55 protein-coding genes and 1 tRNA gene (2 of these 56 running past the window's edge) are annotated in these 55998 nt (G+C 68.6%); 34 read left to right on the forward strand and 22 right to left on the reverse strand.

Annotated elements, in window-relative coordinates; translation table 11 throughout:
- A protein-coding gene (locus tag HL658_RS04510) for a hydrogenase large subunit (protein WP_246337311.1) crosses the window boundary here: on the forward strand, positions 1-1361 show its 3' portion. Its footprint begins 220 nt before the window's first position; only the last 1361 of its 1581 coding nucleotides appear in the window; its start codon lies beyond the left edge, outside the window; it ends in the stop codon at positions 1359-1361.
- 14 nt (positions 1362-1375) lie between these two features.
- Entirely contained in the window at positions 1376-1894 is a 519-nt protein-coding gene (locus tag HL658_RS04515; protein ID WP_180280654.1) for an NADH-quinone oxidoreductase subunit B family protein, read from the forward strand.
- 223 nt (positions 1895-2117) lie between these two features.
- Here HL658_RS04515 and HL658_RS04520 read toward each other — a convergent pair whose 3' ends face one another.
- From HL658_RS04520 to leuA, 3 genes are all read right to left on the reverse strand, one after another.
- Positions 2118-2870, reverse strand: a complete 753-nt coding sequence (locus tag HL658_RS04520; protein WP_180280655.1) for a DUF2290 domain-containing protein — start codon at positions 2868-2870, stop codon at positions 2118-2120.
- On the reverse strand, positions 2871-4964 hold the full coding sequence (locus HL658_RS04525) for a DEAD/DEAH box helicase (protein WP_180280656.1): 2094 nt from the start codon (positions 4962-4964) through the stop codon (positions 2871-2873).
- A 275-nt stretch (positions 4965-5239) separates the two neighbouring features.
- Positions 5240-6913, reverse strand: a complete 1674-nt coding sequence (gene leuA / locus HL658_RS04530; protein ID WP_246337312.1) for a 2-isopropylmalate synthase — start codon at positions 6911-6913, stop codon at positions 5240-5242.
- Positions 6914-7335: 422 nt separating this feature from the next.
- Between leuA and HL658_RS04535 the strand changes: the two genes are divergently transcribed.
- Both HL658_RS04535 and HL658_RS04540 read left to right on the forward strand, forming a co-directional pair.
- A complete protein-coding gene (locus tag HL658_RS04535) occupies positions 7336-7593 on the forward strand; it encodes a DUF2312 domain-containing protein (protein ID WP_180280657.1) in 258 nt (85 codons plus the stop codon).
- A gap of 65 nt (positions 7594-7658) precedes the next feature.
- Positions 7659-8390, forward strand: a complete 732-nt coding sequence (locus HL658_RS04540; protein ID WP_180280658.1) for a PRC-barrel domain-containing protein — start codon at positions 7659-7661, stop codon at positions 8388-8390.
- A gap of 7 nt (positions 8391-8397) precedes the next feature.
- Here the strand turns inward: HL658_RS04540 and HL658_RS04545 are convergent, their stop codons facing one another.
- From HL658_RS04545 to HL658_RS04560, 4 genes are read right to left on the reverse strand one after another with little or no spacing between them, the layout of a single operon-like run.
- Positions 8398-9198 carry a TrmH family RNA methyltransferase gene (locus tag HL658_RS04545; protein ID WP_180280659.1) on the reverse strand — a complete coding sequence of 267 codons (801 nt, stop codon included), beginning with the start codon at positions 9196-9198 and terminating at the stop codon, positions 8398-8400.
- Positions 9173-9763, reverse strand: a complete 591-nt coding sequence (locus tag HL658_RS04550) for a DUF4269 domain-containing protein (RefSeq protein WP_180280660.1) — start codon at positions 9761-9763, stop codon at positions 9173-9175. The genes HL658_RS04545 and HL658_RS04550 overlap by 26 nt, the downstream gene beginning before the upstream one ends.
- A gap of 29 nt (positions 9764-9792) precedes the next feature.
- Entirely contained in the window at positions 9793-10785 is a 993-nt protein-coding gene (locus tag HL658_RS04555) for a transketolase family protein (protein ID WP_180280661.1), read from the reverse strand.
- Entirely contained in the window at positions 10785-11651 is an 867-nt protein-coding gene (locus HL658_RS04560) for a transketolase (RefSeq protein ID WP_180280662.1), read from the reverse strand. The genes HL658_RS04555 and HL658_RS04560 overlap by 1 nt, the downstream gene beginning before the upstream one ends.
- A gap of 345 nt (positions 11652-11996) precedes the next feature.
- Here HL658_RS04560 and HL658_RS04565 point away from each other — a divergent pair, with 345 nt between their 5' ends.
- The 11 genes from HL658_RS04565 (at position 11997) to HL658_RS04615 (ending at position 22526) form a co-directional block, all read left to right on the forward strand.
- Positions 11997-12308 carry a hypothetical protein gene (locus HL658_RS04565; protein ID WP_180280663.1) on the forward strand — a complete coding sequence of 104 codons (312 nt, stop codon included), beginning with the start codon at positions 11997-11999 and terminating at the stop codon, positions 12306-12308.
- 24 nt (positions 12309-12332) lie between these two features.
- On the forward strand, positions 12333-13481 hold the full coding sequence (locus HL658_RS04570) for a TRAP transporter substrate-binding protein (protein ID WP_180280664.1): 1149 nt from the start codon (positions 12333-12335) through the stop codon (positions 13479-13481).
- Between the two features lie 61 nt (positions 13482-13542).
- Positions 13543-14061 carry a TRAP transporter small permease gene (locus HL658_RS04575; RefSeq protein ID WP_211109655.1) on the forward strand — a complete coding sequence of 173 codons (519 nt, stop codon included), beginning with the start codon at positions 13543-13545 and terminating at the stop codon, positions 14059-14061.
- A 133-nt stretch (positions 14062-14194) separates the two neighbouring features.
- A complete protein-coding gene (locus HL658_RS04580) occupies positions 14195-15496 on the forward strand; it encodes a TRAP transporter large permease (protein ID WP_180280665.1) in 1302 nt (433 codons plus the stop codon).
- Positions 15497-15506: 10 nt separating this feature from the next.
- Positions 15507-17687: an alpha-ketoacid dehydrogenase subunit alpha/beta gene (locus tag HL658_RS04585; protein ID WP_180280666.1), complete on the forward strand. Its 2181-nt coding sequence runs from the start codon at positions 15507-15509 to the stop codon at positions 17685-17687.
- Positions 17688-17691: 4 nt separating this feature from the next.
- Positions 17692-18156, forward strand: coding sequence for a VOC family protein (locus HL658_RS04590; RefSeq protein WP_180280667.1), 465 nt, complete (start codon positions 17692-17694; stop codon positions 18154-18156).
- Between the two features lie 6 nt (positions 18157-18162).
- Entirely contained in the window at positions 18163-18966 is an 804-nt protein-coding gene (locus HL658_RS04595; protein WP_180280668.1) for an SDR family NAD(P)-dependent oxidoreductase, read from the forward strand.
- Complete coding sequence (locus HL658_RS04600) at positions 18963-19868, forward strand: NAD(P)-dependent oxidoreductase (RefSeq protein WP_180280669.1); 906 nt, start codon at positions 18963-18965, stop codon at positions 19866-19868. The genes HL658_RS04595 and HL658_RS04600 overlap by 4 nt, the downstream gene beginning before the upstream one ends.
- A gap of 126 nt (positions 19869-19994) precedes the next feature.
- On the forward strand, positions 19995-21107 hold the full coding sequence (locus HL658_RS04605) for an alpha/beta hydrolase (RefSeq protein ID WP_180280670.1): 1113 nt from the start codon (positions 19995-19997) through the stop codon (positions 21105-21107).
- A 24-nt stretch (positions 21108-21131) separates the two neighbouring features.
- The gene (locus tag HL658_RS04610; RefSeq protein ID WP_180280671.1) at positions 21132-21569 is read left to right on the forward strand and encodes a cyclophilin-like fold protein; all 438 of its coding nucleotides are present in this window, start codon (positions 21132-21134) and stop codon (positions 21567-21569) included.
- The gene (locus HL658_RS04615) at positions 21570-22526 is read left to right on the forward strand and encodes a LysR family transcriptional regulator (protein ID WP_343055004.1); all 957 of its coding nucleotides are present in this window, start codon (positions 21570-21572) and stop codon (positions 22524-22526) included. It begins immediately after the preceding gene.
- Between the two features lie 19 nt (positions 22527-22545).
- Here HL658_RS04615 and HL658_RS04620 read toward each other — a convergent pair whose 3' ends face one another.
- Complete coding sequence (locus HL658_RS04620) at positions 22546-23601, reverse strand: LacI family DNA-binding transcriptional regulator (RefSeq protein WP_180280672.1); 1056 nt, start codon at positions 23599-23601, stop codon at positions 22546-22548.
- A gap of 144 nt (positions 23602-23745) precedes the next feature.
- On the opposite strand from HL658_RS04620, the gene hisD reads away from it, so the two are divergent.
- Genes hisD through HL658_RS04635 form a run of 3 tightly spaced genes read left to right on the forward strand, consistent with a single transcriptional unit; the run spans position 23746 to position 26812 of the window.
- Positions 23746-25047: a histidinol dehydrogenase gene (hisD, locus tag HL658_RS04625; RefSeq protein ID WP_180280673.1), complete on the forward strand. Its 1302-nt coding sequence runs from the start codon at positions 23746-23748 to the stop codon at positions 25045-25047.
- 2 nt (positions 25048-25049) lie between these two features.
- Positions 25050-25811 (forward strand): SDR family oxidoreductase, encoded by a 762-nt coding sequence (locus tag HL658_RS04630; RefSeq protein ID WP_180280674.1) that lies wholly within the window; start codon positions 25050-25052, stop codon positions 25809-25811.
- Positions 25812-25822: 11 nt separating this feature from the next.
- Entirely contained in the window at positions 25823-26812 is a 990-nt protein-coding gene (locus HL658_RS04635) for an alcohol dehydrogenase catalytic domain-containing protein (RefSeq protein WP_180280675.1), read from the forward strand.
- Between the two features lie 60 nt (positions 26813-26872).
- Here the strand turns inward: HL658_RS04635 and HL658_RS04640 are convergent, their stop codons facing one another.
- Positions 26873-28045 (reverse strand): MFS transporter, encoded by a 1173-nt coding sequence (locus tag HL658_RS04640; protein WP_180280676.1) that lies wholly within the window; start codon positions 28043-28045, stop codon positions 26873-26875.
- A 155-nt stretch (positions 28046-28200) separates the two neighbouring features.
- On the opposite strand from HL658_RS04640, the gene HL658_RS04645 reads away from it, so the two are divergent.
- On the forward strand, positions 28201-29124 hold the full coding sequence (locus tag HL658_RS04645) for a LysR family transcriptional regulator (protein WP_180280677.1): 924 nt from the start codon (positions 28201-28203) through the stop codon (positions 29122-29124).
- A gap of 71 nt (positions 29125-29195) precedes the next feature.
- On the opposite strand, the gene HL658_RS04650 is transcribed toward HL658_RS04645, so the two are convergent.
- Together HL658_RS04650 and ctrA are read right to left on the reverse strand one after the other, a co-directional pair.
- A tRNA-Gln gene (locus tag HL658_RS04650) sits at positions 29196-29270 on the reverse strand.
- A gap of 78 nt (positions 29271-29348) precedes the next feature.
- On the reverse strand, positions 29349-30062 hold the full coding sequence (gene ctrA, locus HL658_RS04655) for a response regulator transcription factor CtrA (RefSeq protein WP_180280678.1): 714 nt from the start codon (positions 30060-30062) through the stop codon (positions 29349-29351).
- Positions 30063-30267: 205 nt separating this feature from the next.
- Here ctrA and fliI point away from each other — a divergent pair, with 205 nt between their 5' ends.
- From fliI to HL658_RS04680, 5 genes are all read left to right on the forward strand, one after another.
- A complete protein-coding gene (gene fliI, locus HL658_RS04660) occupies positions 30268-31602 on the forward strand; it encodes a flagellar protein export ATPase FliI (RefSeq protein WP_180280679.1) in 1335 nt (444 codons plus the stop codon).
- A complete protein-coding gene (locus HL658_RS04665; RefSeq protein WP_180280680.1) occupies positions 31599-32036 on the forward strand; it encodes a flagellar FliJ family protein in 438 nt (145 codons plus the stop codon). Before fliI ends, HL658_RS04665 begins: the two co-directional genes overlap by 4 nt.
- A gap of 97 nt (positions 32037-32133) precedes the next feature.
- Complete coding sequence (locus HL658_RS04670) at positions 32134-32520, forward strand: hypothetical protein (protein WP_180280681.1); 387 nt, start codon at positions 32134-32136, stop codon at positions 32518-32520.
- Positions 32521-32529: 9 nt separating this feature from the next.
- Positions 32530-32958, forward strand: coding sequence for a DUF6524 family protein (locus HL658_RS04675; protein ID WP_180280682.1), 429 nt, complete (start codon positions 32530-32532; stop codon positions 32956-32958).
- Between the two features lie 30 nt (positions 32959-32988).
- On the forward strand, positions 32989-33588 hold the full coding sequence (locus HL658_RS04680) for a hypothetical protein (protein WP_180280683.1): 600 nt from the start codon (positions 32989-32991) through the stop codon (positions 33586-33588).
- Between the two features lie 357 nt (positions 33589-33945).
- Here HL658_RS04680 and HL658_RS04685 read toward each other — a convergent pair whose 3' ends face one another.
- The 5 genes from HL658_RS04685 to HL658_RS04705 are packed head-to-tail and all read right to left on the reverse strand — an operon-like array spanning position 33946 to position 41016.
- Positions 33946-34299: a hypothetical protein gene (locus tag HL658_RS04685; RefSeq protein ID WP_343055005.1), complete on the reverse strand. Its 354-nt coding sequence runs from the start codon at positions 34297-34299 to the stop codon at positions 33946-33948.
- Complete coding sequence (locus HL658_RS04690; RefSeq protein ID WP_180280684.1) at positions 34296-36386, reverse strand: hypothetical protein; 2091 nt, start codon at positions 36384-36386, stop codon at positions 34296-34298. Before HL658_RS04690 ends, HL658_RS04685 begins: the two co-directional genes overlap by 4 nt.
- The gene (locus HL658_RS04695; protein WP_180280685.1) at positions 36386-39103 is read right to left on the reverse strand and encodes a DUF4159 domain-containing protein; all 2718 of its coding nucleotides are present in this window, start codon (positions 39101-39103) and stop codon (positions 36386-36388) included. Before HL658_RS04695 ends, HL658_RS04690 begins: the two co-directional genes overlap by 1 nt.
- A gap of 36 nt (positions 39104-39139) precedes the next feature.
- Complete coding sequence (locus HL658_RS04700) at positions 39140-40057, reverse strand: DUF58 domain-containing protein (protein ID WP_180280686.1); 918 nt, start codon at positions 40055-40057, stop codon at positions 39140-39142.
- A gap of 8 nt (positions 40058-40065) precedes the next feature.
- A complete protein-coding gene (locus HL658_RS04705) occupies positions 40066-41016 on the reverse strand; it encodes an AAA family ATPase (RefSeq protein ID WP_246337323.1) in 951 nt (316 codons plus the stop codon).
- Between the two features lie 145 nt (positions 41017-41161).
- On the opposite strand from HL658_RS04705, the gene HL658_RS04710 reads away from it, so the two are divergent.
- Genes HL658_RS04710 through HL658_RS04720 form a run of 3 tightly spaced genes read left to right on the forward strand, consistent with a single transcriptional unit; the run spans position 41162 to position 42596 of the window.
- Positions 41162-41713 (forward strand): DUF1285 domain-containing protein, encoded by a 552-nt coding sequence (locus HL658_RS04710; protein WP_180280688.1) that lies wholly within the window; start codon positions 41162-41164, stop codon positions 41711-41713.
- Complete coding sequence (locus tag HL658_RS04715; RefSeq protein ID WP_343055006.1) at positions 41710-42321, forward strand: CoA pyrophosphatase; 612 nt, start codon at positions 41710-41712, stop codon at positions 42319-42321. Before HL658_RS04710 ends, HL658_RS04715 begins: the two co-directional genes overlap by 4 nt.
- The gene (locus HL658_RS04720; protein ID WP_180280690.1) at positions 42318-42596 is read left to right on the forward strand and encodes a hypothetical protein; all 279 of its coding nucleotides are present in this window, start codon (positions 42318-42320) and stop codon (positions 42594-42596) included. The genes HL658_RS04715 and HL658_RS04720 overlap by 4 nt, the downstream gene beginning before the upstream one ends.
- 19 nt (positions 42597-42615) lie before the next feature.
- Here HL658_RS04720 and HL658_RS04725 read toward each other — a convergent pair whose 3' ends face one another.
- Entirely contained in the window at positions 42616-43344 is a 729-nt protein-coding gene (locus HL658_RS04725) for a nucleotidyltransferase family protein (protein WP_180280691.1), read from the reverse strand.
- A 192-nt stretch (positions 43345-43536) separates the two neighbouring features.
- Here HL658_RS04725 and HL658_RS04730 point away from each other — a divergent pair, with 192 nt between their 5' ends.
- From HL658_RS04730 to HL658_RS04745, 4 genes are all read left to right on the forward strand, one after another.
- Positions 43537-44787, forward strand: a complete 1251-nt coding sequence (locus HL658_RS04730; RefSeq protein WP_180280692.1) for a CCA tRNA nucleotidyltransferase — start codon at positions 43537-43539, stop codon at positions 44785-44787.
- A gap of 141 nt (positions 44788-44928) precedes the next feature.
- A complete protein-coding gene (locus HL658_RS04735) occupies positions 44929-45285 on the forward strand; it encodes a hypothetical protein (protein ID WP_180280693.1) in 357 nt (118 codons plus the stop codon).
- A complete protein-coding gene (locus HL658_RS04740; protein WP_180280694.1) occupies positions 45272-45742 on the forward strand; it encodes a hypothetical protein in 471 nt (156 codons plus the stop codon). The genes HL658_RS04735 and HL658_RS04740 overlap by 14 nt, the downstream gene beginning before the upstream one ends.
- Before the next feature lie 16 nt (positions 45743-45758).
- Positions 45759-47339, forward strand: a complete 1581-nt coding sequence (locus HL658_RS04745; RefSeq protein ID WP_180280695.1) for an alkaline phosphatase D family protein — start codon at positions 45759-45761, stop codon at positions 47337-47339.
- A 7-nt stretch (positions 47340-47346) separates the two neighbouring features.
- Here the strand turns inward: HL658_RS04745 and HL658_RS36890 are convergent, their stop codons facing one another.
- The 4 genes from HL658_RS36890 to HL658_RS04765 all read right to left on the reverse strand — a co-directional run bounded on the left by HL658_RS36890 (position 47347) and on the right by HL658_RS04765 (position 52199).
- On the reverse strand, positions 47347-47868 hold the full coding sequence (locus tag HL658_RS36890) for an outer membrane lipoprotein (RefSeq protein ID WP_246337313.1): 522 nt from the start codon (positions 47866-47868) through the stop codon (positions 47347-47349).
- Between the two features lie 107 nt (positions 47869-47975).
- Positions 47976-49688, reverse strand: a complete 1713-nt coding sequence (gene ade, locus HL658_RS04755) for an adenine deaminase (RefSeq protein WP_180280696.1) — start codon at positions 49686-49688, stop codon at positions 47976-47978.
- A 79-nt stretch (positions 49689-49767) separates the two neighbouring features.
- Positions 49768-50775: a YcjF family protein gene (locus HL658_RS04760; RefSeq protein ID WP_180280697.1), complete on the reverse strand. Its 1008-nt coding sequence runs from the start codon at positions 50773-50775 to the stop codon at positions 49768-49770.
- Between the two features lie 38 nt (positions 50776-50813).
- On the reverse strand, positions 50814-52199 hold the full coding sequence (locus HL658_RS04765) for a YcjX family GTP-binding protein (protein WP_246337314.1): 1386 nt from the start codon (positions 52197-52199) through the stop codon (positions 50814-50816).
- Between the two features lie 413 nt (positions 52200-52612).
- Between HL658_RS04765 and HL658_RS04770 the strand changes: the two genes are divergently transcribed.
- From HL658_RS04770 to HL658_RS04780, 3 genes are all read left to right on the forward strand, one after another.
- Positions 52613-55057, forward strand: coding sequence for an EAL domain-containing protein (locus tag HL658_RS04770; RefSeq protein ID WP_180280698.1), 2445 nt, complete (start codon positions 52613-52615; stop codon positions 55055-55057).
- 66 nt (positions 55058-55123) lie between these two features.
- On the forward strand, positions 55124-55288 hold the full coding sequence (locus HL658_RS04775; RefSeq protein ID WP_180280699.1) for an entericidin A/B family lipoprotein: 165 nt from the start codon (positions 55124-55126) through the stop codon (positions 55286-55288).
- An 11-nt stretch (positions 55289-55299) separates the two neighbouring features.
- Entirely contained in the window at positions 55300-55467 is a 168-nt protein-coding gene (locus HL658_RS04780; RefSeq protein ID WP_180280700.1) for a hypothetical protein, read from the forward strand.
- 15 nt (positions 55468-55482) lie between these two features.
- On the opposite strand, the gene HL658_RS04785 is transcribed toward HL658_RS04780, so the two are convergent.
- Positions 55483-55998, reverse strand: partial view of an ABC transporter substrate-binding protein gene (locus HL658_RS04785; RefSeq protein WP_180280701.1) — the 3' end only. 1476 nt of this gene lie beyond the right edge of the window; the window shows 516 of its 1992 coding nt (coding positions 1477-1992); the start codon falls outside the window, past its right edge; it ends in the stop codon at positions 55483-55485.

Consider the following 55998-nt stretch of genomic DNA (forward strand, 5'->3'; position numbering starts at 1 on the left):
TGGCGGTCGCCAGCATGGACTGCACCACCGGCGGCTTCCCCAGCCTGAGCACCGTGCGCCCCTCCGCCATCCGGCTGGAGCGCGCGGTGCAGGACCTCTACGGGCTGGTGGCGGAGGGGCTGACCGACCCGCGCCCCTGGCTCGACCACGGCACCTGGGGCACCGCCCGGCCGCTGGGCACGGCCCCCGAGCCGCGCGGCACCGCCGGCCAGCCCGAGCCCTACCCGGTGCTGCCGGTGGAGGGGCACGGGCTGCACCAGATCCCCGTCGGCCCGGTGCACGCCGGCATCATCGAGCCCGGCCATTTCCGCTTCACCGCCAACGGCGAGACGGTGGTGCGGCTGGAGGAGCGGCTGGGCTATGTGCACAAGGGGATCGAGGGGCTGATGGCCGGCCGCCCGGTCGCCGAGGCGGCCAGGCTGGCCGCCCGCATCTCCGGCGACAGCACGGTCGCCCATTCCCTGGCCTTCGCCCGCGCGGTGGAGGCGGCGCTGGGGCTGGAGCCGCCGCCGCGCGCGGTGTGGCTGCGCGCCCTGATGGCGGAGCTGGAGCGCATCGCCAACCATCTGGGCGACATCGGCGCCATCGCCAACGACGCCGCCTTCGCCTTCCTGCTGGCCGAGCTGAGCCAGCTGCGGGAGCGGGTGCTGCGCACCGCCGACGCCTGCTTCGGCCACCGGCTGATGATGGACCGGGTGGTGCCCGGCGGCGTGGCGGTGGATTTGCCGGAGGACGGCGCCCGCCGCCTGCTGGCGCTGGTGGACGAGCTGCGCCGCCGCTTCCCGCCGCTGGTGCGCGTCTATGACGGCAAGGCGTCGTTGCAGGACCGCACGGTGTCGACGGGGCAGGTCGCCATGGGCCTCGCCAACCGCTTCGGGGCCGGCGGCTTCGTCGGGCGGGCGTCGGGCCGCGGGCAGGACGCGCGGCGCAGCCCCTCCTACCCGCCCTACGACGATCTGGAGTTCGAGATCCCGGTGACCACCGAGGGCGACGTGAACGCGCGGGTGTGGATCCGCATCCGCGAGGTGGAGCAGTCCCTGTCGCTGGTGGAGCAGATCGTCAAGCGCATGCCGGGCGTGCCGCGCTCGCAGGACGGCAGCACGCCCCTGCCGCTCGCCCCGCTGCCCCAAGGGTCGGACGCGGGGGCGGGGGAGGGGATGGCGCTGGTCGAGGGCTTCCGCGGGGAGATCCTGACCTGGGTCCGGCTGGAGCCGGGCGGCACCGTGGGCCGCTGCCACCCGCGCGACCCGTCCTGGTTCCAGTGGCCGTTGCTGGAGGCCGCGATCGAGGGCAACATCGTGGCCGACTTCCCGCTCTGCAACAAATCCTTCAATTGCAGCTATTCCGGCCACGACCTGTAGGGAGGGCGCGTCCCATGTTCCGGCACATCCTGGGCCACCTGACCGAAGGCCCGGTCACCGAACCCGCCCCCGAGCCCGGCATCGACGCCCTGGCCGAGCTGGGCCTGCGCGTGCGCGCCGCCGCCCAGGCCCGCCTCGGCCGCAGCCTGTCCATCCGCGAGGTGGACGCCGGCTCCTGCAACGGCTGCGAGCTGGAGATCCACGCCCTCAACAACCCGATCTACGACCTGGACCGCTTCGGCCTCCGCTTCGTCGCCAGCCCCCGCCACGCCGACGTCCTCCTGGTGACCGGCCCCGTCACCCGCAACATGGAGGAAGCGCTGCGCCGCACCTGGGACGCCACCCCGGAGCCGAAATGGGTGATCGCCGCGGGCGCCTGCGCCATCGACGGGGGGATCTTCGCGGGCAGCTACGCGGTAACCGGGGGGGTGGACGCGGTGATCCCGGTGGATCTGCGGATACCGGGCTGCCCGCCGCGGCCGGTGGAATTGCTGGAGGGGTTGTTGGCGTTGCTGGAGGTGAGTGGGGGGTAGGGGGGAGGCTGCGGACGAGCAAAGAAGCGTAACATCAGCTTCAATCCCAGTCGTGGCAACTATAAATAGTTCGAAGCATGTCAATGTTTTTGCTGCACGCAGAAAGTTTAAGTAACTGGTCATCAACTAAGAATTAATCCCCACTTCCATTCAAAACCTCCAAATACACAAAATAAAACTGCATAGTTCGATGATTTGAAACCTCAGCTGAGTTCGCATAAATTCAAAAGGTCATGTTTGGCTCGCTCTGGCCGAGCAACGCAGACAAATGAAATCCCATTTTCTCATAATCAGTTAGAAGCTGTGACACGCCATCGTTTTTAATGGAGTTTAGAAGGCGCTCGTCGAAGCATGTGGAAAGCGCTGCCACCGTTTCCTGTTCTTCGGGAGACAGAGAGAATCTTGACCCGCTCCACCAAGCCTCTGGATAGTAGAACTTTGCCATAAGCATGCCGAAACTCCTTGGAGACAGTTTCCGTCCGGAGCACCAACGATCCTCTCCGGACATGCCGATATGGAAATGCGCTCCTGGATGCCGCACCGGCCGATACTGTTTCGCACTGTACTCGAAACGAATCCGAGGAACGTAACCGCGAGCAGGCATGCAGGCGACAAGTTCATCGAACTCCTCAGCACTCAGAATTCCGTTGTCGCGCTCTTTCTCCAAATCACGGAACTCATGCACCGCCTCAGTGCAGCCGCTGAGTCTTGGATTCGGGTAATATGCTAGTGCATACTCCGTCTCGCTTGTGTGCGAAAACTGAAAATAAGCGTAATCGTGTAGGAGAATATTGTAATGAGACAGCGAAAGTCCTGCTTCATATATCTCTACATAGTTAACCGACGTGAGGCAAGTTTTATTGAATATTTCAGATCGCGGCAAGCTAGTCATATAAACGGTAGCTTTCCAAAGACCGACTTCAGCAAAGAAGGACGAAAGAGTCCTAATGCTCGAATTGAATTCGCTAAGCTTCATTCAGTCCTCCTCAAGAAGGTCGGCGATTTCGTCGTCTGTTAGGCCCAACTCACTTTTCATTCGCTCGACCCGGCGCTTCGCCTCAACGATTCGAGCATGTTTATCTTCTAGCCCGCGTTGAATCGTACTCAAATTCGTCATATCCGGCATATTGAATTCGATGCGTGGGCTCTTGCTGAGGGCAATTCGGACTTCGGAGCATAGAGCCGTGAATGTGCGGTTTTCCACTCCAAATACTCTTAGCCATCCCTTAGTCCGAGTAAACGCAACGAAAATCTTATTTCGGCCAGTGCGCGTCTGCAAAACAGCGGCGTCTGCGCCCAGAATAATTACCACCGCCGCTTCATTACCTTTGGCGCGGAAAACGGTACTTAGTGTGATCTTTCCGTCAATTCTGAATGGGGGTTCGCTATAAGGATCATTAATGATATTGTTGCAAGGAACTCCAAACTCCAACATGCTCGTTGACAGTGCGGAAAAATAGCCGCGTGCTGACTTGTCGTCGAGCGAGATCACGAGGATCTCGTGGGGCTGTATTCCTCCCTCGATGAATTGTCGAATCTCACGAGACGCAAGCTCGACTTCATTGCTCATGTCGGTTGCGCCCCTAATATCGATCAGTCTAACATCTTTCGGTGTGGCAAGAGCGCTCGGGCTATTCACCATTGGACGCTCAACAATGTTGAGGCTTCCAGTTGTGAAATCCCCAGAGACTACATCATATCCAACGTCCTCCCAATGCTTGGCATTTTCGAGCATTTGCACTGGCTGCCCGTATACGCCAAACCCGATCGAATGAGCTAGGACGAGTATATCCCGTTGATTACGATATGCTCTCTGTAGCACAAAGTCGTTGGTGTCAGTTCCCAACGGTAGGCTACGGGTAAGCGATATTCTCGGAACGCCGTCATCGTCTTTGCCAAACAACTGTTCTGGCTCACGCACCTTCACATCGAATATATTCTGCAGCTCATCATAAGCCCAAATGATCTGCTTCTCGTCACGTGTACCCTTTGCGAGAAAAAAGCACATCTGATAGAAGCTATCAGGAAAATCTTGCCCTTCGTCGACAAGTATTACGTCATAGTAAGCAGAGGGTGGGCCATTCTTGATCAACTCGCTGCATACAGTTCCGAATGGGTCGCGCATGTGTTTGACGTCGCCAAATGACTTGAAAGCTATACCATCCCGAATGCAAGCGTCGCGATAGACGCCAGGAACGTTCGCTCTTCCCCAGCCATGACGCACATGGACATTCTCCCAATTTGGATCGACTTCGGCAAAGTGTCGGTGAAAGCGAGTAATCAAGCGCTCAATAATATCGCGCAAACTGCGTGTATAGTAGGTAATGAGTATTTTTGCGTTTGGATTTTCTATATGCGCAAGGGCCGCCTTCATAGCCAGAATGACGGTCTTGCCTGTTCCGGCGAGTCCGCGAATACGTTGTGGTCCTTTGATCGCAGTCAGCGCGACCGATCTTTGGCTGGCGTCAAAATTGTAGATGATGGCTTCAAGGTTGCGGTATGCACGGGCGATAGGCTGTAGTGTCTCGTCATCATCCACTTCGGTGATTTGGCCCAGAGCCTTTGCGCCTTCGATGATCGCCTGAACTTCGTCACGCTGCTCGGTCGTTAGACTTTCGTCGGTTCGCTTCAACAAACGGATAAGTTCGGCCTCGTTGGACGCAAACTCGACCTCCTCGTCCTTGAAATGACCTCCGTCGAGGTTCGGCGCATAGATAATGGGGACCACATCGAAAATGAGCTTCCGACGCCGCTTGAGCTTAAGGCTCTTGCTCAAAAGCGCATCGGTAGTAGCGGCCGCTTGCAAGATGCTCTGGGCATCTCGTCTAACTTCACTGAAGTTTGAAGATAGAGAAATTTTCACAAGCTTAATGCCATAATCAGTACCGAATGCGGTCAAGTCAGAGCTATGGGTGCGACCATCATAGTCCTTTACCTGCGGCCAACCTGTATAAATTATAATATCCGCCTCTTGCGGATACACGCTTCCATCTCGCAATACCTTTGTGAGGTCTGTCAAGACGGCGCTACCATCTTTTTGGCCGATAGTGGGAATGAAATTTATCGCCATCTTGGCTGCTCATGGTTCTTTGATACTATCTATTATACTTGAAGGTTTGACCCCATTCAAGCAAGTTGTCTCGCATACTTGCACAACCACGCCAGCTCCCCGCCGCCTCGCCACTGTCGTTGTGACTTCGGTGGCGTTAGCCGGCTACCGCAGAGTGGCTGTTGCTGGCGTCACATCGGCCGAGGTGATGGAGCGTTAAGGCTGAGCGAGACTAACGGGTGATTGGCTTTCCCTCTCCCTCCCCCGCCCAGCGGGGGAGGGAGAGGGAAAGCCCCTTACCCCGCCGCCCTGTTCGCCGCGCTCACCAGCGCGCGCAGGCTGGCCGTCACGATGTCGGCGTCGATGCCGACGCCGAAGAGGGTGCGGCCGTCGGGGGTTTTGACTTCGACGTAGGAGGCGGCCTGGGCGTCCTCGCCGGTGGTGACGGCGTGCTCGCGGTAGTCGACCACGTGGATCTCGTGGCCGATCTGGCGCAGCGCGTCGACGAAGGCGTCGATGGGGCCGTTGCCGCGGCCCTTTACGGTGGTGCGCTTGCCATCCAGGTCGAGCACGGCCGACAGCACGCGGCCGCCGCCGCCAGGGCCCCGCGGCTCGGTGGCGTGCTCGATCAGGTCCACCGGGGCGCTGCGGTCGAGATACTCGGCGCGGAAGGCGGCGTAGATGTCGGCCGGCGACAGCTCCTTGCCGGTCTCGTCGGCGATGCGCTGCACCACCTTCGAGAACTCGATCTGGAGCCGGCGCGGGATCTCCAGCCCGTATTCCTGCTCCAGAATGTAGGCGATGCCGCCCTTGCCGGACTGGCTGTTGATGCGGATGACCGCCTCGTAGCTGCGGCCCAGGTCCTGCGGGTCGATGGGCAGGTAGGGCACCTCCCAGGTGCCGGTGTTGGACTTCTGGAGCGCCTTCAGCCCCTTGTTGATGGCGTCCTGGTGGGAGCCGGAGAAGGCCGTGAACACCAGCTCGCCGGCGTAGGGGTGGCGCGGGTGCACCGGCAGCTGGGTGCAGTATTCGGCGGTGCGCACGATCTCGTTGATGTCCTCGATGACGAGGCCGGGATCGACGCCCTGGGTGAACAGGTTCAGCGCCAGCGTCACCACGTCCACATTGCCGGTGCGCTCGCCGTTGCCGAACAGCGTGCCCTCCACCCGGTCGGCGCCGGCCATCAGCGCCAGCTCCGTCGCCGCCACGGCGGTGCCGCGGTCGTTGTGCGGGTGCAGGCTGATGATCAGGCTGTCGCGGTTCTTGACGTTGCGGCAGAACCACTCGATCTGGTCGGCGTGCACGTTGGGGGTGGACATCTCCACCGTCGCCGGCAGGTTGAAGATCATCTTGCGGTCGGGCGTCGGCTGCCAGACGTCGGCCACCACCTCGCAGATCTCCACCGCGAAATCCAGCTCGGTGCCGGTGAAGCTCTCCGGCGAATACTGCAGGACGACCTCGGTCTCCGGATGCTCGGCGGCGATTTGCTTGATGAGCTTGGCGCCGGCCACGGCGATGTCGACGATGCCGGCCTTGTCCAGCCCGAACACCACGCGGCGCTGCAGCTCCGAGGTGGAGTTGTAGAGGTGGACGATGGCGCGCCTGGCGCCCCGGATGCCCTCGAAGGTGCGGCGGATCAGCTCCTCCCGCGACTGGGTCAGCACCTGGATGGTGACGTCGTCGGGGATGCGGCCGGTCTCGATCAGCTCGCGGCAGAAGTCGAAATCGGTCTGGGAGGCGGCGGGGAAGCCGACCTCGATCTCCTTGAAGCCCATCCGGACCAGCGTGTCGAACATGCGCCGCTTGCGGTCGGGGCCCATCGGCTCGATCAGCGCCTGGTTGCCGTCGCGCAGATCCACCGAGCACCAGGCGGGGGCGGTGTCGATGACCCGGCCCGGCCACTGGCGGTCGGGCAGGTTCACGGGCTGGAAGGGGGTGTATTTCTGGGCCGGCATGCGGATGTGGTTCATGGTGCGTCTCGTCGTCGCGTGCGTGAATGGCTTGGGGGCGTGACTGCCGGCGAAGGCCTACGGCCGCCGAACCGCCGGATCGGTTCGGCGACCGCCGCTAAGTCGCAGCCCCGGCCTCGGCCGGGCGGGACGTGTGTGATGCGCGCTCATGGGAACAACAACCGGCTTCGATCAGACCTGTGACAGGGACAAGGCGTGCGACGACCCCGACGCTCAAAGCGCCGGGCACAGAAGTCGCAGGGCAATCATGTCATCGAAGCGGATCATGCGGGCACCCTGCAACAGCGGCGTCCCCCCTGTCAAGACGCGATGTCACCCGCCGAACCCCTTGTTCGGAAGGGTGCGCCCCCGGTATGGTCCCGCCGCCTGGGGGCCGGCGGACACGCCAACGGGCCGCCGCGTCAGATCACGGGAGCCAGCACATGACGGACACCACCACCGATGTCGGCGGCATCGCGGCCGACCGGCTGCGTTCCTTCATCGAGCGCATCGAGCGCCTGGAGGAGGAGAAGAAGGGCATCCAGGACGACATCAAGGAAATCTACGCCGAGGCCAAGGGCACCGGCTTCGAGCCCAAGGTCATCCGCAAGGTCATCAGCCTGCGCAAGAAGTCCAAGGAGGACCGGCAGGAGGAGGAGACGCTGCTGGAGCTGTACAAGCAGGCGCTCGGCATGGAGTGAACCGGCACCGCCCGGCGCGCGTTGTAGGAGGGGGGCCTTCGTGGCCCGCAACGCGCGAGGGTGGAATGATCCGCAGCCTGAACGACCTTCTCGACTACGCCATCAACGCCAGCGACGGCGTGATCGGCTCGGTCTCCGACGTCTATCTGGACGACGCCGGCTGGACCGTCCGCTATCTGGTGGTCGATACCGGGACCTGGCTGCCCGGCCGCAAGGTGCTGCTGCCGGCGTCCGCGCTGGACGCCCCGGACACCGACAGCCGCCAGTTCCCCGTCCGCCTGACCCGGAAGCAGGTGGAGGACAGCCCCGGCACCGACACCGCACGCCCGGTCAACCGGCAGGAGGAGGAGGCGCTGGCCGGCTATTTCGGCGTCGAACCCTATTGGCTGTCGGGCTCGCTGATCGGCCCGGCAGAGCTGCCGACCGTGCCGGCGGAGCCGCCCGCCGACGCCGCGCGCCGCGGCGATCCGCACCTGCGCAGCGGGCGGGAGATCACCGGCTACGCCATCGCCGCCACCGACGGCGACATCGGCACCGTGTCCGACCTGCTGATCGACGACACCGACTGGCGCGTGCGCTACCTGCTGGTGGACACCGGCACCTGGCTGCCCGGCCGCAAGGTGGTCTTCGCGCCGGGCTGGGTCGAATCGATCGACTGGGCCACCGGCGCGGTGCGCGTCGGCCTGACCCGTGACCGGGTGCGCAACAGCCCGGTGCCGGAGAGCGTGCCGGAGGTCAACCGTGCCTACGAGGAGCAGCTCCACAGCCACTACCTGCGCGACCCCTACTGGATGTGAGGGCCGCTCACCCCTGCGCCAGATGGTGCAGGACGATGCCGCTGGTGGTCGCGACGTTGAGCGAGTCGAACCCGGGGGCCATGGGAATGCGCACGCTGCGGGCGCGCTCCAGCAGCGCGTCGGGCAGCCCCGGCCCCTCCGACCCCAGCAGCACGGCGGCGCGATCCGCGCGGGCGACGTCGGCCAGGGCCGTCCCGCCGCGCGGGCTCAGGGCCAGCGCCTCGAAGCCGTGGCGGGCGAGCAGTTCCAGCGGGTCCTCGCTGGGATCGAACCACGCGAAGGGCACGGTCAGCGCCGCCCCCACCGACACCCGGATCGCCTTGCGGTAGAGCGGGTCGCAGCAGCCGCGGTCGAGCAGCACCGCGTCCGCCCCGAAGGCGGCGGCGTTGCGGAAGATGCCGCCGACATTGTCGTGGTTGCCGATGCCGAACAGGGCGGCCACCAGCGCCCGCGGCGGCAGCGTCGCCAGCAGCCCGCCGGCCCCCGGCTCCGCCGCCCGCCGCCCCAGCGCCAGGATGCCGCGGTGGAGCGGAAAGCCGACGATGGCGTCCAGCACCGCACGGCCGGCGGCGTAGACCGGTACCTCGTCGGGCAGGCCGGTGGTCAGCGGCGCCAGGGCCGCCACCCGGTTCTCCGCCAGCAGCAGCGACAGCGGCCGGTGGCGGGAGTGCTGGAGCAGGATGCGCAGCACCACCTCCCCCTCGGCGATGAACAGCCCCTCCCGCCCCACGAGGTCGCGTTCCCGCACGTTGCGGTAGGCGGCGATGCGCGGGTCGTCGGGATCATCGATGGGGATGACGGGGGGCAAGGGCGCGGTCCGGTGTGGTGGGCGGAGCCGGTGGCGGAGTGAAGCCGGCGTCCAGCAGGATGCGCGCCAATGTGCCGTCGGAGTGCCGTTGCAAGTCAAGCAGCGCCGCGAAGGGGTCGCCGGCAAACCCCAGCGCTGCGGCGAAGGCTGGCTCGGTCTTCAGGCCGCGGCAGCGCTCCGCCATCACCGCGTCCCGGAGGGCGGCCCCGCCGAGGGCGAGAAGCCGCCGCTCCACGTCGAAATGCCGCCAACCCGCCTGTTTGCGCACCGGCACCGCGGCGGCGAAGATCTCGAACGCCCAGCCATGGACGTGGAAGCCGGCGATGACGGGGCGCCCGCCGCCGATCCACTGGCGCAGCGTGAACCCCTCGTGATCGCCGAAGCGATCCCACAGCAGGGCCGCGACGGCGGACGGATCGGGCGCGTGGCAGAGGATGTCGATGTCGCTGGTGGGCAGGTCGAGGCCCAGCGGCGGCGTGCCGACGGCTTGCGGGTCGAAATCCCGCAGCGCCTCCATCACGCCGCTTCGACGGATCGCCTCCCGATGATCGCAACGGTCCGTCATCGCGTTCCACCGCACCCCGCTCCGCTGGATCAGCCATCCCGCCGCGCGTCGGCCTTCTCCAGCGCGGCCAGGATGCCCTCGACCGACAGGCCGTAGGTCTTGAACAGATACGGGGTGGAGCCGCCCTGCGCAAAGCAGTCCTGAAGGCCCACGCGGGCGAATCCGGCGTGAACGCCCGATTCCATCAGCGCCTCCGCCACAGCGGAGCCGAGGCCGCCGATGACGGAGTGGTTCTCCGCCGTCACCACGCTGCCGCAGCGGCGGGCGAGGTCGGCGACGAAGCCGGTGTCGAGCGGCTTCAGCCTGTGCACGTTCGCCACCGCCACGCGCCGGCCGCGCGCCGCCAGGGCGTCGGCGGCCTGGAGCGCCACCGGCACTATCAGCCCGGCCGCCAGGATCGCCCCTTCGTCGCCGTCGCGCAGCAGGTGGGGGCTGCCGCCGGAGAGGTCGGCCGGGCCGGCGGTGCCCGCCGTCTCCCACGCTTCGGGCCGGCGCATGCGCAGGTAGACCGGGCCGCGGATGGCCGCCGCCTCGCGCACCGCGTCACGGATCTGGCCGGGGTCGCCGGGCTCGATGATCGTCATGTTGGGCAGGGCGCGCATCAGCGCCACGTCGTCGATCGCCTGATGCGTCACGCCGAGCAGCGTCGTCAGGCCCGGCAGGAAGCCGACGATCTTCACGTTGGTGCGGGGGTAGGCGACCTGCATGGCGATCTGGTCGTAGCAGCGCCGGGTGACGAAGACCGAAAAGGAGTGGATGAAGGGCATGTCGCCCGCCCGCGCCATGCCGGCCGCGGCCCCGACCATGTTCGCCTCGGCGATGCCGATGTTGACGAAGCGGTCGGGCAGGGTGTCGCGGAACAGGTCGGTCTCGGTGGCGCCGCTGAGGTCGGCGCCGATGCACACGACCTCCGGCCGCTGGCGGGCGAGCTCCACCAGGGCCTCGCCATAGGGGCGGGGCAGGGCGCCCTGGGTCGCGGCGGGGGCGGCGGTGAAATCGGTGACGGCAAGATCCACGGTCATCACACGCCCTCCAGCTCGGCGAGCGCCTTCGCCGCCACGTCCGGCGGCAGCCTCATGTTGTGGCTGCGGATCCCCTCCAGGCTGGGGGCGCCCTTGCCGACCAGGGTTTCGGCGATGATCACGCTGGGCCGCCCCTTGGTGGCGCGCGCGCGGTCGAGGGCGGCCAGGATGCCGGCGATGTCGTGGCCGTCCACCTCCTCGGCCGCCCAGCCGAAGGCGCGCCACTTGTCGGCGACCGGGGCCATGGCGTGCACCGCGTCGGTGTGCCCCTCCACCTGCATCCAGTTCATGTCGATGACGACGCAGAGGTTGTCGAGCTTGAAGCTGGCGGCGGCCATGGCGGCTTCCCACACCTGCCCCTCCTGCATCTCGCCGTCGCCCAGCATGACGTAGCAGCGGTAACCGTCACCGCGGCGCCGGGCGGCCAGCGCGGCGCCGACGGCGACCGACGGCCCCTGGCCCAGGGAACCAAGCGTCGCCTCCACCGCCGGGCCCAGCCGCTCCGACACGTTGATCTCCAGCGTCGAGCCGTCGTGGCAGTAGTCGTCGAGCGCCGACAGCGGGATCAGCCCGCGCTCGGCCAACGTGGCGTGGAAAACCGCGGAGTTGTGCGCGGTGGACAGGTAGAAGCGGTCGCGTCCGGGCCAGGCCGGGTCGCTCGGCTCCAGCGTCAGCTCACCGAAATACAGCGCCGCGAACAGGTCCGCGGCCCCCAAACCCTGTGCCACATAGCCCTGCCCGCGTGGTGCGATCATGCGGATGACGTGACGGCGGATCGCCGCGGCCTTGCGCGCGATCTCCTCCGGTCCCATCTGCCGGCGCCCGTCGCGGGCCAGTTCCGGCGTATTTCCTCCCCCTGTCCGCATTGCGCCTCTCCGTCCGGTGCGTCTGCTTGGGAACGCCTGTGCGTGGTAACGTTACCACTGGAACGGTGCTGCAGGTATGGTATCGTTGTCAACGGCCCCTCGGCGAATGGCAGGTTGGCCGGTCGCGGAGGCGGGCGTGATCATGATGAAAGCGCTTTCTTTCCAATGGCCGCCCTGGGCGCGAGCCGCGTGATCCTCTTTTGGCCTGAAAGCTGGCTCGCAACCGCGAAAAAAACCGGGTCTTTACGAATGGTGAAAAAATGCTTTGACACCTGATGATAGGCAATGCTTACATTTAGGATGTAAGCGCTTGCATCGTTGTGTCCCGCAGCCCGGAGATCGACCATGAGTGCAGCGACCGATGTGCCGCACCGTCAGCGCGGCGACCGTGCCGTCCGCATTAAAGCCGCCGCTCCAGACCGCGATGCGAAGCTTCGCGCCAGCAATGTCGCCCTTTTCACCTGCCTGACGCTTTTCCTGCTGTTCCTTGCGAACCTCCTCGCCGGCCGCTTCGCCGGTGGTGCCGGGTTCGTCCAGCGTTTCCAGCTCTCGCCCGTGATGGAGTTCCTGCTGCTGTTCGCCGTCGCGGTCAGCTTCGTGGTCGCCGCCCTTCTGCGCGAGGCGGCGGAAAAGAAAGACGACGACGTCGTTCACTGACGTCGCACACCATGGGAGGACACGATGTTCGCAACCAGGACACCGCAAGGTTCCGGCGGGAACCGCCGTGAGTTCATCCGACTGGTCCGCAACTACGGCTTCACCGCCGTGGCGCTCACCGTCGGTGGCGGCCTGCTGACCGAGGAGGCGGTCGCCCAGACCGCGCGGGAGGAGCAGGAGCGCGAGAAGGCGGCCAAGTCGATCATGACCATGGCCGTCGAATACTCGCTCCAGCAGGAGCGTGCGCTGCCGCAGATGCAGCTCAACCTGAAGGACAATATCCAGAACTTCAGCCGCGGCGAGGTCTATGTGCGCCTCCAGCCGCCGGGCTCGCTGGGTGTCGGTAGCCCGCTGGTCGCCAAGGTGCAGCAGAACGTCGTGCAGACCGGCATCGTGTCGATCTCCAACTTCTCGCCCTACGCGCCGGCCGTCGACCTCATCAACATCCCCTACTGGGCCAACACCAACCAGAAATACGTGAACCTCGTCAGCAGCAAGGCGTGGCGCGACGAGGTGCACCCGCGGGTCAACGCCAACGGCTTCGAGGTGCTGACCTACATCGTCTACGATCCGCGCTCGGTTGCCACGCGCAAGGGCTTCGGCAAGGTGATCAAGACGCCGGCCGACATGCGCGGCATGAAGTTCCGCATCCCGTCCTCGCAGGCGCTGGCGCAGATCTACAGCCTGTGCGGCGCCAACCCGACACCGGTCGCCTGGGGCGAGACGGCCACCGCCATCCGCGAGGGCGTGGCCGACGGTCTGGACCCCACGCCGGGCGGCCTGCTCGCCTTCGGTTTCAAGGACATGCTGCACAGTGTGACGCTGACCCAGCAGGTCGAGGACGCGCAGGTCTACTTCTGCAACCTCAATTGGCTGAAGGAGCAGAGCAGCAGCGCGCGCGACGCGATCATGGCGGGGTCGGAGACGACCTTCCTCCAGAACCTCGCCGCGGTGCCGGCGGCCCGTGCCTACACCGCCGACCAGATGACCCGCGCCGGCGTGCAGTTCCACACCCCCACCGACGACGAGATGAAGCAGTGGGTCGAGGCCTGCGGTGCGCAACGGCCGGAGTGGGACGACTTCAAGAAAAAATTCGCGGGCGACATCAAGGTGTTCGAGAAGCTGCGCGAGGCGGCGGAGACACGCAGCAAGTTCTACGTGTCCGACGTGTGACCGAAGCGCCCCCGCCGGCCGGCCCGGCGGGGGGTCCCGCCCGCATCCCGGAGCGCCCCTGATGGCGATGACGCTTCTGCGGTGGATCGACCGCAACGGGGAGCGCGTGCTCCTCCTCATCTTCTACACGATGATCGTGATGGTGATCGGCGTGGAGGTGCTGCGCCGGTTCCTCCTCTCCTACTCCAGCCTGTGGGGGGAGGAGGTGGCGCGCTACTGCCTGATCTACCTGATCTGGGTCGGGGCCAGCCACGCCGTGCGCACCCGCACGCACATCCGCATCGACATCATCTTCGAGCTGCTGCCGAAGCGCCATCATGTCTGGCTCTTTGTCTTCGGCGAGATCGCCACGATCATCTTCGCCGCCTTCGCCTTCTACCTGTCGATGAACCCGATCCTCACCTCGCTGCAATACGGCGCGGTGACGGAGGGGCTGCGCATCAGCCGCGCATTCGCGCTGGTGGCGGTGCCACTGGGCTTCGCGATGACGGAGTTCCGGCTGGTCCAGAACCTGATCCGTGACCTGTCCGACCATTTCGCCGGCCGCGAGGTCTACGCGGGCAAGAAGCTGTTCGAGTGAGGCGGGCGCTGCCCGCCGTCCATTTTCCCCGTCATCCCCGCGCAGGCGGGGACCCAGGCTGCGCCGCGGCGCTTCCGCCCGCACTGGAGTCCCGCCTGCGCGGGAAAGACGGGACAGATCCGGGAATTCATCCATGCTGCAGGCCCTCTACGCGCAGAGCTTCGAGTTGGGCTGGACCTTCTACGGGCCGTTGATCGGCCTGGGGGTGCTGCTGGTGCTGGGCGTGCCCATCTGGGTGGCACTCGGCCTCGGCACCGTCGCCATCCTGTCGCAGACGCAGGCACTGCCCATGGGGCTGATGGGGGAGACGTTGTTCTCCGGCGTCGACAGCTTCGCGCTGATCGCGCTGCCACTGTTCATCCTGACCGGCGACGTCATCGTCACCTCCCGCCTGTCCGATAAGCTGTTGGACTTCGCGGAGGCGCTGCTGGGCTGGGTTCGCTCCGGCCTCGGCACCTCCACCATCCTCGGCTGCGGCTTCTTCGGGGCGATCAGTGGATCGAACGCGGCGGACTGTGCGGCGGTCGGGCGCATCACCATCCCGCGGCTGGTGCAGCGCGGCTATCCCATCCAGTACGCCGCGGCCATCGTCGCCGCCGGCGCCTGTACGGCGATCCTGATCCCACCCTCCATCGCCTACATCCTGGTGGGCATCACGCTGGGGGTGTCGGCGGCGCAGCTCTTCGCGGCGGCGGTCGTGCCGGGCGTCTTCTTCCTGGGTTGGATCATCGCCACCAACGTGGTGGTGAACCGCCGCCGCAACTATGAGAAATCCACCGGCCGCCTCGACCCGTCGGAGGTGATGCGCACGGGGTGGGAGGCGCGCTACGCGCTGATGGTGCCGGTGATCATCCTCGGCGGCATCTACACCGGTATCTTCACGCCGACCGAGGCCGCGTCGGTCGCGGTCATCGTCGCCATCACCATCGGCTTCGGCACCCGGCGCCTGCGCTTGTCGGACTTCCCGGCGATGATGGAGCGCAGCGCCGAGGTGACCGGCATCATCGGCCCGATCATCGGCGTGGCGCTGGTGCTGTCGCAGACGCTGTCGGCGCTGGGCGTGCCGATCGCCATCGTCAACGCGCTGGGCACGCTGGTGGAGAACCCGCCGCTGGTCATCGCCCTGATGTTCGGCCTGTTCATCGTCGCCGGCTGCATCATGGAGACGACGCCGATCATCCTTCTGCTGTCGCCCATCCTGTGGCCGGTGGGCGAGGCCATCGGCATGACGCCCGTCCACTTCTCCGTCTTCATGATCAGCAGCCTTGCCATCGGCTTCATCACGCCGCCGATCGGGCTGAACCTCTTCGTCGTGTCGGGCCTGACCGGCGAGTCGGTCACCAGCATCGCCGCGCGGAGCTGGCCCTTCGTGCTCGGTATGTGCGTGCCGGCCCTGCTGATCGGCTTCTGGCCGCAGCTCTTCTTCTGGTTCTAGAGGTGAGGGAATGCCCCGTTTCGAACCGCTGACCACCGATACGCCGTGGGTCCGCTGCCAGACCACCGAGGAGGACTGGCGGTCGGAGGACCCGGCGACCCTCGTCCGCATGCTCGAACAGCTCCTCCTGGTCCGCCGTTTCGAGGAGAAGATCCTGGCCTTGAAGGGCGAGGACCTGCTGCACGGCCCGGCCCACGCCAGCATCGGACAGGAAGGGGGTGCCGTCGGCTGCATGTCCGTGCTGGGCAGCGCCGACAAGATCAACGGCACCCACCGCATGCACCACCAGTTCCTTGCCAAGGCGCTGAACCACGTCATACCGGCCGGTTACGACCCGCTGGCCCAGCCGGTCCACCCGCGCATGGCCGACGTGGTGCGCACCACCATGGCGGAGATCATGGGCCTGACCCCCGGCTATTGCGGCGGGCGCGGCGGCTCCATGCATCTGCGCTGGGTGGAGGCGGGGGTGTTGGGCTCCAACGCCATCGTCGGCGGCAACCCGCCGCACGCGGTGGGCTACGCGCTGGCCGACAAGCGGCTGGGTCGCGATGCCATCTCCGTCGCCTTCTTCGGCGACGGCGCCATGCAGATCGGGTCCGCCTACGAATCCCTGAACATGGCGGCGCTCTACGACCTGCCCGTCGTGTTCTTCTGCGAGAACAACCTCTACGCCGTGTCCACCCATGTGCGGGAGCAGACGCGGGAGACGCGCCTGTCCGGCCGCGGCCCCGGCCTCGCCGTGCCATCGATCGAGGTGGACGGCATGGACCTGCTGGCCGTGCGCAAGGCCATGCAGTGGGCGGTCGACACCATCCGCCGCGACCGCGGCCCGGTGCTGGTGGAGGCGCTGACCTACCGCCACCTGCACCAGTCCGGCCCGCTGCGCGGCAGCGCCTTCGGCTACCGCGACAAGGACGAGGAATCGGCGTGGCTGGACCGCGACCCGGTCGCCACCTTCCCCGCGGCCCTGGTCGAGCGGGGCATCCTCGCCCGCAATCAGGTGGACGAGCTCGATCTGCGCGTCACCCGCATGGTCGACGCGGCCGCCGACGCCCTGACGGAGCCGGAGCCGGGCAGCAACCGACGCCGCATCGTCCAGGCACTCTGGCCCGACCCCGCCACGGTGGAGGACGGCATCCGCGGCGACCTGTCGGAGCTGCGCGGCGCCCGCCCGCGGTCGCTTGCCGAATGCCGCGCGGCGGACCTGACCGACGCCAAGTACATCGACGTCGTCTCCCAGGTGATGCTGCGCAACATGCAGCGCGACCCCTCCATCGTCGTGCTGGGGGAGGACGTGCACCGGCTGCGCGGCGGCACGTCGGGCGCCACGAAGGGGATCGACCAGCATTTCCCCGACCGGTTGATCGGCACGCCGATCTGCGAGAACGGCTTCGTCGGCGTGGCGCTGGGGGCGGCCATGAACGGCCTGCGCCCGGTGGTGGAGATCATGTACCCCGACTTCTGCCTCGTCGCCGCCGACCAGCTCTTCAACCAGGTCGCCAAGGTCCGCCACATGTTCGGCGGCAACTTCCCGCTGCCGATGGTGCTGCGCAGCCGGGTGTCGGCCGGCACCGGCTACGGGTCCCAGCATTCCATGGACGCCAGCGGCCTGTTCGCGCTGTGGCCGGGCTGGCGGATCGTCGCCCCCTCCACGCCCTTCGACTACATCGGGCTGATGAACGCGGCCATCCGCTGCGACGACCCCGTGCTGGTGCTGGAGCACAACGACCTCTACCAGACCACCGGCCCGGTGCCGACCGGCGACCTCGACTACATCATCCCGCTGGGGCAGGCGCGGATCGTGCGGCCCGGGCGCGCATGCACGGTGCTGACCTACTCCTCCATGGTGCCCGTCTCGGTCCAGGCGGCCGAGGAGGCCGATGTGGACGCGGAGGTGGTGGACCTGCGCACGCTGGACCCGCTGGGGCTGGACTGGGACACCATCGGCGACAGCGTGCGGCGCACCAACCGCGTGGTCATCGTGGAGCAGACGGCCCGCGGCACCGGCCACGGCGCACGCATCGCCCAGGAGCTTCAGGAGCGGCTGTTCGACTGGCTGGATCACCCCGTCGAGCGGGTGACCGGCACCAACTCCGCCCCCGTCGTCTCCAAGGTGCTGGAGCGGGCGGCGCTGGCCGGTCTGCCCGAGGTGGTGCGCGGCCTGCGCTCCCTCACCATGGCGGCGGGGTAGCACCATGACGACCGTCGCCGACCTGATCCGCGCCCCGCACCACACCGCCGTCTGCGTCGAGGACTTCGAGGCGGCGCGCGACTTCTACACCGGCATGCTCGGCTACCGGCTGGAGGGCGAGATGGACCAGCGGAAGGAGCCGGCGTTGGGGACGGTGGTGGGGCTGCCCGGCGCCTGCATCCGCTGGGCGATGCTGGCGCTGGGGCCGCACCGGATCGAGCTGTTCAAATACCACGCGCCGGCGGGCGAGCATCGCCCCCGCCGTCAGTGCGACGGCGGCTACACCCACATCGCCTTCGAGGTGACCGACGTCGATGCCGCCTACGCCCGCCTGACCGGGGCCGGCTACCGCACGACCGCCCCGCCGCAGGTGCTGCGCGGCGGCCGCACCAAGGTGATCTACGTCCTGGCGCCCGAGAACTGCGTCACCGAGCTGCTGGAGTTCCCGCCAGGACCCTACGAGGACTGACCGACCATGAGCGAAGAGCACACGGCCGCCGAACGCACCGTCGCCGAACGCACGGTGGTGGTGACCGGCGGGGCGAGCGGCATCGGCGCCGCCACCGTCCGCCGCATGGCCGCGGAGGGCGCCCACGTCGCCATTCTCGACCGCAACATGGCTCTGGCGACCGCGCTGGCCGAGGAGCTGGGGCCGAAGGCCGCCGCCTTTGCCGCCGACATCCTGGACGAGGCGGCGGTGCAGGCCATCGAGCGCACCATCGCCGACAGCCTGCCGCCGGTGACCGGCGTCGTCGCCTGCGCCGGCATCCCCGACATCCCCCGCGCCATCGAGGACTACCCGGCGGCAGACTGGGAGCGGGTCGTCGATTCCCATCTGAAGGGCACCTACATCACCTGCCGCGCCTTCGGCGGCCCGATGGCGGTGCGGGGCGGCGGGGCCATTGTGAACATCGCGTCGGTGCTGTCCTTCCGCTCCGGTCCGGTGCTCGCCTACGGCCCGGCCAAGACCGCCATTTCCAGCCTGACCGAGTCCCTGGCCGTGCATTGGGCGCGGCGCGGGGTGCGGGTCAACGCCGTCGCCCCCGGCTGGACCGACACGCCCTTCCTGCGCCCACCGGAGCGCAAGGGCGAGCGCGACCTGACCCCCATCCTGCGCGCCACCCCGCTCGGCCGCCTGATCAAGCCGGAGGAGGTGGCGGCCGTCATCGGATTCCTGCTGTCGCCAACGGCCGCGATCATCACTGGCGTGACCCTGCCCTGCGACGGCGGGGTGATCGCCGGGTCCGGCTGGGGACCCTACGGAGGATTCCCGGCATGACCATCGCCCGCATCGGCTTCATCGGCCTCGGCACCATGGGCGGCCCGATGGCGGCAAACCTGCTGCGCAAGGGCTTCGAGCTGTCGGTCTACGACGTCGTTCCGGCCGCGGTGGAACGCGCGGTGGGGCAGGGCGCGCGCGCCGCGTCCTGCCCGGCCGACGCCGCACGCGGCGTGGATGCGCTGATCACCATGCTGCCCGACGGCCCGGTCGTTCGCGACGCCCTGTTCGGCCCCGACGGCGCCGCCGCGGCGCTGGAGCGTGGCACGCTGGTCATCGAAATGAGCACCATCGCCCCCTCCCAGAGCGACGCCCTGCGCCGCGACCTGGAGGCTGCGGGGCTGCGCATGCTCGACGCCCCCGTCGGCCGCACCCCCCGCCACGCGGAGGCCGGCACCCTGCTGGTCATGGCCGGCGGGACGGAAGCCGACGTGGCGGAGGCGACGCCGCTGTTCGAAGCGATGGCCGACACCATCCACCACATCGGCCCCGCCGGCCACGGCATCCGGCTGAAGGTGGTCAACAACTGCATGGCGATGGTCGGCATGGTGATGACGGCCGAGGCGCTGACACTCGCCGCCAAGGCGGGGCTGGACCGCGACACCGCCGTCCGCGTGATGAGCGGCACCGCCGCCGGGCGCGGCCAGCTCATCATGAACTACCCGAACAAGGTCCTGGCCGGCGACATCACCCCCGACTTCCCCCTGCGCATGGGCCTGAAGGACATCTCGCTCGCCTTGCAGTTCGGCGCCGAGATGGCCTCCCCCCTGCCGCTCGCCGCCGCCGCCCGCGAACTCTTCGCGCTGGCCCCCGCCTGGGGCCGCGAGGGGCAGGACTGCACGGCCATGCTGCTGCTGATGGAGGATCTGGCGCGGGTGGGGAGGGCGCCGGCCGAACGATGATCGGGCGCGGACGGTCCGTCGCTGTGAATGTTGAGCCGTCCTCAGCATCGCGTCAAACGGAGCCGCTCTACCCCGGCGGATCGGTACCGCCTACGTCATGCGAGACCCTTTCAGGAGTGCTCGATCATGACGAACAGAGACACACATCGATTGGCTACCGCCGACCGGGACATCGACACCGACCGGCGCGCGCTGCTCCGGCTGACCGGGGCGGGCGTTGCGGCCATCGGGGTTCTGGGAGCCGCCGGCGGATCGCCGGCAGCGGCGAAGGACCTGTCACGCGGTGCGGCGAATTTCCACACCAGCGATCGGGTGACCCGCCAGACGGTGACCTTCCCTCACCAATACCGGATGACTTTGGCGGGAAACCTGTTCCTGCCAAAGGGTCTCGACCGCAACGCCCGCCACCCGGCGCTGGTCGTCGGCCATCCGATGGGCGCGGTGAAGGAGCAGAGCGCCACCCTCTACGCGACAAAGATGGCCGAACGGGGCTTCGTCACCCTGGCGATCGATCTGCCCTTCTGGGGGGAAAGCCAGGGTGAGCCCCGCAACGCCGTGTCCCCGGACCTCTACGCCGAGAGCTTCAGCGCGGCGGTCGATTTCCTGGGAACCCGCCCCTTCATCGATCGGGGCCGCATCGGTGGCATCGGCATCTGTGGGAGCGGCAGCTTCATCATCAGCGCGGCCAAGATCGATCCCCGCCTGCGCGCCATCGCGACGGTGAGCATGTACGACATGGGGGCGGCCAACCGGAACGCGCTCCGCAACTCGCTGTCGGTGGAGCAGCGCAAGGCGATCATCGCCGCGGCGGCCGAGCAGCGCTACGTCGAGTTCGACGGCGGAACGACCGAGTACACCGGTGGAACGACCCTTCGGCTCACCGCCGAGACCGATCCCATCCAGCGCGAGTTCTTCGATTTCTACAGGACGCCCCGCGGGGAATACACGCCGCCCGGAGGGTCGCCCCTGACCACGACGAAGCCGACGTTGAGCAGCAACGTCAAGTTCATGAACTTCTATCCGTTCAACGACATCGAAACGATCTCCCCCCGGCCGCTGCTGTTCATCAGCGGCGATCAGGCGCACTCCAGGGAGTTCAGCGAGGAGGCCTTCCGGCGGGCGGCGGATCCCAAGGAACTGGTCTGGGTGCCGGGTGCGGGGCACGTCGATTTGTACGACCGGGTGGACCTCATCCCCTTCGACAAGCTGCAGTCGTTCTTCGGCGTGCATCTCGCCTGAAGGCCGGTGTTGGGGAGCGATCCGATGAACAGGAAGACATTGCGGAACCCTGCCTTGGGACTGGCGGCCATCCTCGGCCTTGCCGCTCCGGTATCGGCGGCGGCGCAGGAGCAGATCCGGATCTCGTCCGACTGGGGGAGCGTAACGGCGGAGCTGGTGGACAACGCCGCGACGCGGTCCCTGCTGGCGCTGTTGCCGCTGACCCTTCCGATGCGCGACCACCTCCGGCAGGAGAAGACCGGAGCGCTTCCCGCATCCCTGCCGGACGCCCCGCGGCGGCGCGACTTCACCGCCGGCACCGTGGGGCTTTGGAGTGCCGACGACTTCGTGATCTACTACCGCGATGGCGAGGTTCCCGGCCCCGGCATCGTTATCCTCGGGCGCCTGCGCGGAGACGCGTCGCTGTTTGATCGGCCGGGCCCGGTCACGGTCACGGTCACCGTGGAGCGGATGCCGCGGTGAGTGCCCGCATCGTTGCGATGGTGGGGCCGGACAGGCAAGATCGCGGCCATGCGGACCAATCGGGGCAATCTTGCCGATTTCAGCTATTTTCTCGCGCTTGCCCGGCACCGCAGCTTCCGTCGGGCGGGGCTGGAGTTCGGCGTCACCGCCTCGGCGCTCAGCCACGCGTTGAAGGGGCTGGAAAGCCGTCTCGGCGTCCGGCTGTTCAACCGCACGAACCGGAGCGTGACGCTCACCGCGGCCGGCGAGGAACTGTACGCGGCGCTCGACGGCCCCTTCTCCGCGATCGATGCGGCGGTCGAGGGATTGAACCGATACCGCAGCGATCCGACCGGACGCATCCGGCTGAATGTGCTCGAACATGCGGGCACGCTCCTACTCGGCCCGGTGCTGCCGGTCTTCTTGGAGCGGTATCCCGGAGTCGCGGTCGATGTCGTGGTATCGAACCACCTCGTGGACGTTGTGGCGCACGGTGCCGATGCCGGCATCCGCTATGGTGGCACCGTGCCCGAGGATATGATCGCGCAGCGGCTCTCCGCCGACATCCGCTGGGTCGTGGTCGGCTCGCCCGCCTATTTCGAGCGCTGTGGGACGCCGGAGCACCCCGAGGATCTTCTGAAGCACCAATGCCTGCGTATCCGTCTCGGCGACGACAGCATCTATCATTGGGAGTTCGAGAAGGCCGGGGAGACCGTGGTGATCGATGTTCCCGGCTCGATCACCATCGACGAGACGCAGTTCGCCCTCTCTTTGGTGCGGGCCGGCGCGGCGCTCGCCTATCTGCCCGAACCCTGCGTCGTACCGCTCGTCGGCGACGGGGTCTTGCGGATCGTGCTCGACGACTGGGCTCCCGTGGGTGAGGGGTTTGCCATCTATTATCCGAGCCGCCGGCAGGTGCCGACCGGCCTGCGCCTGCTCATCGACCTGATCCGGGAACTCCAACCCCTTGGTCTATGACCGGTCCGGCATCGCGACCCTACCGTCCCGGCGGCCCCGTGCTCGCGCGCACCGTCACCTGCGCGTCCGTCTCCACCTTGTCCTCGGCGGCTTCGCCGGCGATGCGGCGGACGAGGAAGTCGGCGGCGCGTTCGCCCATCTCGGCGGCGTCGATGCGGACGGTGGTCAGCGGTGGGTTGGTGTAGGCGGCGACCTCCAGGTCGTCGAAGCCGGTGATCGACACCGCGCCGGGCACGGCGATGCCCATGGTCGAGGCCTGGGACAGGGCGCCGATCGCCAGCGTGTCGTTGCCGCACAGGACCGCGGTCGGCGGCGGGTCGGCGGTGATCAGGCGGCGGAAGGCGGCGCGCCCGTCGGTGACGGTGTAGGGCGCCTCGATCACCCGCTCCGGTGGCAGGTCCAGCCCACGCTCCTCCAGCGCCAGCCGCACGCCGGCCAACCGTTCGCGGGCGCGGTCGTTGTGCCGCGTCAGTCCGGCGATCATCGCGAAGCGCCGGTGGCCCAGATCCAGCAGGTGGCGGGCGAGCTGCGCCGCCGCGCGGCGGTTGTCGAAGCCGATGCAGGGCCGCTTCCCCTCCGGCTCGTAGGCGAAGGTCTGGACGCAGGGGATGCGCGTGCGCTCCAAAAGCTCGAACAGCCGATCCTCGTGCGCGGTGCCAACCAGCATCACGCCGTCGATGCCGCCCTCGATCAGGGCTTCCAGCGCCTGCACCTCCCGCTTGGCGCTGTACTCGCTGCTGCCCAGCAGAAGGCGGTAACCCGCCTCGCTGAGGGTGCGCTGCATGGCGGCGATGCAGCGCGCGAAGATGGCGTTGTCGAGCGCCGGGGTGATCGCCGCCACCGTGTTGGTGCGACGCCGGGCCAGCGCGCGGGCGGCCCCATGCGGCATGTAGCTCAATGCGTCCACCGCGCTGCGCACGCGGGCCAGCACCTTCGCACTCACCGAATCCGGCTTGTTCAGCGCACGCGACACGGTGGCCGAGGACACGCCGGCGGCACGCGCGACATCCTCCATCGTCGCCGGCTGCGTCGGGATGGGCGGGCTGGCGTGCAGCGTGTGATTCCCGTTGCGCATGGGTGTCCGTAAAAGCGGTTACGCAATTACGATACAGCCCCGCATCGGCTGCGGACAAGGGTTCCTGACAAGAATGTTGCCCATTCCAACAATCGCGCTATGCTGAAAAATGAAAGCGCTTCCACGCGCGATCGGGAGGAATGCATGAGCATCGAGACGCTGAAGCGGGCCGACAAGCGCCCGGCGACGGGCGAGGAGGAGACGCGCCGGACGGTCGCCTCCCTGCTGGATGAGATCGAGCGCGGCGGCGAGCCCACGGCTCTGGACTGCGCCCGCCGGCTGGACGGGTGGGACGGTCCCATCGTCGTATCGCCCGAAGCCATCGCCGCGGCGGAGGCGGCGCTGCCCCCGGCACTGAAGGACGACATCCGCTACGCCCACGACCGCGTGCGCCGTTTCGCCGAGCACCAGCGCCACAGCCTGTCGGAGTTCGAGGTTGAGCTGGAACCCGGCTTCCGCGCGGGTCAGAAGCTGATCCCGATGACGACGGTCGGCTGCTACGTCCCCGGTGGGCGATACGCCCATGTCGCGTCGGCGATCATGAGCGTGACCACCGCCCGCGTCGCCGGGGTGAGGAACGTCATCGCCTGTTCGCCACCACGGCGGGGGGAGGGCATACCGACCTCCGTCCTCTATGCGCTGCATCTGTGCGGGGCCGATCAAATCCTGGTGCTGGGCGGCGTGCAGGGCATCGCGGCGCTGACCTTCGGCCTGTTCACCGGGCATCCGGCCGACATGCTGGTCGGCCCCGGCAACCAGTATGTGGCGGAGGCCAAGCGCCTGCTGTTCGGCCGTGTCGGCATCGACATGTTCGCCGGCCCGTCGGAGATCGGCATCATCGCGGACGGCACCGCCGACCCGCGCATCCTCGCCTCCGACCTCGTGGGGCAGGCGGAGCACGGCCCCAACTCCCCCGCCTGGCTGGTCACCACCGACCGGCGCGTGGCCGAGGAGACCATCCGCCTCGTCCCCGGCCTGATCGAGGCGCTGCCCGAACCCAACCGCGGCTTCGCCGCCGCCGCGTGGCGCGAATACGGCGAGGTCACCCTCTGCGACAGCCGGGAGGAGGCGGCCGAGGTCAGCGACGGCTACGCGCCCGAGCATCTGGAGGTGCACGCGGCCGACCCCGACTGGTGGCTGGGCCGGTTGGTCAATTACGGCTCGCTCTTCCTGGGGGAGGAGACGACGGTCGCGTTCGGCGACAAGGCGGCCGGCCCCAACCACATCCTGCCGACCAAGGGCGCGGCGCGCTACACCGGGGGCCTGAGCGTGGGCAAGTTCCTGAAGACCGTCACCTACCAGCGGATGACCCGCGACGCCAACCGCGAGCTCGCCGCCGTCACCGCGCGCCTGTCACGGCTGGAGGGGATGGAGGCGCACGCCCGCACCGCCGACGACCGCCTCGCCAAATACTTCCCCGACCAAGACTTCCGGCTGGAGGCGTGACCATGGCCGCCCTGTTCGACCTGACCGGCCGCGTCGCCTTCGTCACCGGCGGGGGCAGCGGCATCGGGCGCCGGATGGCGGAGGCACTGGCCGCCGCCGGGGCCGCCGTGGTGGTCGCCGGTCGCCGCACCGGGCCCCTGGCGGAGACCGCGGTGACCGTGCAGGCGTCCGGCGGGCGCGCCGCCGCGGTGACGGCCGATCTCGGCGACCTGCCGTCGCTCGACGCCGTCGCTGTCCTGGCGGCGGAGCCGTTCGGCCCGCCCGACATCCTCGTGAACGCCGCCGGCATCAACCTGCGCCAGCCCGCCGAGGACGTGACCCTGGAAAGCTGGGAGCAGACGGTGGCGGTGCAGCTTTCCGCCCCCTTCTTCCTCGCCCGCGCGCTGGTGCCGGCGATGCGGGAGCGGGGGTGGGGGCGTGTCATCAACATCGCCTCGCTCCAATCGGTGCGCGCCATGCCCAACAGCATGCCCTATGGCGCGGCGAAGGGTGGCATCTGCCAGCTCACCCGCGCGATGGCGGAGGCGTGGTCGCGCCACGGCATCACCGCCAACGCCATCGCGCCCGGCTTCTTCCCCACCGAACTCACCGCCCCCGTCTTCGCCGACGCGTCCCGCGCCGCCGAGATGGCGGCGCGCACGGCGATCGGCCGCAACGGCCGGTTGGAGGATCTGGACGGCCCGACCGTCTTTCTGGCGAGCCGGGCGTCCGACTATGTGACCGGTCAGACGCTGTTCGTCGATGGCGGCTTCACCGCGAAGTAGGAGGGGGATCCATGAAGGCGCTCGTCTACACCCGCCCGCTCACCCTCGACCTGCGCGACGAGCCGGAGCCGGTGCCCGGCCCCGACGAACTGCTGGTGCGGGTGGACGCCTGTGGCATCTGCGGCTCGGACCTGCACGGGTACCACGGCCATGACAGCCGTCGTGTGCCGCCGCTGATCCTCGGTCACGAGGCGGCGGGGCGGGTGGCCGCGGGTCCGCAGACCGGACGCCGCGTCGCCATCAACCCGCTGGTCACCTGCGGGGTGTGCGACGCCTGCGTCTCCGGCCGCGCCAACCTCTGCCCCGAGCGCCGGCTGATCGGCATGGCGCGGCCCGGCGCCTTCGCCGAGCTGGTGACCATCCCCGCGGTCAACGTCTGCGACGTGCCCGACACCCTTCCGGCCGAGCATGCGGCGCTGGCCGAGCCGACCGCGGTCGCCGTGCACGCCGCGGCACTCGCGGCCCGGGCTTCCACCCGCCCGTTGGGCGAGTGCGACGCGCTGGTGATCGGCGGCGGCGGGATTGGGGTGCTGGCGGCGCTGGTCCTGCAAAGCCACGGCGTGCGCCGCCTCCGCGTGGCGGAGACGAACCCCCTGCGCCGCGCCCCGCTGGCGGCACGGGCCATCGGCGAGCCCTTCGATCCCGTGGCCGACCCGCCGGCCGAAGGCCGCTTCGACGTGGTGATCGACGCCGTGGGCGCCGACGCCACCCGCCGTTTGGCGGTGCACGCCGTCCGCCCCGGCGGGGTGGTCGTCCATGTCGGTCTGCAGGGCGGCGAGGGCGGGCTGGACATCCGCCGCATCACGCTCCAGGAGATCACGGTCATTGGCACCTACACCTACACGCCGCTCGATTTCCGAACGGCGCTGCGCGGGCTGGCGGAGGGTGCCTACGGCGACCTTTCCTGGATCGAACGCCGCCCACTGGACGAGGGCGCCCGCGCCTTCGCCGATCTGGACGAGGGGCGGAGCGCCGCGGCGAAGATCGTGCTGGTGCCGTGAGATAGGGGAGAGCGCGGAGCCTGATGGGTCAGGCCCCGCCCCCATGGTATCATCGTCGTCTCAGGCCTCGCAGGCGACGGTGGCCGCCTGTCGCCGGCCCAGCCAGACAAGCCCCAGGCCGGCGGCGGCGGTCAACCCGCCGACCAGCGGCACGGCGGCATAGCCAAGCCCCACGGCGATCACCGCGCCGCCAAGCGCAGCACCGATCGCGTTGCCAAGGTTGAACGCTCCGATGTTGACCGAGGAGGCCAGCCCCGGCGCATCGGCCGCGGCCTGCATCACCCGCATCTGCACCGGTGGTACGATGGCGAAGGCCGCGGTACCCCAGAGAAACAGCGCGATCGCCGCCCCGACATGGCTGCCCAGAAGCAAGGGCGAGACCAGCATGATCGCCGCAAGCGCGCCGAGGAAGACCGCCGTTGCTCCGTCGAGCGACCAATCGGCGACGCGGCCGCCCAGCCAGTTGCCAAGGGTGAAGCCCAGTCCGATCAGCACCAGCGCCACGGTGACGAAGCCGTCGGACGCCCCGGCCAGCGTGGTCAGGATCGGCGCGACATAGGTGTAGAGTGCGAACATGGCGCTGGACCCCAGCACGGTGGTCAGAAGTGCGATCAGCACCTCGAGCCGGGTGAGGACGCGCAATTCGCGCCGGACCTCGGGACGCGCTCCGGCGGCGCCCGCCGGCAGCGCCAGCCAAAGGGCCGCGATGGTCAGCAGACCCAGGATCGCCGTCCCCGCGAAAGCCTCGCGCCAGCCGATGCTCTGGCCGATCCAGGTCGCGACCGGCACGCCGCCGATGTTGGCGATGGTCAGGCCCATGAACATGGTGGCGACGGCGCTGGCCTGTTTCTCCTTCGGCACGAGGCTGGCCGCCACCACGGAGCCCAGGCCGAAGAACGCCCCGTGGTTCAAGCTGGTGACGACGCGCGAGGCCAGAAGCGTCCAGTAGTCCGGGGCCATGGCCGACATGAGATTGCCGAGCGTGAAGATGGCCATCAGCGCCATCAGCGCCGTGCGCTTGCCGAACCGGGCGAAGAGCAGCGTCATGACCGGCGCGCCCACCGTCACCCCGATGGCATAGGCGCTGACCAGCAGGCCTGCCGAGGGGATGGAGACATCCACCCCTTCGGCGATCACCGGCAGCATGCCCATGGGTGAAAACTCCGTCACGCCGATGCCGAAGGCCCCGACGGCAAGGGCCAGGAGCGGCCAGTTGGATGTGCGTGCTTCCATGATGCTTCCTTAAGCATTCCAGCCCGGGGCCAGCCCTTTCGGGGCGACGGTGGGCCATCCTTGTGATGCCGGGACAGATAAAGCCGCTGTCATGCCTTGATAATCGCCTGGATCTTCGCATCATCTGTGAACAGAATTCATAAGCGGACGTGACCATGGACAACCGGGCGGGCGAGATGCAGGTGTTCCTGCGGGTGGTCGAAGCCGGCAGTTTTTCCGAGGCCGCGCGCCAACTCCTGATGACACCCTCGACCGTGTCCAAGCTGATCGGCCGCATCGAGGCGCGCCTTGGCGTTCGGCTCCTGGAACGATCGACCCGGCGCCTGTCGCTGACCGGGGAAGGGCGGATTTATTACGAACGCAGCCAGAACCTGCTCGGCGAACTGGACGCCATCGAGCGCGATCTGACGCAAGGAGCCGCGAGCATCACCGGCACGGTGCGGGTGTCGGCTTCGGTCGGGCTGGGCATGGTCGCCATCGAGCCGCTGCTGCCCGCTTTCTGGCAGGAGTTCCCCAACATCGCGCTGGATCTGTCGATTTCGGACGAGGTGGTGGACCTCTATCTTGACCGCACCGATGTGGCGTTTCGTGTGGGAAAGCTGGCGAATTCCAGCCTGACCGCGATCCGGCTGGGCAGCGCGCCGCGCAAGATCGTGGCCTCGCCCGACTATCTGCGCCGGCGCGGCGTGCCGAAGACCGCGGCCGATCTTGCCCATCACGCCTGCCTTAGCCTCAACTTCCGCCGCTCGGCGCCGGTCTGGCTGCTGCATGAGGCCGGACAGGTCTTCGACGGCCGCGTGTCAGGCCCTCTTTCGGCCAACAACGGCGAGACGGTGCGGCGCATGGCGTTGGCCGGAATGGGGTTGGCGCGGATCGGGGAGTTCCACATCCGCGAGGATCTGGCCAGCGGCGCGCTGGTCGAGGTTCTGGCCGAGGTGGTCGCGGTGGATCGAGAGGATGTGCACGCCGTCTATCTGGGTGGCGACCACATGCCACGCCGCGTTCGCATCCTTCTGGATTTCATGGTGCCGCGGTTGCGGGCGTTCCTGGGCGAGACAAAGGCGCGGGACAACGGCTGATCGTCGCGGCCAAGGCTTCGTCGTGCCGAGTCCCGAACAGTCAAGGAAATCTACCGGGGCGCAGCCGGGGATGGTTGGGGCGCCAGGATTCGAACCTGGGAATGGCGGTACCAAAAACCGCTGCCTTACCGCTTGGCGACGCCCCAGCCGTGCGAGGCCGGCACCATAATCGGAAACGCGGCCCCGTGCAACGGCGTCCGGAGGGGAAAAAGCCGGGCCGCCGGTCAGCCGGTGGCCTGTTGGGGGAGGCGGGCGGATTCGTCGTGCGGGTCGCGCAGCACATAGCCGCGGCCCCACACGGTTTCGATGTAGTTGTCGCCGCTGGTGGCCGCCGCCAGCTTCTTGCGCAGCTTGCAGACGAACACGTCGATGATCTTCAACTCCGGCTCGTCCATGCCGCCGTAGAGATGGTTGAGGAACATCTCCTTGGTCAGCGTGGTGCCCTTGCGCAGGCTGAGCAGTTCGAGGATGCCGTATTCCTTGCCGGTCAGATGCAGCGGCTGGCTATCGACCTCCACCGTGCGGGTGTCGAGGTTGACCGTCAGGCGACCGGTGCGGATGACACTGTCCGAATGTCCCTTGGACCGGCGGACAATCGCCTGGATGCGGGCGATCAGTTCGCGCTTGTCGAATGGCTTGGTCAGATAATCATCGGCGCCGAAACCGAGCCCCTTGATCTTGTGATCCAGCTCCGACAACCCGGACAGGATGAGGATCGGCGTGGTGACCCGCGCCGCGCGCAGGCGTCGCAGCACCTCGAACCCTTCGATGTCCGGAAGCATCAGGTCGAGGATGATGATATCGTAATCGTAGAGCTTGCCGATCTCCAGCCCATCCTCGCCAAGATCGGTGGAGTCGACGATGTAACCTTCCGTCTGCAGCATCAACTCGATGCTCTTCTGGATGGACGAATCGTCTTCGACCAACAGAACTCTCATGGCGATATCCCAACTGGTTGCGCGGCTGCGGAGCGGATCGGGCTCAATCCGGGCGGAATTGGGGCGCAGCAAGTACGCCGTTTACACAGGTTAACAGCTTGTTCAGCTTAACGCCAGCCCGGCGTTACGCTTCATTTAACGTTAATGAATTCGTACGAACATCCAAGTGGTGTCGTTTCGTTCCCGTCTTGCCGCGTTACGGTTCATGCCTGCCGACATCGCCCGCCTGATCCAGGATATCGAAACCCTGCCCGACCTCCGGCGCTTCGGCCGGGTCACGGCCGTGCTCGGCCTGCTGGTGGAGGTCGGTGGAATCGAGAAGGAGCTGTCGGTCGGCGGCCGCTGCGTGGTGGAGGCGCGCGACGGGCGCCGCCTGCCGTGCGAGGTGGTTGGGTTCCGGCAGAGCCGGGCGCTGCTGATGCCGTTCGGGTCGCTCGACGGGGTGGGGTTGGGGTGCCGCGCGGTGGTGGCCGACGGTCTGCCCTCCGTCTTTCCGACCAACGCGTGGTTGGGCCGCGTCATCAACGCGCTGGGCGAGCCGGTGGACGGCAAGGGGCCGCTGCCCAAGGGGCCGCAAGGCGTGCCCGTCCGCAACAGCCCACCGCCGGCGCACCGGCGCGAGCGGGTGGGGGCAAAGCTCGATCTCGGCATCCGCGCCGTCAACACCTTCCTGACCTGCTGCCGCGGTCAGCGCATGGGCATCTTCGCGGGCTCCGGCGTCGGCAAATCGTCGGTCATGTCGATGCTTGCCCGCTTCTCCGCGGCCGAGGTGGCGGTGATCGGGCTGATCGGCGAGCGCGGGCGCGAGCTGCAGGAGTTCATCACCGAGGATCTGGGGGAGGAGGGTTTGGCCCGCAGCGTCGTGGTCTGCGCCACCTCCGACGAGTCGCCGCTGATGCGCCGACAAGCCGCCTATCTGACGCTGGCGGTGGCCGAGCATTTCCGCGACCAGGGCCGCGACGTGCTGTGCATGATGGACAGCGTCACCCGCTTCGCCATGGCGCAGCGCGAGATCGGCCTGTCCGCCGGGGAGCCGCCGACCACCAAGGGCTACCCGCCCACGGTCTTCGCCGAGCTGCCGCGCCTGTTGGAGCGGGCTGGGCCGGGGCTGCACGGGTCGGGGTCGATCACCGGCCTGTTCACCGTGCTGGTGGAGGGCGACGACCACAACGAGCCGATCGCCGACGCGGTGCGCGGCATCCTGGACGGTCACATCGTGCTGGAGCGCCAGATCGGGGAGCGTGGACGCTATCCCGCCATCAACATCCTGCGCAGCGTGTCGCGCACGATGCCCGGCTGCAACACGCCCAAGGAGAACGAGCTGGTGGGTATCGCGCGCCGGCTCCTCGCGTCCTACGACAACATGGCGGAGATGATCCGGCTCGGCGCCTACCGCCGCGGCACCGACCCGCAGGTGGACGAGGCCATCCACTTCCAGCCGGCGCTGGAAGCCTTTCTGAAGCAGGGCAAGCGTGAGGCGACCGATCTCGCCACCGGTTACGCGCAGCTCGCCCAGATCTTCGGGATCCAGTGGCCGTGAGCAGCCTCAAATCCGTCATACGGCTGCACAAGTGGCAGCTCGACGAAAAGCGGCGGGCGCTGGCCGAGTTGCAGAATCTCGGCGACCGGCTGCGCGCCGAGGCGCAGCGGCTTGAGGAAGAGGTCGTCCAGGAACAGCGGGCGGCCAGCGCCAGCTTCGAGGCGTCCTTCACCTACGCCAACTATGCCAAGGCGGCGATGGAACGCCGCCGGCGCATCGCCCAATCCATCGCGCAGGTCGACCAGCAGATCGCCGCCGCCACCGACGAGATGGCCGCCGCCTTCCAGGAGCTGAAACGCTTCGAGCTGGCCGAGGAGGAGCGCCTGCGCCGTGAGAAGGAGAAGATCCGCCGCAAGGAGGACGCCATGCTCGACGAGACCGCCCTGGTCGGCTTCCGCCGGCGCCAGAAGGCGGCGGAGGAGGCGGGATCGTGACGCCCGCCGGGAGAGGGGGCCGGACAGGGTTGGAATCCGGCGCGGCCGGTCGCTAATCTGCGGGCATCGGACGCACGGCAAGGGATCAGGTCAGGCGATGGCGGGCGGTCACGGCGGTGGATTTCTGTTTCACATCGACGGCATCGGCGGGCACATCGACGTGTTCGCCGACCGCATCGTGCTGCATCGCCATGGTTTCGTGCATTTCTGGGTCGAGCTTCTGAAGCTGTACGAGGGCTCGACGGAAACGGTGATCCCGCTGTCGCAAATCTCGTCCATGACCATTGTTCAGCCGATTTTCCTGCCGGGCTACGCCCGCTTCACCTATCCGGGGTCGCCGGCCTACTCGCCGCATTACTGGGTGGACGCGATGCAGCCCAACACCATGCTGATGGGCTATGTGGACAACCGCGGCTTCCACCGCCTGAAGAGAATGCTGGACGGCCGCCCGGCACCCGTGATCCATGACCGCGCGGCGGAGTGAGGGCGTGCCATGGCGGGCGGCGGCGGACGATTCCAGGTCAAGCATTTCACCATACGCTGGCTGTTCACCTTCAGCCTGCTGACCGCGACCTACAACCCCACCGGATACTGCTACGTGGACTGGCTCTTCGCCTCGTTCAACGAGTATCTGCCGGTGAAGGTGTTCATCGGCGTGTGCCTGCTGATCGTGCACCTGTTCGTCCTGTCCATGGCGATCAGGGCCTTGACGCTCCAAGGCATAGTGACGTCCGTGCTGTTCTTTTCCGCGCTGAGCTGGGCCGGTTACAGCCTGGGTGTGCGGCTTCCGACCATCGGGCTGATGATCATGTGGGTGCAGATCGCCATCGCGACGACGCTGGCCGGCGGCATGTCGCTGGCGTTGATCCGCAGCCACATCTCCGGCCAGATCACCCCGTCGGAAGAGGGCGGCCATGTGTGACGGGGGACGCCGCGAGGGGAGTGGCGCGGTATGATTGACGGGCTGATCGAGATGCTGTGGCGGACGGCGGAGCTGGGCCTGCTGGTCATGCTGCCGGTGATCGTTCTGTCGCTGGGCGAGCGGCTGATCCATGCCGTGGACGTGATCCGCTACCACGAGGTGCCCGGCCTCGCCCGCTTCAGCGTGCTGTCCGGCCTGATCGCCGGTGCACTGCTGCTCTACGCCAACCATGAGCGGGAATGGTACGAGTTCGACACCGTCTTCGACCCCGACGGCCCGTGGGCGGTTCCGCTGCCTCAACTCTTTACGCTGTGGTTGAACCCGCTGCGCTATTCCCCGCAGCCGCTGCTGCACCACATTGCGCCGCTGGATTACACCGACACAGCCACGGTGCTGGCCGGCCTTTCCACCGGGCTGGCGGGGCTCGCCGTCTTCGGGTCGGTGCGTTACTTCGGAATGAAGGCACCCCTGGCGATGCTGGCCAACATCGTCATCTGGCTCTGGGGTGCCGGGCTGGCGATCTATATGGTCTGCGCCGGTGCCTGGGCGCTGAACATGCTGAATTTCTGGGCCGTGGTGATCGGCTTCTTGGTCTACCGCTACTATCACCTGAAAGCCGCGGCGCACTGACACGCTCCGAGGGAACGACCCGTCGCCGATCGATCATACGGTTGTGTGGAACGGCGGCTCACGCCTATCTTTGAGGCGTCGGTCGGCGCCTCGCCGGCCGGCGGACCGAAAGGAGGTGACGCGCTTGAAGAAAATCCTGAGGTGGTTCAACCGCTTCTGGTTCACGTTGAAGATCGAGTTCCAAGCCGGCTTCAACAAAAATCAGGATCGGTAAAAGGCCACGGGGTGGGGTCGGGAAACCGGCCCCACCTTCAGGGAACCGACGAGGCGCGTCACCTCCTGCCGCAAACGTTACCATCGCCACTGGAAAATTCAAGGATCGGCCCGGAGCCGCTTCCGGCCCGCTGCGCCTGCGGCTCAAATCCGCTCCAGCCGCGCCAGCAGCGTTGGATTGTCCCACGCCGGTTGCCGGTCCTCCGCCACGACGCGGTGCGGCAGCGGGGTTTCCGCGGACGCGGTGACCTCCAACCAGCGCGGCACCAGCTCGTTGGCAAGGTCGTCCAGCAGTGCGAGCGCCACCGCCTCCAGCCCGCCGGTCAGTCCCTCGGTGTGGCGGGCAAGGCTGGCCGGATCGAGGATCAACCGGTCCGGCACATACCGCACGCGCAGCGCCACCGGTCCCGCCGCGGCTCGCAACTCCACAAGATAGTCGTGCCGCGGGTCAGGGGAGGGCAGGGTGACGAGATCCTCCCGCCGCAACGCCGCGCTCACCGCCCCTCCCGCCGCCAGGCGAGCAGCAGGGCGCCCAGCGCCAGCAGCAGCACGGCGACGACCGGAAGCAGCGGCGTGTCGGTCACCCCCGTCACCACATGGTCGCCATTGGCGCGCAAGCCGATCCAGCCGTTTCCGGTCTGGTCGCGGTCGGGGCGGGTGCGGCGCACCTCCACCCCCGGCCGCAGGCCGTCCTCATGATCGGCGACCCAGTGGATGCCGCCGCCGGTGGCCGCGGCCACCGGGGCCATGCGGTCGCCGGTGGAACGCACGTCCGCCAGCTCCGGCGGGTTGACGGCACCCACCACGGCCAGCGCGGTGCGCGTTCCGTCGGACACCCGGTAGATGCCGGGCTCCGCCCCGACTACGGTGGCGCTGGCGAGGCCCGGCCGACCCTCCCGCATGTCCAGCGTGCGGGTCTCGTCGGAGGGGGTGGTGAGGGTGACGGTGCGCGGGTCGGTCTCCAGCGAGCGGCGTTCCACGGTGATGCGGTTGCCGTCCACGCGGGTGCGCAGGTCGTTCTCCTCCAGCTCCGGTTCCTTCATCAGCCAGTGTGCGAGGCGGCGCAGCAGCTCCGCCTGCGGCCCCCCGCCGTCGTAGCCGCGGCTCCACAGCCAGATCTGGTCGGACGCGAGTTGCGCCACCCGACCCTCGCCGACACGGTTCAGGATCAGCAGCGGCCGGTTCTCCGCTCCCGACATCACCACCGCCCCGTTGGTGGGCAGCGTGTCCACCTGATGGAACCAGCGGCCCCAGGCCGGCTCGCCCTCCGGACGGTCGCCGGGCAGTCCGGTGGTGACCGGGTGGCGGCGGCCGAGGTCGGTGACCTTCGGCCGGAAGGGCACGCTGAGCGTCTGCCCGGTCGGCTCGGCTGGCAGCACCTGCCCCAGCGGGGTGCGGAACAGCGACAGCGGGCTGGCGAAACCCTGACCGGAGGATTCCAGCAGCGCGCCGCCCTTCTCCACATAGCGGGCGATGTTGTCGAGATACATCTGCGGCAGCACGCCACGCCGCCGGTAGCGGTCGAAGATGACGAGGTCGAACTCCGACAGCTTGATCTCGAACAGCTCGCGGATGGGGAAGGCGATCAGCGACAGCTCGCGGATCGGCGTGCCGTCCTGCTTCTCCGGCGGGCGCAGGATGGTGAAGTGGACGAGGTCGACCGACGGGTCGGCCTTCAGCAGGTTGCGCCAGGTGCGCTCTCCCGCGTGCGGCTCGCCCGAGACCAGCAGCACGCGCAGCCGGTCGCGCACGCCGTTCACCACCACCGCGGCGCGGTTGTTGGCGAGCGTCAGCTCCTGCCGGGCCGGCTCGACCTCGATCTCCATGACGTTCTGGCCGCCGTGGCTGACCGGCAGCTCGATGCGGAAGTCGCGGCCCACCGGCACCCGCGCGGTCTGTTCCTCGCCGCCGTCGCGGCGGAAGGTGACGGCGGCGTCCGGCGACTGGCGGCCGGGCATGTCGTCCACCCGGATGGTCAGCTCCACCGGCTTGCCCACCAACCCGAAGCTCGGCGCCTGCACGATGGCGAGGCGGCGGTCCCCCTCGTCGCGATCGCCGGTCAGCAGCGTGTGGACCGGGCCGGCCTCGGCCAGCCGGTCCAGCGCCTCGGGAATGTCGTGGACCTGCCCGTCGGTGATGAGGACGGAACCGGCGATGCGCCGGCGCGGCACGTCGGCCATGGCGCGATTGAGGGCCTCGAACAAATGGGTCTCATTGATGGCGCCGGCTTCCGAGGCCCCGTCGCCGGCACGGACCACGCGCACCTCGAGATCATTGTAGGTCTTCAGCCGCTCGGTCAGGGCCTCCAGCGCGCGTTCGGTGCGGGGGCGGCGCTCGCCGATGTTCTGGCTGGGCGAGCCGTCGACCACCACCAGCGCCACGTCCTTGATCGGTTCCCGCTTCTCGCTGACCAGAGACGGGTTGGCGAGGGCGACCGCCAGCACGGTCAGCGCCAAGGTGCGCCACATCATCCCGCGGGCGCGTCGGACAAAGCCCAGCACGACGACGAGCAGGGCGAAGCCCGCGAGCGTGCCCAGCACCGGCCAGGGGAGCAGCGGGGCGAAGGCGATGCTGGTGCCGTCCATCACTGGCCGAGCCTTTCGAGGATCGCGGGCACGTGCACCTGATCCGCCTTGTAGTTGCCGGTGAGCGCGTACATCACGACGTTCACGCCGAAGCGGAAGGCCATCTCACGCTGCCGCTCGCCGCCGGGGACCACGGCGTAGAGCGGCTGGCCGTTGCGGTCGGTGGCCCAGGCGGACGCCCAATCGTTGCCGCCGATGATCACGGAGGACACGCCGTCGTTCAGCCGCCCCTCGCGCGCCTCCACCCACAGCTCCGACCCGGCGTAGCGGCCGGGGAAATCCTGGAGCAGATAGAAGGACTTGGTCAGCACATGTTCGGGGTTGACCCGCCCCAGCGCCGGGACATCCAGCCCCTCCGTCAGCTGGCGCAACGCCATCCCGCCGCCGCCATAGCCGGCCCCCTGGTCACGCGTGTCGAACAGGATGACGCCGCCGTGGCGCATGTAGTCGTTGAGCTTAGTGCGTGCCCGGTCGGTCAGCGGCGGGTGGCTTGGGGACACGGCCCAATAGAGCAGCGGGAAGAAGGCCAGTTCGTCCCGCTCCACATCCACGCCCATGGAGCCGGCGGCCTCCACCGCCGTGCGGCGGTTGAGCACCTCGACGAGGCTGTCCAGTCCGGACTTCACCGTGTTGTCGAGCACCGTGTCACCGGTCCGCACGAAGGCCAGATAGGTCTCGGCCGTCGCCTTCAGGCCGAAGCCGTCGTCGGCGCGCACGGGCGACGGGACGCCGGACAGCGCGCCGGCGGCGACCAGCAGAAGGCCGGCCGCCGCGGCGCGGCGGGGCCGTGCCCAACGGCCGAGCAGGCCGCGCAACGCCAGCGCGATCAGCAGGTCGATGATGGCGAGCGCCATGGCCGTTCCCAGCAGATGCGGTTTCAGGGCGACCTCCCCGCGCTGGCCGTAGACGCTGCGCGCCACGCCCGGCGGCAACGCGCCCAACGGGTCGACGGTGGTGAGGGCGGAGGTCAGATTCAACGCACGACGCGCCTCGTCGGTGCCGTAGAAGCCCGGCGGGTGGCGAGGGCCGATGGTTTCCCCGCGGAAGGCGTCGCCGGCGATGGGGAAGGCGGTCGGCGGCGGCGGGATCAGCCGCCCGAATCCGTCCAGCACCTCCAGCGGTTCCAGCGACACCGCCTGGCCCGGCCCCGCCACCCCCTCGCTCAGCGCCACCATGCGGCGGAGCATGTCCACGAACAGGCCGGAGAGTGGCAGGTTCGACCAGTCGGGGCTGGCCGTGGTGTGCACCAGAACGATGTGCCCGTCGCCGCGCGCTTCCGCCGTCACCAGCGGTGTCCCGTCGGCCAGCCGTGCCCAGGTGCGGTCGGCGAGGTCGAGGGATGGCTCGGCCAGCACCTGCCGCTGCACCGTCACATCCTGCGGGATGCGCAGGCCGGCGAAGGGGCTCTTGGCATCGAAGGGCTGCAACCGCGCCGGCTCCGACCAGCTCAACGCCCCGCCCAGCGCGCGGTCGCCGATGCGCAGCCGCACCGGCACCAGCGTGTCGGCGTTCTGCGCCAGCCGCGGCCCGGCGAAGCGCAGCAGAACGCCGCCGCGCCGTACCCAGGTCTCCACCGCGCCCGCCTCCTCCCCGGTCAGAGAGCCGACGTCGGACAGGATGAGCACGGCGAGGTCGCGCTTCAGCAGATCGCCGATGGCCCCCTGCCGCACCTCGTTGTAGGGCTCCAGCGCGCGGTTCAGGTAGTGCAGGTCGGACAGGAGCGGCTGGTTCTCCCCCTCCGGCCGACCGGAGACGAGGCCGACCGGGCGGCGGCGCCAGCGCTCGTCCAGCAGGACGGTGGCACCGGCTGTCGTGTCGTTCTCGACGCGCAGCGCCGCCGCCTCGTTGCGCAGCTCGGCCGGAACCTCCAGCCGTACCTCGCGGGCCTTCTGCCCGGCGTCGAAGGCGATGGTCTGGCGGGTCAGCAGCCGGCCATCACCGGCGGTCAGCCGCACCGTCACCGGCTCCGGCCGTGAGGCGTCGGCGCGCACGATGCGGGCGACGAAGGCGGTGCCCTCACTGGCCGGGGGCAGCAGCAGATGGGCCGGCCGCGCCGCCAGATCGTCCAACACCTCCGCCGAGCCGAGCCGCTGAAGCGCCAGCGCCAGATCGCGCGCCGTTCGGTCGCCGATCCCGTCGCTGATCCACACCGCGTGGGTGGAGCCGCCGGGCGGAAGCCCGCGCACCGCCTCAAGCGCCGCAGCACGGTCGGCCGGCCAGGGCAGAGGGGTGAGTGCCTGGACAATGCGCTGTGCCTCCGGCGCCGGCAGGGCCGCGGTGGCGGCGATCTTTTCGCCGCCGGGCGGATGCGCCGTGGTGATCACGATCACCGGCCGGCCTTCACGCCCGGCCTGGGCGACCGCGTCCTCCATGGCCTGCCGCCGTGCCGGCCAGTCGCGTCCGGCGGCCCAGCCGTTGTCCACCACCAGCACCACCGGGCCGCCACCGGGCATGGCGGCGCGCGGGTTCAGCAGCGGCCCGGCAAGCGCGAGGATGACCAGGGCGGCGATGACCAGACGCAGGAGCAGCAGCCACCAGGGCGTGCGCGCCGGCGTCTCCTCCCGCGCCACGAGATCGCGCAGCAACCGGATGGCCGGAAAGCGCACGACCCGCGGGGCCGGCGGTGTCACCCGCAGCAGCCACCAGAGCACCGGCAGCACGGCGAGTGCGGCGAGCACCCACGGCGTGGCGAAGGCGATGGCACCGAAACCGAGCATATCGTCCTCTAATCCAGGCGCTGCGTCAGTGTGGGGTCAGACCGCTTCCAGACTCAACGCCCCCCAAAGGCCAAGCAGGGCCGTTTGGGGCGGTTTGTCGGTGCGGTGGGTGGCGAAGCTCCAGCCGGCGGCGCGGGCGAGTGCCGCCAAACCGTCCTGATGGGCGCGCAGCCGTTCGCGGTAGGCGTCGCGCACCGCCTCCACCCGCGGCACCAGAAGCTCCTCCTCCCCCTCGAAGCCTTCGAACTCCACCCGGCCGTCATACGGCAGGGTCTCCTCCGCCGGGTCGAGGATTTGCAGCAGATGACCGCGCAAGCCCCGGCCGGTCAGGCCGGCGATGGTGGCGTGGATCTCCGGCAGGGGCGACAGCAGATCGCCGAACAGCACGACCTGGGCGTGGCGTGGCAGCGGCTCGGGCCTGGGCAGGCCGTCGCCGACGGGGGTGCCGCGCGGGTCGGTCATCAGGGTGGCGATGCGGTTCAGCGCGTTCTTCCCGTGGTCGGGCCGGACACCGGCGTTGAGCAGCGCCACCCGCTCGCCGCCGCGGATCAGCAGAACGGTGAGCGCCAGCAGCAGCAGGTCCGCCCGCTCCCGCTTGGTCGGCAGCGTGGTGGCGGAGCGGTAGTCCATGGAGGCGGAGCGGTCGCGCCACACCCACACGCTCTGCGCCGCCTCCCACTCGTTCTCGCGGACATAGACGGGCTGGGTCTTGGCCGACTGCCGCCAGTCGATCATCGACGGGCTGTCGCCGGGCTGGTAGCGGCGGAACTGCCAGAAGGTTTCCCCCAGCCCGACGCGGCGGCGCCCGTGCACCCCCTGCGCCACCGTGGACGCGACGCGTTCGGCCGCCACCAACAGAGGTGGCAGGCGCGACGCCAGCGTTTCCGCCCGCTGCTGGGCGTTCAGCGCGTCGCGGCCCAGGGTGGAACCGCCGCGCGTGGAGGGACCCGCCATCGGCCGGCTCACATCAGCGGCTTGCAGAGGCGGTCGATCACGTCGTCCAGCGTGATGCCGTCGGCCCGCGCGGCGAAGTTCAACGCCATGCGGTGGCGCAGCACCGGCTTCGCCAGCGCCACCACGTCATCCAGCGACGGAGCGAGACGGCCGTCGAGGGCGGCGCGGGCGCGGCTGGCGAGCATCAGCGCCTGGCTGGCGCGTGGCCCCGGCCCCCAGGCCACATGGCGCTGCACCTCCGGCACATCGGTGCTGTCGGGCCGTCCGCGGCGGACGAGGTCGAGGATCCCCTCGACCACGCCATCGGAGACGGGAATGCGGCGGACGAGGCGCTGCGCCTCCTGCAGGTCGGTCGGGCTCATCACGGTGACCGCCTTCTCCGACTCAACACCGGTGGTGGCGACCATCATCCGGCGCTCGGCGTCGCGGTCGGGATAGGTCACGTCGATCTGCATGAGGAAGCGGTCGAGCTGCGCCTCCGGCAGCGGGTAGGTGCCTTCCTGCTCAAGCGGGTTCTGCGTGGCCAGCACGTGGAAGGGGGTGGGCAGGGCGTGATAGTGGCCGGCCACCGACACCCGTCCCTCCTGCATCGCCTGGAGCAGGGCGGACTGGGTGCGCGGGCTGGCGCGGTTGATCTCGTCCGCCATCAGCAGCTGCGAGAAGACCGGGCCGGGGATGAAGCGGAAGGAGCGGCGTCCGCCCTCACCCTCCTCCAGCACCTCCGAGCCCAGGATGTCGGCGGGCATCAGGTCGGGCGTGCACTGGATGCGCTTCTCGTTCATGCCGAGGATGGTGCCCAGCGTTTCCACCAGCCGCGTCTTGGCGAGGCCGGGCACGCCGATCAGCAGCACATGCCCGCCGGCGAGAAGCGTGCAGAGCGTGAGGTCCACGACCTCCTGCTGGCCGAAGATGATGCGGCCGATCCGGTCGCGCACCATGGCGAGACGGGTGCCCAGCATCTCGATCTCGGCGAGCAGGCGTTGCGGGTCTTCCGTGTTGGCGGAGCGGAGGTCGGTGGCGCTCAAATCCTGCGTCTCCCATTCACGAGGCGGCTGTCGTGACCTATGTGACGAGTATGGCGAAAATAGGTTTCGTAGGCCAACCATGACCGAGGGCCATGCTACAAAGGTCGGTGGTGACGGGGAGGAAGGCAAGCGGCAGCTCATGACGGCCGAAGAACGACGCTATGACATTCGCATCGCGCGCGACGGAACCTGGTTCCACGAGGGCGGACCGATTCGTCGGATCGAGCTGGTGAAGCTCTTCGCCTCGGTTCTGCGGCGGGATGACGCGGGTGATTTTTGGCTTGTCACCCCCGCGGAACGCGGGCGCATACTGGTCGAGGATGCGCCGTTCCAGGCCGTCGAGATGACGGCGAGGGGGGAGGGCCGGGACCAGATCCTCGCGTTCAGGACCAATGTCGACGACTGGGTGGAGGCCGGGCCGGACCACCCCATACGGGTGGACGTGCACCCTGCAACCGGCGAGCCCAGTCCCTATATCGAGATAAGACAGGGGTTGGAGGCGCGCATCGCGCGATCGGTCTTCTACGACCTGGTCGACCGCGCTGTGCCGAACAGCCCGGACAGGGAGGCTGAGATCGGGGTATGGAGCAGGAGGGTCTTCTTCGTGCTGGGCAGGCAGCCTGGCGCGTGACGCTGGACGATGTCAGACGTCGCTTTCCGCGCAGCGAGGCGGCCTCGTTGCGGCCGGACAAGGTGCGCGGCGACCATGACCTCAATCCCGGATTCGGGCCGCCCGATGCGTTGCGCGAGGCCGCCGTCCTGGTTCCGCTGGTGGATCGGGTCGAGGGGCCGACGGTGATCTTCACCCAGCGCACCGCACACCTGACCGCGCACGCCGGCCAGATCAGCTTTCCCGGCGGCCGGCGGGAGACCTACGACCATTCCCCCGAGGACACGGCGCTGCGCGAGACGGAGGAGGAGATCGGGCTGCCCCGCGAGCGGATCGAGATCCTGGGGCGGCTGGACACCTACGTCACGCGCACAGGCTTCCGCGTCACGCCGGTGGTCGGGATGGTGCGGCCGCCGATCGCGTTGGTTCCCGACCCCACCGAGGTCGAGGAGGTGTTCGAGGTGCCGCTGACCTTCATCCTGGACCCCGACAACCCCAAGCGCCACAGCCGGGAATTCATGGGCGGGCAGCGGCATTTCTACGTCTTCCCCTACCAGCAGCGCTACATCTGGGGGGCGACGGCCGGCATGCTGGTCAACCTGCGGGATGTCCTGCGCGAGGCACCGTGAGGATTTTCTTGACGGTCGTGCTGCCGCTGCTGGCGCCGCTTGCGATCTACATCGCCTACGTGACTCTCGTGGAAAGCCACCGGGCCCGCGCGGCAAGGGGCGGCGCATCGTCCGCATGGTGGGCGACGGCGCCATGGCCGTTGCTGGTGCTGGCGGGCGTCGGCTGCGCCGCCGCGGTCGCGGCCGCGCTGGCGCTGACCGGGGGCCAGGATCCGGGAGCCGGATACCGGCCGGCGCGGCTGGAGAACGGGGAGGTCGTCCGCGACCGCCCCTGACGTCTGCGATGAACAGCCCTCAGTGGTGATTGAACACGTGGGCGTGGGTGCTCTTGATGGCGGCGATGGCGGACAGCAGGCTCTTCCGACCCTCGATGTCGCCCGGCGGGTTGCGGAAATAGTCGTAATAGGAGCGGCTGATCGTGGCCGCCTGCTGCCCGGCCGGGGTCATCGGCGCCACCCGGTAGATCTCGTACAGCGCGTGGCCCAGACCGCCTTCCATCTGGTAGGCGGTCTTGATCTTTAGGAAGGTCTTTGGGCCGCAGACCTTGATGAAGCTCATCGCCGACTGCTTGGCGTAGATGATCTGCGGAATGTTGATCTGGATTTCCGCCGGACGGCCGGTCTTGGTGCGGACGAACACCGTGGTCGAGGAGTAGCCGCAGGGGTCCATGGCGCCGCTGACGTCCTTCACCTGCATGACGCTGCCGCCGCGGCTGGCCTGAAAGTAACGGCGCAGTTCGATGAGAACGCCGCGCACCGCCTCCAGCGTCGGGACGATGATGGTGATGCGGGCGACATCCTTGATCTGGTGCCAGTCCCCACCATAGTCGGAAGCCACCTTCTGCGACGCGCGCTCTTCGCTCTTGGTCGGGGCGCGGGCGATGATGGCGCCATATTTTTGTGCCATGAGCTGTCCGAAGGCCGCGATCTCCGCCTCCGCCGCCGCGGCGTCCCGGAAGACGCCCTGCTTGACCTTGTCCTGCGCGCGGGCGGTGACGTCGGCCAGAAGCTGCTTGCTGAACATGGCCTTCCCTCTGCTTCTGGAAGCTCGATCCAATTTTCAATACCTGATTAGCGGTAGAAATCGGTTGATTTCAATTGTAATATGATTACACAATCGTCATTTCTTCCTTTTCGGTACTTTAGCCATTGCAATCAATCGTGGTGCCGTTGAAAAGGCATGAAAGGTGCCGTCGGAGGCCGTAGGCTGCGGGCGATGACCGCCGAACCCGCCGCAACGCTGCCCCCCCAGCCCTGGATGACCGCACCGGAAACCCGGGCCGTGCTCGACGCCTTGGCCGCCGGCCGGGCCGACGCGCGGTTCGTCGGCGGCTGCGTGCGCGATGCCTGGCTCGGGCGCCCGGTGAAGGACATCGACATCGCCACTCACGCCACGCCCGAGCGTGTCATGGAGCTGCTGGCAGCGGCGGGGGTGAAGGCGATCCCTACCGGGATCACGCATGGCACGGTGACCGCCGTGGTCGGGACCGAGCATTATGAGATCACCACGCTGCGCCGCGATGTGGAGAGTTTCGGCCGTCACGCGCGGGTGGCCTTCACCGACGACTGGCGGGAGGACGCGGCGCGGCGCGATCTGACCATGAACGCGCTGTCCTGCACGCCGGACGGTCGCCTCTTTGATCCGTTCGGCGGGCTGGCCGATATGGCCGCGGGCCGCGTGCGGTTCGTGGGTGATCCGCGCCAGCGCATCGCCGAGGATGTGCTCCGCCTGCTGCGCTTCTTCCGTTTCCATGCCCATTACGGGCGCGGCGACCCGGATTCGGCAGCGATGGCCGCGGTCGCCGAGCTGGCGCCGCGGCTGCCCGGCCTGTCCGGCGAACGGGTGCAGGGCGAGCTCTTCCGCCTGCTCACGGCGCCGGACCCCGCCGCCGTCTGGCGTCTGATGGACGATGCCGGCGTGCTGGCGCACCTGCTTCCGGCGGCGACCGACGCGGAGCGTCTGGACCGACTCGCGGCGCTGGAGCGGGTGCTGGGAGACCGGCCGGAGTCGCTTCTCCGGCTGGCCGCGGCGTTGCCGAAGGACCGTGCCACGGCCCTGGCGGTGGCGGAGCGTCTGAAGCTGTCGAACGCCGACCGCGACCGGCTCGCCGCCGCGGCGGAACCGCCACACCCGCTGACCATCGGCGTCGATTCCGCGGTGCGGCGCCATGCACTCTACCGGTTGGGCGATGCCGGACGCTATCGGGATCTGATCCGCCTCGCCGCCACCGACGCGCCGGGGCCGGTCCCCGTTGCCGCGGTGCGCGCGGCGCTCGATGACGCGGCGCTGCTGGACGGCCTGCGCTTTCCCATCGCGGGGCGCGATCTGCTGGCGATCGGCGTGCCGCGCGGCCCGCGGGTTGGCGCCATCCTGGCGGCGGTGGAGAACTGGTGGGTGGCGCAGGATTTCGGCCCCGACCGCGAGGCCTGTCTCGCCCAGGCGCGTCGGATGGGGGCGGAGGGATAGGCTGCAGGCGATACATCCTGCGGCGCACAACAAACAAGTCATAGACAACCCCCGATCATCAGGGGTATCAATCGATCAACGGACAAGCGGGCCAGCGCGAATTTTCCACCGCGAATTCGTCCATCGGATGAGGGGCTTGTGATGAGGAACTCTGTGCGGCGGTTCTCTGTCCTTACGGTTGTGATCGGCCTGTTGCTCGCCGGTGCCACGGCGTCTCCGGCCCATGCCCAGAATGGCGGCGAGAGCAGCTTCATCAGCGCCGACACCGTGATCATCGGTTGCACCGCCGGCGGCGGCGCGTCGGCCTTCGCCGCGGTGCTTCCGCTGCTGACGACGGCCTTCGGTGGCGCCGGGGTGCTCGTCACGCCGGCGGTGGTCGGCGCCTGGACCGGCATCGGCTGCGCGGTCGGCGTGGTCTCCGGTCTGATCGCGATCGGCACCGCCTGGGGCATGGAGACCTGGAACCAGTCGCTGGAGGCCGACGATGCGGCGACGTGACCGGCGCGCGCCGGGCCGTCTGGTGTCCGGCCGGCTGGCATTGGGGGCCGCGGTGCTGGGCGCCGGCTTGGCCATGAGCGCCGGCCCGGCGCGCGCCCAGCAGTCGGAGGTCATCACGCCCTTCTTCGTTGCCATGCTGGCCGGTCCGATCAGCGACGGCGCGTCGGTCATCCTGGTCAAGAAGCGGCCGAATTTCGTCAGCATGGAGACTCCGCTGATCGCCTGCATCTCCGGATTCGGGGCGGGGGCGCTGGCGGCGGCCCTGCCGGCCATGGCGACGGCGGTGGCGTCCGGCGGTCTCCTGGCGCCGGTGTCGGCCGCCTATGTCGGCAGCTACGGCACCTACGGCTGCATCGTGTCGGGCGTGGGCGGCGTGGTCGGGGTGGCGACCGCGGTCGTCATGGAGATGATCGACGGCAAGCCGCATTCCCCCTACGTCGAGATCATCGGGCCGTAACGGCGGAGGTCACCCCATGACAGCGCGTTCCTTCCCGATCGGCCGCCGCGGCTTCATCGCCGGTGCGGCGGCCGGCCTCGTCACCGCGCGTTCGGCGCTGGCTGCACCCGGCATCATCACCGGCGACGCGAGCCGACCGGGCATGCCGTCCGGCGTGCAGACCGCGGATCCCACGGGGGACCGCTGCATGCTCTGGTGTCGGTCGGACCGGCCTTCGCGCATGATGGTGGAATGGGCGACCAACGAGCGCTTCGCCGGTGCGGTGTCCATCGATGGGCCCCTGGCGCTCCAGGACAGCGACTTCACCGGCCGACTGGACCTGACCGGGCTGCCGCCCGGTGCGGACATCTTCTACCGCGTCCGCTTCCAGGACGCGACCGACGTCAACGTCTTCAGCGAGCCGCTCACCGGGCGTTTCCGGACTCCGGGCACCGAACGTCGCAACCTGTCCTTCTGCTTCTCCGGTGACGAGACAGGGCAGGGCTGGGGCATCGATCCGGCCTTCGGCGGGCTGAAGATGTACGACACGATGCTGGCCTTCGCGCCGGACTTCTTCATCCATTCCGGCGACCAGATCTACGCCGACCAGCCGCTGCCGACCGAGGTGAAGCTGGCCGACGGCAAGTTGTGGAGGAACATCGTCACGCCGGCCAAGTCCAAGGTGGCCGAGACGTTGACGGAATTCCGCGGCAACTACGCCTACAACCTGACCGACGAGAACAAGCGCCGCTTCCTGGCCGAGGTGCCGTTGCTGGTGCAGTGGGACGACCACGACGTCAAGAACAACTGGTTCCCCGGACAGATCCACGACGATTCCCGCTACAAGGTGAAGAGCGTGTCGCTGCTGTCGGCCTACGCCCGGCGCGCGATGTTCGATTACAACGCCTTCCGCATCCTGGGCGAGGACCCCGAGCGCACCTATCGCAGCGTGCCCTACGGCCCGTCGCTGGATGTGTTCATGACCGACGTGCGCAGCCAGCGCGGCCCCAACACGCGCAACCGGCAGGGCGAGCCGGGGAGTGCCACCGCCTTCTTCGGCCCGGCGCAGCTTGCGTGGCTGAAGCGGGGGCTGAAGGAATCGAAGGCGGTCTGGAAGGTCGTGGCGTGCAGCCTGCCGATCAGCTACGTCAACGACGATTACAACACCTACATGCCCAAGGGCAGCTTCGAAGGCTGGGCCAACCGCGACGACGGCGCGCCGCTGGGCCGCGAGCTCGAGTTGGCCGATCTGCTGTCCTTCATCAAGGAGAACCGCATCCGGAACGTCGTGTGGGTGTCCGCCGACGTGCATTTCGCCGCCGCCATTCGGCACGAGCCGTCGCGCGCCGGCTTCACCGGGTTCGATCCGTTCTGGGAATTCATCGCCGGCCCGATGCACGCCGGCACCTATGGGCCGAGCACGCTCGACCTCACCTTCGGGCCGGATGTGCGCTACCTCAGCGTACCGGCCGACCTCGCGCAGAACCGCCCGCCGACGGAGGGGCTGCAGTTCTTCGGCCATGCCGCCATCGACGGCCAGACCGACGTGATGACGGTGCGCCTGCACGACATCACCGGCAAGGAACTGAACCGCACCGTCATCGAACCGGAGGTGTAGACCGCCGTCAGTCCACCACCGTGATGCCGGCCGGGCGGTTCACCTGGGTCGGCAGGTGGTCGGCCGGAAGGACGCGGCGATAGCTGCCTGAGGTCTGCACCATCACCCGGTTGCCGGCCTGGAATACGCGGTCCTCCGGCGGCTGGTCCTGCACGATGGTGACGGTGGTGCCATTGGCCAGGGTGACGATGTACTCGATGCCAACGCGGTTGGACATCGACTGCTCGGCCATCGAGCCCAGCAGAGCGCCGGCGATCACGCCGCCGAGGATCGCCGCCGCGTTGCCGGAGCCCTGGCCGACCCCGGACAGGGCGATGCCGCCGGCGGCCGCACCCGCCATCCCGCCGAGCCCGCTGGTCTCACCGCGGATGTCCACCTGGCGGGCCTGGATCACGGTCCCGAATTCGACCACCGAGGAGCGGCCGATGTCGCGCTCCGAATAGCGGCTCTGCCCCTGTGTGGAACAGCCGGCCAGCATTCCCGCCAGCGCCAGCACCGCGACCATCCGAACCGCCGGAAACCTGAACATGCATCCACCGCAGCGTTGATTCCATCCGGGGAGTGGAACCCTGGCAACCCGTGGCTGTCAATGGCCGCAGTCGGCTGGAGGACGTCGGCAGGCCAATTGTCTCCACGTCATCCCTCCACCAGCGCGAACCGGTCGACATCCACCAGCCCCATGTCGGTGATCTTCAGATGCGGGATGACCGGCAGCGGCAGGAAGGCCAGTTGCAGGAAGGGCTCGGCCAGCGGGCAGCCCATCTCCCGCACCGCGGCGCGCAGTGTGCGCAGATGGCGCTCCACCGTCTCGAAAGGCTCCAGGCTCATCAGCCCGGCCAGAGGCAGGGCGATCTCCCCCACCACATGGCCGTTGCGCACGGCGACGAAGCCGCCCTGAAGCTCGATCAGCCGGTTCACCGCGATCGCCATGTCGCCGTCGGTGGCGCCGACCACGCAAAGGTTGTGGCTGTCATGCCCGACGGAGGAGGCCAGCGCCCCTTCCGTCAGCCCGAAGCCGCTGACGAATCCGCGCCCGATGTTGCGGTTGGTGCCGTGGCGGGAGAGCACGCTGACCTTCAGGATGTCGCGCGCGGTGTCGGCAACGGCGCGGCCCTGGATGCGCGGCACCTCCATCCGCCGGTGCTCGGTGAGGATCTTGCCGGGCAGGACACCGATCACCGACCGGGTGGAACCGCCGCCCGCCGGCATCGCGAAATCTTCGGCGGTGACCGGGTCGAGCTTCACGGAGTTCAGCCCGACCGGGACGATCGCCGGCCGTCCGGCGAAGCTGTCCGCCGTCACCACCCGTCCGTTGCGGATCACGCGGTTGACCGCGCAGCCCTCAAGATCGTCTAGCAGCACGAGGTCGGCGCGCTGCCCCGGCGCCACCAGCCCGCGGTCGGTCAGCCCGAAATGCCGCGCGGCGGACCAGGTGGCGGCGCGGTATACGTCCGCCACCGGAGCCCCCAGCCGGATGGCTGTGCGGATGAGGTGGTCGAGGTGCCCCTCCTCCGCGATGTCCAGCGGGTTGCGGTCGTCGGTGCACAGACCAAGGAACGGGGAGGTGCGCGGCCCGATCACCTCCGCCAGCGCGTGCACGTCCTTCGACACCGACCCGTCGCGGATCAGCACCTGCATGCCCTTGCGCAGCTTCTCCATCGCCTCGGCGGCGCTGGTGGTCTCATGGCAGTTGCGCACACCGCAGGAAAGATAGGCGTTGAGATCGCGGCCGGTCACCAGCGGCGCGTGCCCGTCGATGTGGCGGTCCTGGAAGGCCACCAGCTTGTCGAGCACCGCGTCGTCCTTGTGCAGGACGCCGGGGAAGTTCATGAACTCGGCCAGCCCGATGACCTTGGGATGGTCCTTGTGGCGCACGAGATCCGCCGCCTCCAACCGCGCGCCGGAAGTCTCCAGCTCCGTCGCCGGCACGCAGGACGAAAGCTGGACGCGCAGGTCGAGCGCGGTGCCCTCGGCGCAGTCCAGCACGTAGCGCAGCCCCTTGTCGCCCAGCACGTTGGCGATCTCGTGCGGGTCGCAGACGGCGGTCGTGGTGCCGCGCGGCAGCACGCAGCGGTCGAACTCCAGCGGTGTGACGCAGGTCGATTCGCAATGGACGTGGGTGTCGATGAAGCCTGGAACGACGGTCAGCCCGCGCCCGTCGATCTCCTCCACCCCGTCGTACGTGTCGTAGGTGCCGACGATACGGTCGCCGCAGACGGCGATGTCGCTTTCCGCGATCTCGCCGGTCACCACGTTGAGGAACCGCGTGTTCTTGATGACGAGGTCCGCCCTGTCGCGTCCCAGCGCCTGGTCGATCCGCCGCTTCAGCCCGTCCCGCGTGACCGCCATCGCCCGCCCCCGTTCTTTGTCACAGGACAGAGGTGGCGAGCGGCGGCGGGCGCGTCAATCGCGAAGCGGCCGGAGCCGCCTACAGCACCTGCTTCGGCAGGCTCAGCAGCTCGGCCCGGATGCGGCCCAAGCTGGGGCGCGTGTCGGGGGTGAAGGGCACCGGGCGGCAGGTGTGCATGGCGGCCAGCCCGATGCGCGCCGTCAGCAGCCCGTTGATCACGCCCTGGCCGACGCGGGTGGAGATGGCGGCGGCCAGCGAGCCGCCCAGCGCGTCCACCGCGACATGATGCGCGCTCTCGGTCACCCCGGCGACCGCGATGTTGCCGAGCATCCGCCGCAACAGGCGCAACGACCCTACATAGCCGGGACGGGCGCCGTAGAGCGTGGCGATCTCGCGCACCAGCCGCAGGTTCCGCCACAGCACCACCGCGATGTCGAGCAGCGCCGCGGGGCTGAGGGCCGTCGCCAGCGCGGTGTCGCGGGAAGCGCGCAGCACCGTCTGGTAGGCACGGCGGTCGAGCCCGGTCAGCACCTCCCGGTCGATCAGCCGCACCACCTCCGCGTCGTCGTGGGCGTCGGTCACCACGTCCTTCAGCCGGGCCAGATCCAGTTCGAGATCCGGCCGGTCGGTGTAGAGACGGGTCAAGGCCCCGGCGAAGCGGTCGGCACGGCCCAGCTCCATGGTGTGGGACAGCTTGCGGGACTCGCCGCGCAGCTCCTCGATCCGCCGCAGCCGCTTCAGGCTGCGCAGCTCGCGCAGGAGCAGGGCGATGGTGGTGATGCCCGCCACACCGGCCACCAGCGCCACCACCACGCCGAGCGCCATGCTGGTGGCGAAGGCGCGGTTCATCAGGTCGGCGGTGTCGAACCCGACCGCGACGAGGATCAGCAGGGCCACCGCCCCGACCAGCCAGCGCAGCAGCGGTGACCGCGGCGCCGGTCCGGCCACCGGCGGGATGAATTCGGCCTCCGGCATGGCGGCGTCGGGCTCCGCCTCGAAGGGCGGCGGGGGAGGGGCGGGCTCCGGCACGCGGGGTGCCGGCACGGCGCGCGCCGGGTCCAGCTCCATGGGCGGAATCCACTCCATGGGCTCGTCCCTGGGTTCCCGTGGGGGCGTGCGGTCGATCATTCCAGGTAATCCCCGAGCAGGAACTGAAGCGCCTGATCCAGGCGCACATGCGGCAGTCCGCGGCCGTCGCGCCCGGCGTCGGCCGGTGGGCGGAAGGGCATGAAGCGGTAGCTACGGTTGCGGGCCACCGTCATGGCGTCGGCGCCGTCCGGGATCTCGCCCGGATAGAGCACGGTGGGGCGGTCGCGCCCGACCGGCACGCCCTGGATGCAGCGCAGGGTCCGCCCCTCATGCTCGGTCACCACCGTCTCGGTGCATTTGAGCGAGGCGAGCGCCATGGTCTCGACCTGCGCGCCCTCGAAGCGGATGGTCCGCCGCGCCTCGGCGACGAGGCTGTCGAGGATGCCCTTCAGGTTCGGGTGCTGGCTGGAGGCGATGTGGTCGGCCTTGGTGGCGGCGAAGAGCACGCGGTCGATCTTGCTGCCGAACAGCCAGTCCAGCCAGCCGGAGCTGCCGTGGCGGAACGGCTCCAGGCTCATCTCCAGCGCCCGCTTCATGTCGCCCAGCCCCGACACCCCGGCGTTCAGCGCGCCCAGCACGTCGATCAGCACCACCTGCCGGTTCAACCTGGCGAAATGTTCGGCGAAGAAGCGGCGCACGACCGAGGACTTGTACGCCTCGTACCGCGACTCCATCAGCGCCCACAGCGTGCCGCGGCCGCGCCGCTCGCCGGGCAGCGGGCAGAAGGTGAGCAGCGGCGCGTCCTTGAGGTCGCCCGGCTCGACGAACCGGCCGGGCTGGATGATGCTGAGGAAGGACTCGGCCCGCCGGCAGGCGTGCAGGTATTCGGTGTAGAGCGCCGCACCCCGCCGCGCCTCCTCCTCCTCGTCCGGTCCTGCGGGATCGATGGCGGAGAGCCAGCCGCGCCAGTCCACCGACAGCGCGTCACGCGGCGACCGGGCAGCCAGTTCCAGGCTGAGAGCGCTCCATTCCGCGAAGGACTGGCGCAGCATCGGCAGGTCGAGCAGCCATTCGCCGGGGTAATCGACGATGTCGAGGTTGACCGTCGCCACCGACTGCAGGGTCCGCCGCAACGCCGAATTGGGCCGGTAGCGGATGGCGAGCCGGAGCTGGCTGATCCCGGTCGTCGGCTCCGGCCAGTCCGGCTGTGCCGCGGTGATGGTCGCCAGATGCTCCTCGAAGGCGAAGCGGGGCACGTCGGCGTCGGGCTGCGGGCGCAGGCGCGCGGCCTGGAAGCGGCCGGACGCCACCACGTCGAGGAAGGGCAGGCGGCCGGCGCGCAGCAGGTTGTCCACCACCGCGGTCGTGAACACCGTCTTGCCGGCCCGGCGCAGGCCCGTGACACCCAGGCGCACGTCCGCCTCCAGGAAGCGGCCGGCGGTCTCGCCGGCCTGGTCGAACAGGGAATCGAGGAAGGACAAGGCTGTGACCTGGGCTTGTGAACGCGGACGCTCCGTTATATGGGATCGCTCGGTTCAATCAAACGGACGACACGCCGCGCCGGCATACCGGCGACCGGGCGGCTGCGTCCGGCCCCAGGATCCAGTGCCGTCACCCGCATGCAACATCACCGTCCCCGACAAGTAATATTCTCCCGGATCCATGGGCTCGGGCGATTCCCGGTTGATTCCGCGCCGCGAATGTGGAGTAGTGCCTGCACGATCAACGAGCATCGAGCGGGCGGCGGCGTGGCGGCTGTTGAGTTGACCGAACCCGCCGGGACGCGGCTCCTTACCGAACCCATCGTCTGGCGCATCTCGTGATCGAACGACCCAACGCAAATCCCGAACAAGCCTTTCCACCGTCGGCGGACGGTGACACCGTTCCAGGGCGCGTGCCTCTGCGCAAGCGTCTGTCCTACAAACAGGCGCGCAACACCGTCCTGCTGACGCTGCTGCTGGGGCTGGTGCTGACCACGGGCCAGGTGTTCGTCGGCCTGTTCCAGCTCGAACAGCGGTCGGACGAGCTGGTCGGGCAGTTCCTGAAGACGATGCAGGAACCGGCGGCGGAGGCGGCCTACACCTTCGACCGCGCGCTGGCGTCGCGGGTGCTGAACGGCCTGTTCGAGCACCGGCCGATCCGTCGCGCGGAGATCCGCGATGATTTCGGAGCGACGCTGGCGATGCAGGAGCGACCGCCGGCGGTCGGCCGCTTGGGCTGGCTGGCCGACCTGTTGATCCAACCGGATCGCTCCCACTCCATCCCGCTGGTCGTCGCCCGGCGGATGCAGACGGTGGGCGAGCTGCGCGTGACCATCGATCATACGGTGATCGCCGAGGAATTCTCCAGCCGCGCTTCGGTGCTGATCGGGGCGGGAGCCCTGTGGACGGCCGGGCTGGCGGTGATTCTGGTCGTCATGTTCTACCTGTCGGTCACCCAGCCGTTCCTGCGCCTGTCCACAGCGGTCGCCGGCGTGGACCCTGACCGGCCGGCCGACCAGCTCCTCCCCATTCCGCGGGAGCATGCGGAGGACGAGCTGGGCATCCTCGTCCGCTCCATCAACCGGCTGCTCCTGCGCCTCGGCCACACCCTGGAACGCCACAAGGAGGCGGAGGTCGCGCTGCGCGACAGCGAAGGGCGGCTGAAGCTGGCGGTGACCGCCACCCGCTCCGGCGTGTGGGACGCCGACCTGCGCACCGGCGCCTCCTGGTGGTCGCCGGAATTCATCGACATGCTGGGCTACGACCCCGGCGAGCTGGCGGGCCGGATCGGCACCTGGGAGTCGCTGATCCACCCGGACGACCTGCCCTGGACCATGGATTTGGTCGACCGCTACCTGCGCGGCGAGGTGTCGGAGTACGAGCCGGTCTACCGTATGAAGCGCAAGGACGGCTCCTGGATGTGGATCGAAGCCAAGGGGCGCTGTCTGCGCGACTCCCTGGGCGAGGCCTACCGCTTCACCGGCACCATGGCCGACGTGACGGAGCGCAAGCGGTTCGAAGAGCAGCTCATGTACATGGCGACGCACGACCCGCTGACCGGTCTGCCGAACCGCACGCTGGTGCAGGACCGGCTGTCGCACGCCATGGGTCTGTGCCGGCAGAAGGGCACGCGGCTCGCCATCCTGTTCATCGACCTCGACCGCTTCAAGCTGATCAACGACAGCCTCGGCCACAACATCGGCGACGGGCTGCTGAAGGTGATCGCGAAGGCCATCGTCGGGGCGGTGCGCCCGACCGACACCGTGGGCCGGCTGGGCGGTGACGAGTTCCTGGTCATCGCGGAGGACCTGGGCGACCCGCAGGACGCCGCCCGCATCGCCGGTGCGATCACGGCGGCGGTGTCGAAGCCGGTGATGGTGCAGGAACGCTCCCTGTTCGTCACGCCGTCGATCGGCATCAGCGTCTATGACGGCAGTGGCAGCAGCGACGTGCCGGCCATGCTGCGCCACGCCGATTCGGCCATGTACCGGGCCAAGGCAGGCGGGGGCAACGGCTACCGCTTCTTCGTGCCGGAGATGAACGCCGAGGCGGTGGCGCGGCTGGCGCTGGAGAACAGCCTGCGCGAGGCGGTGGAGACCGGGCAGTTCCTCGTCTACTACCAGCCCAAGGTGGACGTCGCCACGCTCCGCCCGGTCGGTCTGGAGGCGCTGATCCGCTGGAAGCACCCGGAGCGCGGCTGGGTGTCACCGGCGGCCTTCATTCCGGTGGCCGAGGAGATGGGGCTGATCAACGTCATCGGCGAATGGGTGATGACCCAGGCCCTGCGGCAGGTCGCGGAGTGGGAGGGGCGCGGCATCGAGCCGCTGCCGATCGCGGTCAACATCTCCGTCCGCCAGCTCATCGACCGCTCGGTGGTCGAGACGGTGCGCGGAATCCTCTTCGCGGAAGGGGCGAACCCGCGCTGGCTGGATCTGGAGATCACCGAGTCCATCATGATGGACAATCTGGAGACCATCGTTGACGCGCTGCGGGCGCTCCGCGATCTCGGGCTGCGCATCGCGGTGGATGATTTCGGGACCGGCCATTCCTCGCTCGCCCTGCTGCGCAGCCTGCCCATCACCTCGCTGAAGGTGGACCGGTCCTTCCTCAACGACGTGACCACCAAGGCCGACGACGCGGCCATCGCCGCGACCATCATCGCCATGGGGCAGAAGCTCGGCCTGACGGTGGTCGCCGAGGGGATCGAGCGGGATGATCAGCTCGACTTCCTGCGCGACCACGGGTGTCATCAGGCCCAGGGTTTCCTGATCGCCCGCCCGATGCCGGCGGACGCCCTGGAGCGGCGTTTCGTGCGGAACGGCCGCTGGGTCGCCGAAGTCGAACCCGCCGCCGTCTGACGCGGGAACCAACACAACCCCGCGCCCGTTCACCTGAAGACATGCAACCCTTCGGGAGACGGCGTCATGACCCGCGCCAAGGTGTTCCCCTACCATCAGGTGATGCTCGCCGGCCTCGTGCTGATGAGCGCGGTGATCCTGTCCGGCTGCAACACGGTCGAGGGCCTCGGCGAGGACGCCCAGAGCGGCGGTCGCGCGATCGAGAACACCGCCCAGGACGCGGCGGATTGAGAGGAGAGGGCATGAGCGATCCGATGACCCCCGGCACGCCGGAAATTCCGCCCAATCCGGCGCCCAGCACGCCGGATCCGACCGTTCCGCCGCCAACGGCGCCCGAGACGCCCCCGGAGATTCCGCCGCCGCTGGGCGAGCCGTCGCCTCCGGACATCCAGCCGCCGACCCGCGCCTGACCGGCAGGCCTGCCGTCACCGCCGCTCGATGAAGAAGAGCGGCGGGTTGGCGGGGGCGGGGGCTGGATACAGCCAGGTTTCGAACATCACCTTGGGGATGTTGCGGAAATCCGTCCGCACGACGCCGCGGCCGGCGTCGGGCAACGACACGCCGATCGTGAAGAACTCCTCGGCCGCGATGTCGAGCACATCGCCCATCATGCGGTGCTGGGCGTCGGCATCGGCCACGCCCTTGATCCGCTCATAGGTTTCGATCTGACGGATGACCGACGGTGGCGGATTCACCGCCTGCGGGTCGCTGCTGTTCATGGCCCAGCGCGCCCAGCCCGGGGCGAAGTAGCTGCTCCAGTTCAAGGGCGCGAAGGCGTAGGCGTCGAGCAGCGCGTCGAAGCCCCCTTCCGGATGTCCGACCATCGCGTCGAAGTCGTTCGCCTGGATGCGGTTGTGGGTGTCCGCCCGGTCCACGAGCGCGATCCCGGCGTCAATGCCGGCCCGGCGCCATTGCCGCGCCACCAGTGCCATGGCCTTGCG

Source organism: Azospirillum oleiclasticum (assembly GCF_013423485.1).
GTDB lineage: Bacteria > Pseudomonadota > Alphaproteobacteria > Azospirillales > Azospirillaceae > Azospirillum > Azospirillum oleiclasticum.

Excerpts from the sequence above, each read along its gene's own strand:
- HL658_RS04690 (WP_180280684.1), bottom strand. The coding sequence starts at position 36,386 with ATGGACGGCACCAGCATCGCCTTCGCCCCGCTGCTCCCCTGGCCGGTG.
- HL658_RS04635 (WP_180280675.1), top strand. The coding sequence starts at position 25,823 with ATGAAGGCGCTCGTCTACACCCGCCCGCTCACCCTCGACCTGCGCGAC.
- HL658_RS04710 (WP_180280688.1), top strand. The coding sequence starts at position 41,162 with ATGACCGAGGGCCATGCTACAAAGGTCGGTGGTGACGGGGAGGAAGGC.
- HL658_RS04580 (WP_180280665.1), top strand. The coding sequence starts at position 14,195 with ATGCTGCAGGCCCTCTACGCGCAGAGCTTCGAGTTGGGCTGGACCTTC.
- HL658_RS04535 (WP_180280657.1), top strand. The coding sequence starts at position 7,336 with ATGACGGACACCACCACCGATGTCGGCGGCATCGCGGCCGACCGGCTG.
- HL658_RS04600 (WP_180280669.1), top strand. The coding sequence starts at position 18,963 with ATGACCATCGCCCGCATCGGCTTCATCGGCCTCGGCACCATGGGCGGC.
- HL658_RS04760 (WP_180280697.1), bottom strand. The coding sequence starts at position 50,775 with ATGGAGTGGATTCCGCCCATGGAGCTGGACCCGGCGCGCGCCGTGCCG.
- HL658_RS04740 (WP_180280694.1), top strand. The coding sequence starts at position 45,272 with ATGCGGCGACGTGACCGGCGCGCGCCGGGCCGTCTGGTGTCCGGCCGG.
- HL658_RS04515 (WP_180280654.1), top strand. The coding sequence starts at position 1,376 with ATGTTCCGGCACATCCTGGGCCACCTGACCGAAGGCCCGGTCACCGAA.
- HL658_RS04745 (WP_180280695.1), top strand. The coding sequence starts at position 45,759 with ATGACAGCGCGTTCCTTCCCGATCGGCCGCCGCGGCTTCATCGCCGGT.
- hisD (WP_180280673.1), top strand. The coding sequence starts at position 23,746 with ATGAGCATCGAGACGCTGAAGCGGGCCGACAAGCGCCCGGCGACGGGC.
- ctrA (WP_180280678.1), bottom strand. The coding sequence starts at position 30,062 with ATGAGAGTTCTGTTGGTCGAAGACGATTCGTCCATCCAGAAGAGCATC.
- HL658_RS04520 (WP_180280655.1), bottom strand. The coding sequence starts at position 2,870 with ATGAAGCTTAGCGAATTCAATTCGAGCATTAGGACTCTTTCGTCCTTC.
- HL658_RS04780 (WP_180280700.1), top strand. The coding sequence starts at position 55,300 with ATGAGCGATCCGATGACCCCCGGCACGCCGGAAATTCCGCCCAATCCG.
- HL658_RS04680 (WP_180280683.1), top strand. The coding sequence starts at position 32,989 with ATGATTGACGGGCTGATCGAGATGCTGTGGCGGACGGCGGAGCTGGGC.
- HL658_RS04560 (WP_180280662.1), bottom strand. The coding sequence starts at position 11,651 with ATGCGGACAGGGGGAGGAAATACGCCGGAACTGGCCCGCGACGGGCGC.
- HL658_RS04705 (WP_246337323.1), bottom strand. The coding sequence starts at position 41,016 with ATGCTGGGCACCCGTCTCGCCATGGTGCGCGACCGGATCGGCCGCATC.
- HL658_RS04775 (WP_180280699.1), top strand. The coding sequence starts at position 55,124 with ATGACCCGCGCCAAGGTGTTCCCCTACCATCAGGTGATGCTCGCCGGC.
- HL658_RS04610 (WP_180280671.1), top strand. The coding sequence starts at position 21,132 with ATGAACAGGAAGACATTGCGGAACCCTGCCTTGGGACTGGCGGCCATC.
- HL658_RS04645 (WP_180280677.1), top strand. The coding sequence starts at position 28,201 with ATGGACAACCGGGCGGGCGAGATGCAGGTGTTCCTGCGGGTGGTCGAA.
- HL658_RS04620 (WP_180280672.1), bottom strand. The coding sequence starts at position 23,601 with ATGCGCAACGGGAATCACACGCTGCACGCCAGCCCGCCCATCCCGACG.
- ade (WP_180280696.1), bottom strand. The coding sequence starts at position 49,688 with ATGGCGGTCACGCGGGACGGGCTGAAGCGGCGGATCGACCAGGCGCTG.
- HL658_RS04695 (WP_180280685.1), bottom strand. The coding sequence starts at position 39,103 with ATGCTCGGTTTCGGTGCCATCGCCTTCGCCACGCCGTGGGTGCTCGCC.
- HL658_RS04570 (WP_180280664.1), top strand. The coding sequence starts at position 12,333 with ATGTTCGCAACCAGGACACCGCAAGGTTCCGGCGGGAACCGCCGTGAG.
- HL658_RS04550 (WP_180280660.1), bottom strand. The coding sequence starts at position 9,763 with ATGACGGACCGTTGCGATCATCGGGAGGCGATCCGTCGAAGCGGCGTG.
- HL658_RS04700 (WP_180280686.1), bottom strand. The coding sequence starts at position 40,057 with ATGGCGGGTCCCTCCACGCGCGGCGGTTCCACCCTGGGCCGCGACGCG.
- HL658_RS04590 (WP_180280667.1), top strand. The coding sequence starts at position 17,692 with ATGACGACCGTCGCCGACCTGATCCGCGCCCCGCACCACACCGCCGTC.
- HL658_RS04640 (WP_180280676.1), bottom strand. The coding sequence starts at position 28,045 with ATGGAAGCACGCACATCCAACTGGCCGCTCCTGGCCCTTGCCGTCGGG.
- HL658_RS04730 (WP_180280692.1), top strand. The coding sequence starts at position 43,537 with ATGACCGCCGAACCCGCCGCAACGCTGCCCCCCCAGCCCTGGATGACC.
- HL658_RS04725 (WP_180280691.1), bottom strand. The coding sequence starts at position 43,344 with ATGTTCAGCAAGCAGCTTCTGGCCGACGTCACCGCCCGCGCGCAGGAC.
- HL658_RS04555 (WP_180280661.1), bottom strand. The coding sequence starts at position 10,785 with ATGACCGTGGATCTTGCCGTCACCGATTTCACCGCCGCCCCCGCCGCG.
- HL658_RS04630 (WP_180280674.1), top strand. The coding sequence starts at position 25,050 with ATGGCCGCCCTGTTCGACCTGACCGGCCGCGTCGCCTTCGTCACCGGC.
- HL658_RS04525 (WP_180280656.1), bottom strand. The coding sequence starts at position 4,964 with ATGGCGATAAATTTCATTCCCACTATCGGCCAAAAAGATGGTAGCGCC.
- HL658_RS04575 (WP_211109655.1), top strand. The coding sequence starts at position 13,543 with ATGGCGATGACGCTTCTGCGGTGGATCGACCGCAACGGGGAGCGCGTG.
- HL658_RS04670 (WP_180280681.1), top strand. The coding sequence starts at position 32,134 with ATGGCGGGCGGTCACGGCGGTGGATTTCTGTTTCACATCGACGGCATC.
- HL658_RS04585 (WP_180280666.1), top strand. The coding sequence starts at position 15,507 with ATGCCCCGTTTCGAACCGCTGACCACCGATACGCCGTGGGTCCGCTGC.
- HL658_RS04675 (WP_180280682.1), top strand. The coding sequence starts at position 32,530 with ATGGCGGGCGGCGGCGGACGATTCCAGGTCAAGCATTTCACCATACGC.
- HL658_RS04540 (WP_180280658.1), top strand. The coding sequence starts at position 7,659 with ATGATCCGCAGCCTGAACGACCTTCTCGACTACGCCATCAACGCCAGC.
- HL658_RS36890 (WP_246337313.1), bottom strand. The coding sequence starts at position 47,868 with ATGTTCAGGTTTCCGGCGGTTCGGATGGTCGCGGTGCTGGCGCTGGCG.
- HL658_RS04595 (WP_180280668.1), top strand. The coding sequence starts at position 18,163 with ATGAGCGAAGAGCACACGGCCGCCGAACGCACCGTCGCCGAACGCACG.
- leuA (WP_246337312.1), bottom strand. The coding sequence starts at position 6,913 with ATGAACCACATCCGCATGCCGGCCCAGAAATACACCCCCTTCCAGCCC.
- fliI (WP_180280679.1), top strand. The coding sequence starts at position 30,268 with ATGCCTGCCGACATCGCCCGCCTGATCCAGGATATCGAAACCCTGCCC.
- HL658_RS04605 (WP_180280670.1), top strand. The coding sequence starts at position 19,995 with ATGACGAACAGAGACACACATCGATTGGCTACCGCCGACCGGGACATC.
- HL658_RS04735 (WP_180280693.1), top strand. The coding sequence starts at position 44,929 with ATGAGGAACTCTGTGCGGCGGTTCTCTGTCCTTACGGTTGTGATCGGC.
- HL658_RS04565 (WP_180280663.1), top strand. The coding sequence starts at position 11,997 with ATGAGTGCAGCGACCGATGTGCCGCACCGTCAGCGCGGCGACCGTGCC.